Raw genomic sequence first — 57,671 nt, 5'->3', positions numbered from 1 at the left:
CAGGTCGAGTAGTCAAATGGATGGGCGACGGAGTATTGACGGAGTTTGCCAGCGCCGTCGATGCAGTTTCATGCGCATATGCTATCCAAAGTTCTATCCATTTACGCAACAAAGAAGCCTTGGGCGATCGGGAGATAACCTTTCGTGTCGGCATAAATATCGGTGACGTTGTGGTGGAAGGTGATGACATTCATGGCGATGGAGTAAACGTGGCCTCAAGATTGGAGACGCTGTCCGATCCTGGCGGGATTTGCATTTCGGCCTCAGTCCATGAACAGATCAAGCACCGCTTGGATGTGCCTTTTCAAGACGCGGGAGCTCAGCAGGTTAAAAACATTGTAGAGCCAATCCGCATCTGGAAATGGACGAACTCGGCGAATGATGACGCAGGAAGTAAAAAGTCCACCTCAGATTCAGCTTTGAATTCAGCCCCGAGCCTGCCGGAAATTCCTTCTATCGCGGTTTTGCCGTTTGACAATATGTCGGGCGATGCAGAGCAAGAGTATTTCGCAGACGGCATGACAGAGGACTTAATCACCGACCTCTCAAAATTGTCTGGCTTGTTGGTCATCGGCCGCAACTCTTCATTTGTTTACAAAGGCAAGGCGGTGGATCTGCGGCTCGTCGGTAAAGAGTTGGGCGTGCATTATGTCCTAGAAGGTAGTATCCGCAGGGCGGGCAACCGAATTCGTATGAACGCGCAGCTAATTGAAACCGGAAATGGAAGCCACGTTTGGGCCAATCGCAGGGACGGAACGCTAGAAGATGTTTTTGACCTGCAAGACGAGATTACACGGGAAATTGTCGACGCGCTGTCTGTTCAATTAAGGGAAGGCGAGGAAACGCGTCTTGGTAGTCAATACACAGGTAATACTGAAGCTCGCGACTGGTTTCTCAAAGGCCGCCAGCGCTATCGTGAACCGGGTCCGCAAGCCAACGCCGAAGCGCAGGTACTGTTCACCAAAGCTTTAGAAGCTGACCCAAACTTTGCCTACGCCATGGCCGTTAGAAGCTACCTAAAATTCCATGCTTGGTTCTTTAAGTGGAACAGCCACCAGAATGCGTTCGAAGAGGCGTTGGCTGAGGCTGAGCTTGCCGCCAAAATCGACCCTAACCTAGCGGCCGCTCATGCTTTTCTGGGTTGGATGCATATGTGGGGCGAAGGCTTCAAAAGAGCTCTTTCTGAGCATAATACAGCCTTGTCATTGGACCCCAATTCTTCCGATGGTCACTTGTGGCAGGCTTCGTCGTTCATTTACGCGGGGACACCGGAGTTGGCAATTGCTCCAATGGACCGAGCTATGCGGCTAGAACCGCATACTCCACCGATATACCTTCTGAATTATGGTCACTTGATGTTGCAACTTGACCGCTATGAAGAAGCTATCGAATATTTGCAAGCGGCAATACGCAACGCACCTAAGTTCCCTATGAACTACATATTTCTGTCGGCAGTGAAAACTGCGCAGGGCAAGTTGAAAGAAGCTGAGGAAGCTGGCTTGAGACTTCTCGAACTGATCCCTGTAGCTACGGTATCCACATTGAGTTCCCAATTGCCTTACGCAAAAGAAGAGCACAGACAAAAAGTCGTTGCGGGCCTGAAAGCCGCAGGACTGCCAGATTAATGATAACCAAAGAAGTCGGCTAAGGCTCGATGCAATCATTTGCTGAGTAGTGGCAGATTTCCATGTTGAGGACACTTCCCCCCTCAAATTAGACTTAATTCAACCCAACCTTTCCTTGGTATTTGTAGTAGGCGAACGCTCGACCCATGCAAAATTTTTGGGGAGTTTAGGACAAGTTCTTGAATTGACTTTTTGCCCGCAAATCCAGTGGCAAGGTCGTACATAAACCCAGCGAGGAGCAGCAAGGTATTTGGATTTTCTCGAAGTAGTGTATGATTTCAGATTTTTGGGACGCTGGATAGTTCGTCTTTGTTGATCGGTACGCGCCCAACTTTTTCTTGGGGGGGGACAATTTATGCAAAAACTACTCATAGCTATTTCAGCTGTTTATTTTCCGATTACCGCCTTGGCTGAACCAAGTTTGGAACGTGGAGAATATCTCGTGCGAGGACCGGCTGCGTGCGGCAATTGCCATACGCCGCAAGGACCGAACGGGCCTAATATGTCCAATGAGCTTGGCGGCATGATGGTTGAAAAAAAACGACATGATGGAGGCCTGGGCGGTTAACATAACACCAGGTAGCCGCGTTGCGGATTGGAGCGATGAAGAACTTGCCCGAGCAATTCGTGAAGGTATCCGTCCGGATGGCACCGTCATTGGACCGCCTATGCCCATCAGCTTGTATCGCGGACTGAGTGATGAAGACCTCATTTCTATGGTTATGTTTCTTCGGACGATACCTGATAGTAGCGATACCACGCCTGTTTCAACGTACGGATTTCCTCTTCCTCCAAACTACGGTCCGCCGATTGATAGCGTTTCGGCGCCGTTGCAAGGCGCAACTGTCGAATACGGCGAATACCTCGCTGGACCGGTCGCGCATTGTACAGAATGTCATACGACTTTCGGACCCAAGGGTCCGATGTTCGACACGCATCTTGGTGCAGGCGGATTCGAATTTCATGGACCGTGGGGGGGTATCTGTGGCCCCCAATATCACTAGCCACGAGGATGGACTTGCCGGTTATACGGACGAAGAGCTAAAAACAATGATCGTCTCGGGTAAACGCCCAAGCGGGACGCAGATGCTACCGCCGATGGGTTACGCATATTACTCAACGATGTCGCCCGAAGACCTTGAGGCCATTGTAATGTATCTACGAACCATTCATCCTCTTCCTGATCCTTAATTGTTGATATGAGAAACTGCCGGTAACTGCACACCTGAACTCATCGTTGCGTTAGGCTTGTGGTCCCACTGAACGAGATACATATTCGTTTCCGCTTTGGGCTCGGTGCGGTCATTCACCTGGTTTGGTCGAATGACTGCTTTGCGTAGGTGACCAGGTAGTACCAGTCAATGGATACGCTTTTGCAATTCCCTATGGGCGCGGATCAGGTCATTGATCCTCTTGCGCGCTTCCTCAGCTTCACTCGACCGTTCCCCATGCTTCCAAAACGGATGGCTTGGCCCAGCAGCATGCCCGCCTCTAGAAGCTTGAAACATCTGACCAAGGTAGTGCCGGGATGTTTTTTTGGGTTTATGGCGTTGCTTCCCCAGTAGTGCCCGAGCTTTCATTGTAGCTTGCAGGTCAACATCCAATCCCAACGCAGCTGCATGCTTCAGACAGATGCCAAGGCGATCCATTGCCTTGCTAGCGGTTTCGGCTTTGTCGTGCCAAATCGGTGCTAGGGTGTCTCTTATATCGATCTGGTCAATGTCGGCGATAGGAACCTTGCCCAGCTTCGGCAGAACGTGCAGCTCCAAGGGAGAATACCACGCCCTGCTTTACCATCGCCCTTTAGCTCTGCCTTGCGGGTTTCAAACGCATCAATGGCAATGTCTTTGAGCAGGTTCAAATTTCGCTCTGCCTGTCTACGCTCCCACTCTCGCTCTATTATCGAGTCCAGGTTCCTGCGAACGACTGCGCGCCATTTCGCAGCTTCTTCGCGCGCCTCTTTCAGCGCTACGCCCGGATAGGCTCCGAGGCCCATTTCTCTACGGCGTCCGTGCACGGTGACCAATAGTACCCACTTGCCCTGCCTGGCATCGCGCTTATGCAGGCAGAGCCCGCCACCATCGCCGTATTTGCCGGCATCGGCAGTTCTGACCTTTGCTCCACTTAGCTTGTTGGATTGGCGCATGGCTGGATAGATTCTCAAATTGGTCCAACTTTCAGTCCCACTTCTATATCTTGTTTATAACGGAGTACCTCGGAGCAACCCGGAATGGTAAATATCTATATTTACGATGTTTTATCATTTTTGTTGAACACACCGGAACAGCAAAGAACGTATAGGAAAGCGTATTCAATGCCTTCCACCCGCACCACAAAACTTCACAGAATCGATTCGTTGCTCTGACGTTGGGTCGGTCAAACTCAAACGCCGTATCGTGCCATAAACATATCGACCGCCTGCATAGCAACCTCGTCAATCTCGCTTTGGCTGAAACTGTTTTGGATACCAAAAGCGGCCCGTCCCCATAGCCTTACCTTACACAGCTCCGAAAACTGCTCGGCCGCAATATTGACGTCTTCGACAGCCAACTCTCCTTTTGCGACCGCTTTGGTCAGATACTCTGCCATCTGCCGCCGACCATTCTGAGGGCCCGCTTCAAAAAAGGCCTTACCGAGTTCCGGGAACCTGTCTCGCTCGGCGACGCAAATGCGAAAGACTTGCTGCGCAAAGTCTGAAACCAGAAATGCAGTAAGCTGAGTTGCTGCAATTGTTAGCACCTCGCGCGCAGGTTTGGTCTCGTCAATCATTGACAGGATACGCTCGGACATTAACCGGCACTCAGTCTGGGCGACTTCGGTGAACAACAGACGCTTGTCGGGGAAGTAGCTATAGAGAGTAGCCTTCGACACGCCCGCTGATCGCGCAATGTCATCAACGCTGGCGCCTTCGAACCCATCCGCCATGAACACCTCGCGCGCCCCGCGCAAAACCTGATCGAATTTTCGGCCTGTACGCAGGATGGCGGCGGCTTGAGTCATGATGTCTCCTGAATGCGATATTCTACAACACTATAAACCGTTCGGTTCAGTTTCAACGCATTTCAACTGGATCGCGGTTTTGTCACAACGTTTAACCGTCAAGAGTAGCTTCTGCCGCGCGTCGCCCTTGCGACCCCGGCCTTTCATGCTAACACACAGCCATGGTTGAGATCTTTCTGCGCACATTGCCGTTCTTCGCAATCATCGGCCTGGGATTTTGCGCCGCTCGCAGCCGATTTTTCCCGCCCGAGGCAACTGCTTATCTGACCAAATTCGTATTTTTCTTCGCCTTGTCTGCAATGCTGTTTCGATTTGCAGCCACCTTGCCCTTTGCCGAGATCTTCAATGGTCGTCTTGTGATCGGGTATCTAATTGGAACGGCGGGTGTTTATACACTGGCGACGGCCGTCGCCTATCTGCGCGGATTGGATATTCCGACGGCTGCTGTTGAAGCCCAATGCGCCGCGATCGGCAATGTGGGGTTCCTGGGCTTGCCAATGCTGGCGCTCTTGTTTTCTGAAGCGGCCATAGGACCCGTGATGCTGGTTCTAACCGTTGATCTTGTTGTGTTTTCCTCTCTGATCGTGATTTTGATCAACGCTGGTCGAGATGGCCGGCTCGGTCTTGCGACGGTGCGCTTGATTGGGGTTGGCTTGCTGAGAAACCCAATGATCTTGTCAATCTCTGCCGGCTTGATCTGGTCGGCATTCAATGTGCCCGTCCCAGCCCCTTTGAACGACTTTCTAACAATTCTGGGGGGTGCGGCGACACCCGGTGCGTTGTTTGCCATTGGCGCGTCACTTGCCGACAAATCGGCGGAACGCATACAGATTGCGGGTTGGCTGAGTTTTTGCAAACTGGTCCTACATCCCCTTTTTGTCGCGATTATGGTGATTTGGCTGATTCCGGTTGCCTCTTTTCCAGCCATGGTCGCCATCGCGGCGGCGTCTTTACCCGTTGCGGGCAATGTCTACATGCTGGCCGCGCACTACAGAGTGGCCCCACAGCGCGCATCCGCAGCAATCTTACTGTCGACTTTGGCCAGCATCCTGACTGTCCCGCTGGTAATTGGTTGGGTCAGCACCCTCTGATCTTCAAACTTTTCTAAAAATCCACACGCCGGTAGCACCCGCACTTTACGAGGACGCGACAGAGCGATAGCCATGACGCCGACACAACGTAAGGATCAGAGAGATGGAAACCCTTTCGGAAAATGCCTGTTTTGGCGGTGTGCAAGGCGTCTATCGCCATGCCTCCTCGGCTTGCAAATGTGATATGACATTTGGCCTTTTCCTTCCGGCCGAGGCAAAGGACGGCCCAGTTCCGATTTTGTGGTATCTATCAGGCCTGACCTGCACACATGAAAACGCAATGACCAAAGCCGGAGCGCAAGGCTGGGCGGCAGAACAAGGTATTGCTCTAGTGTTCCCCGATACGTCACCTCGCGGAGATGGGGTCGCGGATCATGAAGATTATGACCTTGGTCAGGGCGCGGGATTCTACGTCAATGCTACACAAAAACCTTGGGCGCCTCACTTCAACATGTGGGACTATGTCGCCGAGGAACTACCTGCGCTGTTAGTAGAGAGCTTTGCAATCGATGCCGACCGTCAGGCAATCACCGGGCATTCGATGGGCGGACATGGTGCATTGACGCTGGCGATGAATCTGCCTGGGCGGTATCGGTCGGTTTCAGCCTTCTCGCCGATTTCAAACCCGATAGGGGCGGATTGGGGTCGCAAGCAGCTCAGCGCCTATCTAGGCGATGATGAAGCGGCATGGGCTAAGCATGACGCGTCAGCGATGATGAAAAGCACCGGCTTCAACGGTCCCATCCTGATCGATACTGGTGCAAATGACCAATTCATGGACCTGTTGCGCCCAGAAGCATTGGCGCAGGCAATCGCCGAACGTCGCCAACAAGCCACCTATCGTCTGCAGCCGGGATATGATCATTCCTACTATTTCGTGTCCACCTTCATGGAGGACCACATCACCTTCCACGCCGAAGCATTGTATGGGGAATAAGGCATGAGCAAATATGATTATGACCTGATCATCATTGGCTCAGGTCCTTCGGGGCGCGCGGCAGCTATTCAGGCCGGAAAACTGCAGCGCAGGGTGCTGGTGATTGACCGTAAAGACCGCTTGGGAGGCGTTTCAGTGCATACTGGGACAATCCCGTCCAAAACTTTACGGGAAACAGTGCTGAACCTGTCAGGCTGGCGTGAACGCAGTTTTTATGGGCGCTCCTACCGGGTTAAGGATCAGATCAGCGCGGAAGATCTGAAGGCACGGCTACACATGACGCTCGACCATGAGGTCGACGTGCTGGAACACCAATTTAACCGAAACCATGTGGAAACGCTGAGCGGGCTAGCCAAGTTCATCGGACCGCATGAGGTTGAGGTCGCAACCGACGCAGGCGAAACAACGCGTTTGACAGCTGCAAAATTCCTGATCGCGACCGGCACCAAAACATATCGCCCCGACTACGTTCCCTTCAACGGCAAAACCGTCGTCGACGGAGATGACTTCCTAGAGATGGAAGAAATACCGCGTTCGCTTTGTGTGATCGGTGCCGGTGTGATCGGTGTTGAATACGCGACCATGTTCTCGGCGCTGGATGTTCGCGTTACGCTGATTGAACCACGCGAGACATTTCTAGATTTCATCGACAAGACGCTAATCCACGACTTCACACACCAAGTTCGTGAAAATGGTGTTGATCTGCGGTTGGGGTCGGCCGTCGAAAAGATCGAAGATGCGGGCGGTCATGTCGAGATTACACTGGACAACGGGCGCCATGTCCGGGCTGAGATGTTGTTGTTTGCCGCGGGGCGCATGGGTGCAACCTCGGCCCTGAACCTAGACGCTGTTGGGATTGATACCGACCATCGCAATCGGATCAGCGTGGACCGAAAGAGTTATCAAACCTCGGTGCCTCATATCTATGCCACCGGAGATGTCATCGGGCATCCCTCGCTGGCCTCAACATCTTTGCAGCAAGGGCGAGTCGCCGCCTGTCATGCGCTTGAGACACCGACCTTACCGGAAAGCCCCTGGTACCCGTATGGGATCTACTCGGTTCCCGAAATCTCGACTTGCGGCATGTCTGAGGAAGAACTGCAGGAACGTGGCATCCCCTACGAGGTCGGCGTGGCCCGGTTCCGCGAAACCTCGCGCGGGCATATCATGGGATTGGAGCATGGTATGCTGAAGATGCTGTTCTCGCTCAAGACCCGCCGCGTCTTAGGAGTGCAGATTGTAGGTGAAGGGGCGACAGAGCTAATCCATATTGCGCAGGCGGTGCTGAACCTGAAAGGCACGGTGGATTACTTCGTCCAAAATACGTTCAACTACCCGACTTTGGCCGAAGCTTACAAAATTGCGGGATTGGACGCTTTTAACCGGATGCCTATTCCCGAAGAGTTCAAGGTACGCAAATCCACCTCGAAGGCGAAAGTGTCGACAAAGGCCAAAGACACGTGACGACGCTTTACATCGATGGCGACGCTTGCCCTGTGAAGCCCGAGGCCGAACGCGTCGCAACCCGACACAAAGTGCCAATGGTCCTGGTCTCCAATGGTGGGCTGCGCCCCTCGACCAACCCGCTGGTGCAGGTGGTGATTGTCGCGGCCGGTGCCGATGAGGCGGATAAGTGGATCGCAGAGCGCTGCGGCGCAGGCGATATCGTGGTGACGTCAGACATCCCGCTTGCCGCGAAGTGCATTGAAGCCGATGCTCGTGTGCTCCGCCCGAACGGTGAGGCCTTTACGGCAGCCAATATCGGCCAGCAACTGGCGATGCGCGATCTGATGGCAGATCTTCGTGCTGCAAATCCTCTGGGAACTGGCGGCGGCGGCAAATCGTTCGGCAAAGCAGATCGATCGCGTTTTCTTGACGTGCTTGAGCGAGAGATACGCGCCGCATTGCGCGGGTAGCAATCCCGCCGGTCCGTGACGCTTCAAAGATGCGTAGCGTCCCGTTGGACCGTGCAGCGCGTACCACGCTGCGGATGGTGCTTGCATCTTCGTCCGGTGCTTGGTTCAGTCGGCGGCAATTGATTAGGTATGGGATTACCATATGACCATCGAAGCCGTAATATTTGACATCGGAAACGTACTGATCGAGTGGCAGCCCGAGCGCTACTATGATCGCGTGATCGGCGAGGATCGTCGTCGTGCCATGTTTGCCGAGGTCGATCTGCATGGAATGAATGATCTGGTGGATCAGGGCCATCACTTCACCGATACGATTTACAGCTGGGCGGACAAGTACCCGGATTGGAGGGACGAAATTCGGATGTGGCACGACAACTGGATCGAGCTGGCCGCGCCTGAAATCCCGCATTCAGCGCGACTGTTGCGAGCGCTGCGCACCAAGAAAGTACCTGTTTTTGCGCTGACCAATTTTGGGGTTCAGAACTTCGACTATGCCACCACCGTTTATCCGTTTTTGAACGAATTTGATCGCCAGTATGTCTCGGGCCGGATGAAAGCAGTTAAGCCTCATACCCCTATTTATGAGATGGTTGAGGCCGATTGCGGCATCGACCCCGCCGCTCTTTTGTTTGCTGATGACAGGATCGAAAACCTCGAAACGGCCAAGGCGCGAGGGTGGCAGACTCATCACTTCATCGGCCCTGAAGGTTGGGCGGATCGGTTGGTGTCGGAGGGACTGTTGACCAAGGAAGAAGCCGTTTAGGTCAGGCTGCCACGCTAGCTGGTTCGCGGTTTTCCCGGATGGGCAGGTGAATGATGGCGCTGAAGGCCCCGATGGCGACTCCGATCCACCAAACCATGGTGTAATCACCAAATTGATCGTACATGCGTCCGCCCAGCCAGATGCCCAGGAAGCTACCGATTTGATGACTCAGGAATACGATGCCGTAGAGCGTTCCCATGTATCGAAGGCCATAAAGATGCGCGACAAGTCCAGACGTCAGCGGCACTGTTGCCAACCAAAGCGATCCCATCACCAGTGAAAACGCGATCACCGACAAAGGCGTGATTGGGAACACGATGAAAGCCCCTGCCGCAATCGTACGGCCAGTATACACAGCAGCTAGCAGATATTTCTTCGGAAAGTGGTTTCCCGCCCAACCTGCCAGAAGCGTTCCACCGATATTGGCCAACCCAATCAACGAAATGGCTATTGCACCCAGGGCCGATGTCGTGGTGATGCCCATTGAATACAACAGGCCCCCGGGCTGGATCGGGCCACACATCTCGGTAACAAAGGCGGGAAAATGCGCAGTGACAAAGCCCAGTTGATAGCCACAGCTGAAAAACCCAATTGCAATCAGTGAATACGAAGGGTCGCGGAAAGCTTTAGCAAGGATTTGCCCCATGCTTTCTTCGAGCTCAGTTTTGCTGATCGGTAGAGGCGCCCGCATAAACGGCAAGGATAGGATCAAAGCGAGAATTGCTGCGGCAAAGACAATGAACACCTGCTGCCAGGGCAGAAAAGTCAGCAACCATTCGGCCGTCGGAGCACCGATAACCTGCCCGAAGCTGCCCGCCGCTGTGACAATCGCCAGTGACATTGACCGGTTCGCGTCGGATGAGGCACGACCAACAACCGCTAGCACAACGCCAAACCCTGTTCCGGCGATCCCGAAACCAACAAGCCACGCATAGATTTGATGTTCAAATGGTGTCACTGACCAAGCCGTCAGCACCATTCCCGCCGCATAGGTCAAAGCACCCAGCACAATGGCGCGCCGATCACCGATCTTTTCCGCGATAGCACCAAAGATCGGCTGACCGATTCCCCAGGCCAGATTCTGAATCGCTATGGCCATAGAAAAGTCGCTGCGCAGCCAGCCGAACTCATCTGCAATTGGGATTTGAAACACGCCAAAAGAAGCGCGCACCGCAAAGCCGACGGTAATGACGATGCAACCGACGATCAGGATCGGATTCATCAGGCGGGTAGATTGCGGCATTGGGCCTCCAGGGAGTGGTTCGTAAAGACGTTAGCGGCGCGACCACACACGTCAATTCAGGAGTTTTGCGACACCAGTTCAGCAAAATTGATGTGTCGGGAAAAAGGTTTCTTTTCAATACGTGAACCGGGCGGTATGGCTCAAGAGATGATGGATTTAACTTCGCTCTACGAGGATCGCATCGCCGATGGTTCTCTGACACGGGATGACGCCCAGGAAGCGGTGCTACCCCGGTTTGATCGCATTCGGGCGGCACTAGCTGAACCGGTTAAGCGTAGTTTTTTTCGCAAGGCGCCTCCGCCGCCCAAAGGCTTGTATCTTTGGGGTGGCGTCGGGCGCGGCAAGTCAATGCTGATGGACATGTTTGTCGAGACACTGGGCGATATCCCGGTTCGTCGGGTCCATTTCCACGCATTCATGCAGGAAATTCACGCAGGCTTGCACAAGGCACGTGAAGACGGTGTCGAAGATGCGCTGGCGCCGGTCGCCGATGCCGTGGTCAAGTCTGTGCGTGTTCTGGCTTTTGATGAGATGCAGATCACCGATATCACAGATGCAATGATCGTCGGACGGTTGTTTGATTTGCTTCATTATGGTGGGGTTGTTGTTGTCACGACATCAAACCGCCATCCGGATGATCTGTACAAGGATGGGCTGAACCGGCAACTGTTTCTTCCTTTCATCCAGCACATCAAAGAACAATTGGAAGTATGGGAGCTGGTTTCACCCACCGACTACAGGCAGAACCGGCTTGAAGGTTCTCCGGTCTACTTCACGCCCATCGGACCCGAGGCGCGAGAGAAGATTCGTGCTGTGTGGAATGATTTGTCAGGTGGGCCGGCGGAGCCTTTGGCTTTGCAGGTCAAGGGACGCGAAGTTGTTCTGCCCGCGTTCCGAAACGGAGTGGCGCGAGCATCGTTTTATGATCTTTGCGGACGGATGCTGGGCCCCGGTGACTATTTGGCAATAGCAGAAGCGCTGAAGGTGCTGGTGTTGGAAGACATCCCGCGATTGTCACGCAACAATTTTAACGAGGCCAAGCGCTTCGTGACCCTGATTGACGCTCTGTATGAGGGGAAGGTCCGGCTAATCAGTTCTGCCGCTGCTGAGCCCGAGATGCTGTACGTCGAAGGGGAAGGCACGTTCGAGTTCGAACGTACGGCGTCACGGCTGCGTGAGATGCAGGATAAGGATTGGGGGAAATAGGGTACCTCGCCTCCGCCCAAGCTAAATGGGCGCGTTCCCCCGGAGTATTTTTGACTGAGTACCGGATCAGGCGTTTTCTCGGAGAATGTTCCCTGCGAGATAAAGGGACCCGCAAATCAAAACCCGCGCGTGAGGGGTTTGGGCAGTGATTGCCGCAAGCGCGTCTGCAACGCTGTCAGCGGTTGTTGCGGTCAGATTCACTTTGGTGGCTGCAGCGGCTGTGTCTTCAGCGCTCAGCGTATTCTGTTCGCCGGGAATGGAGACAGCGGTCAGGCTGGCAGCTTTTGTGGCCAAAGGTGCGAGATAGCCAGTGACATCCTTGGTGTTTAGCATACCGCAAATCATATGCGTCGGTCGTTCTGGCAATGACAATAAAACATCAGCCAACGCCGCCCCTGCAGCTGCATTGTGACCGCCATCAAGCCACAGCTCGGCTTGAGGGGCTTGCTCGACCAGAGGACCGGTTTTCAGCCGCTGCATTCGGGCAGGCCATTCGGCTTTGGTGACCGCAGCCTCGTAGGCATCATCACCCATTTGTAGGTGACGCAATGCAGCCAGGGCGGCACCGGCATTCTGAATTTGATGCCCCCCCAACAGGTTGGGCATGGGCAGATCGCGCAAACCGATTTCATCCTGATAAATTAGGCGACCATTCTCCGTGTGCACATGCCAGTGCTGCCCGTGTATGAACAGCGGAGCGCCGAGACGAGCCGCAGTGTATTCGATGACTTCCAGCGCCTCATCCTGTTGCGGGCCGACAATACAGGGAACCCCTGGTTTGATGATTCCCGCCTTTTCAGCGGCGATCTTGCCAAGTGTATCGCCAAGAAACTGCTCATGGTCGATTGAGACGGGTGTGATTACCGTCAACGCAGGTTGATCAATCACATTCGTGGCGTCCAGTCGCCCGCCCAATCCAACCTCAAGCAATGTATAATCGGCTTTTGAACGAGAAAACGCGAGCAGTGCAGCGCTGGTTGTGATTTCAAAATAGGTGATGTTTTCACCACCATTGGCGGCATAACACTCATCCAGAACGGCGGTGAGGTCGGCTTCGGAAATCAACTCACCACCCAACCGGATTCGTTCGTGAAACCGGGCCAGATGTGGAGACGTATAGGCATGGACCGCGCGCCCTGCCCCCTCAAGACCTGCCCGGATCATGGCTTGGGTCGAGCCTTTGCCGTTGGTTCCAGCGATATGGATGACAGGCGGCAGTTTTGTTTGCGGATTGTCGAGCGCAGCCAGTAAACGCCAAACCCGGTCCAAGGTCAGATCAATGATCTTGGGGTGCAGCGCCATCATCCGGTCGAGGATGACATCCGAGGATTGGGCGGTCATTTTTTGACCGCTTCCTCGGCAGGCGCCTCTGAAGTGGCCTCTTCGGGTTCAGGCGCGGGTAAGTCGCCTTTGATCGCTGGGGGCTGATTCATAAGCATGCGGGTGATCGTGATCAATTCTTCCCGCATCTCGGTACGTTTCGTCACGCGATCAAGCATGCCGTGATCCAACAGATATTCGGCGCGCTGGAATCCTTCGGGCAGTTTTTCGCGGATCGTCTGTTCGATAACGCGTGGTCCGGCGAAACAGATCAATGCATTGGGCTCCGAAATGTGAACGTCACCCAGCATGGCATAAGATGCGGTGACGCCGCCTGTGGTCGGGTGGGTCAGGACAACGATATAGGGCAGGTTTGCCTCTTTGAGCATTTCAACTGCCACCGTTGTGCGGGGCATTTGCATAAGGCTCAGAATACCTTCCTGCATCCGCGCACCGCCCGCAGCCGAGAACAGGATCAAAGGGCGTTTCAGCTTCACAGCTTCTTGTGCGGCGGCGATGATGGCGTTGCCGACATACATGCCCATTGATCCGCCCATGAACGAGAAATCCTGCGCGGCAGCTACAATCGGTGTACGGCCGATCTCGCCAAGGGCAACCAGCATCGCCTCTTTTTCGCCGGTCTTTTTCTGGGCAGCCTTCATCCGGTCGGGATATTTTTTCTGATCGCGGAACTGCAGCGGATCATCTTTTGGGGCCGGAACCTCGACTTCCGAGAAAATACCACCGTCAAACAGATGCGTGAATCGGTCCCGTGGTGTGATCGCCATATGATGGCCGCATTGGGTGCAGACATTCTGGTTCTCCGCCAGCTCGCGATGAAACAGCATGGTTCCACATTCGCCGCACTTGTGCCAAAGATTTTCAGGCACCTCGCGGCGCGAAAAGATCGAGTTGATCCGGGGGCGTACGTAGTTTGTGATCCAGTTCATGTGGGAACCTTGATATTGCGGCGTTGACGTCAAATAAGACGCAATGCCCGGAAATGCAATCAGCGCCTGAGGACCAATCGCGCGGTGAGCCACCCAACGACCATCAGCGCGAAGTCTACAAACAACCAGGGTCTGAGCGCATCCGCATCGGATGCCTCGTAAGGCAGGTGAAACAAGGCCAAGCCCCCAAGGTTGTCGGGCAGAGAAATGACCAGAAGTGCGGCAAAGTTGTTAAAAAAATGCAGCGCAATGGCAGGTCCAAGTGTCCCTGCCCGCGCAGTCAGATCAGCGGTCAGCAATCCGAAGGTAAGAGCCCAAATGGAAATCAGGATCGCATTATCACCAACGGTGGCAGGACTATAATGACCTGCAGCGAACAAGATCGACGGCAGCCCCATCCAGATAACTGGAGACCGGAACCGCGCAGCGAGACTTTGTTGAAGGTAGCCGCGAAACAGAATTTCTTCGGCGCTCGTCTGAATGAAAACCGCACCCAACGACAAAGGTAACAATAGAAGCCATTTGGACCAGCCAAGGTTAACTAACAATGATTCACCCAGATCGTAGGGCGGTAACGCCAATATTACGAAACTAAGTATGAGCAGCGCGCGAAGGACGCGCCAGAACTGCCGCAGGGCGATCGACTGATTTCCGACGATGGAAGACAGCGAACGATGCTGAAACAATCTTGCACCCAGCGCGACCCCCAGCGTGGCAAAAATAAAACTGGCTAGCACGATAAGCAGTGCGAATGGGGAAGACCCCGTGAGAAAGGCAGCCGCTGATCCGGGCGGGCCCAGGCTGACGACAGTAGCAAATAAAATTGCGTTGAGCGTCACCACAACCACTGCTACCAGCGCTAAGCCTGCAAAAAGACGCCAGATCTCTGGATGCCTGCTGGCGTCCTCAATCAGGTGTTGATGGCTCTTATAAGCGCCGGGCTGTTCTCTAGTGTTCATCGTTTCGCTCAACATCTGTCACAGGCGGTTCTTCACCAATCAGCGTGCTACCGTTACGCAGCCGTTCAGAAACGGTGGTCAGATAGCCGGCCACCGTTTCAAGGAGCCTCACCGCCACACCTGCATCACTTTCGATTACTGCCCGTAATTCTTCGGCACCAATTCGTAGGAAGGAACAATCCGTGAGAGCCACCAGATCCAATTGGCGGGGCTCATTGGTAATGATCGCCAAATCACCGATCAGACGCCCTGGCTCTACCGTCGAGATCGAGCGTTTTTCACCGTGCTCATTGATCCAGTTCACGCTGGCCTTACCAGAGATACACAAATAGGCTGCATCCGGTGCCTGACCACGCGCAAATATGGTTTGACCTGCCGCCGCCTCGTACCATTGGGCCGAAAAGGCAAGAAGGCGTTGGTTGCGCCCGTCCAAGCGTGCAAACAATTCGGTAGAAGAAATGATCTTCAGCTTTCGGCTCAGATCATCCGACGTGTCCTCCTCACCTGTTGTGGCAACACGCGACACACCGTCAATTCGACCATCTTTGATTTCCACAAACAAATCATAGGCTTCAGGATGGGCGAAGTGATCCTCCATGAAAATCATAACTGAATCGGGCAACAATTCGCGTAACTTCAGGCGGGTTCTCAAACGGCTCTCTGAATCATGGCTGGCCAGCGCTTTGTCTAGGATCAATATATCCGGTCGCTTTATTCCCGCTCGTGAAAACGCAGCGCGTTCCTGAAACACAGTTGGCAGGTTGTTCCCACCCAGTCCGGACGGCAGGTCATATATGATTGCGGCAGCCCTGCGGCGTAGCCCAGCCTCGTTCAGCACTTCGGCCACAAGATCTTCGATCTCTTCGGCCTGAGCCCCGGCCATGATCGAGACGCGACCATACAGAGCATTCTCCATGGCTGTCAGGCGCGGAACATAGGTGTCCGGCGACACCGGGATAAACATTGACCCCATGGCAGCCCGCAACCGTTCGGCCTGAGTGCGACGGATGGAAAGGATCTTTTCCTTGTATTCCTCTGGGAAGCTGGGGCCGATTTGCTCGGCTGTCAGCATGAACGGCACGGTCAGCAGAAGTGCGCGTTCCTGATCACCGATAGAGTCATCTCCTTTGGTCTTGCGGCGCTCTTCGATATCCAGCAGACGGTGATACATGTCCTTCGTCATGCCGAGCCTTAGAAACAGCGGGTGATCAGCGCCGTCACGCCCGAAAGTCTGGTTCAAGGTTTCCAGTACAGCCTCGGCAATCCCGAGCGCATCACCATCAAGATCATTGGCCCTGAGTAGCGATAGGAACCGGTCATCACCTGCAAGGATGTCAGGCGCTATGTCCTGCGTTGGAGAGGCAAAAAGCAGGTTACCACCCAAAGGAACAGCTGGATTGAACTGGTCCGGATCGAACCGGTAAACATATTTGTCCAACCCTCGCTCCTGCAGTCGGGTCGCAACAGTATCACGCAGATTGACGATTTCATCTGCCAGCGCCGGGTGCACTTTCGGATCGAATTGAGAACGCAACGTTCGGCGAAACATAAATTCATCGATGCCCATAGCTTCGACAAGCTGGAACCACCAGTCGCGAATGTCTTCGATGTCGTCGAGACCCGCTAGACCTGGGTCGATCCATTCATCAGACAAGGAATCCGGAGGGTTCCCTGCCCGCACCGCCTCGATTTGACGGCGCGAGGGCACTCTGAGCGCATCTTGTTCGTGCTGAGGATGCGTGCGCAATGGCATCAAGAGGTTGTCCCCCAGCGTTCCGTCAAACAAATACGGTCGCGAGTAAGCATAGCCGATCCTTGCGGCAATTACCGCTTGATGAAGATCGCTCAGGTTATGACCGGCCATCAAGACCTCTCCCTGAACCGGAAGCAACTCGCGCGTCAGTAGCTGCGCAAGCGCACTACGCTCATAGGCGTGTTTGGACTGAATGGCGATCCGGGCCCCTTTCGGAATTGTCAGATCGATATCTTCGAGGATCGTCTTGCCGTCATCGTCACGAACCGTCACGTTTCGCAACTCGATATCCCCGGTGAGATGCGGGATGGTATCTGGAACGCCATCAAACAACCGCTCAGGTATCATGTTTGAAGGCGCAAAACGCTCGATCACGATCTCCCAGCGCAGCGACATATCCTGCACCTGATTGTAGTAGGTCAACAGGTCTTTCCACGGGCCGCTGAGGTCCTTGTAGGCACCAAGCGCGGCAACCAGCGCGCCCACTGTCACCTCACCGGTGATCGCCAGATACCCGCCCACCGAGTAAAACAAAAAGGGCGTAATCTGAGTGATCAGGTTATTGAGGAATTTCATGAAGAACTTTTTGTTGTAGATCTTGAATCGGATCTCGAACAAGGTTCCCAGACGATGGCTGAACTGCGCCAGTCTATAGCGCCAGCCACCGTTGGTGCGCAGGTCGCTTATCCCGGCAGCGCTTTCCCCGATTTCAGAGCTTAACCGCCTAACCTCCTGAATGCGGTCTTTGTTCAGCAGGTTGATCTGGCGTTGCAGCTTGGGGATCAGCCAGGCTTGCAGCGGGATCAGTGCTATACTGGCAAGCCCGAACCAGACGCTTTGCATGAACAAAAAGGTGACGATGGTCATCATTTGACCAAACTGAAACACCGGCTGCGCAATCGCATCGCCCATCAGCCCGCCCATTGGCTCGGCCTCGGAAGTAATCATCGACACCAGCTCACCCTGACTGGTTGTCGCAAAATAGGATTTGGGAAAACGCATAGAGCGACCGATCAGAGTAAAGCGAAGACGCCGCAACATCCGTTCGGCCAAAATGCCTTTCATAGTGTTGATGCGCATTTTCATGACACCGCTGGCGATCACCGTCGCCAGAAAGGCAAAACACAGAATCATCAGGTACTGCACCTGGCTCACAGTGATACCAAGCACAGTCACAGTGTCCGTTGGTGCACCAATAGCATCGTTGATAATCTGCTTTGGAAGCTCCAATGAGGCATAGAGAAACGGAAATGACAAAACCGTCAAACACAGCAACACCAGTTGTTGTTTCTTCGAATACTTCCAGATGAATGAAAATAGGGTGGGTTCCATGCCCCTGCCTCGTCGTGACTTTAATTGATCTGGGGTCATTTCGCCAGAACGCCGACGGTAAGCTGCAGCCCAGTCCATTGCAAGAATTGTGAAGTACCGCCGCCGTAAATTCCAGTTGATCTGCGTGTCTTGTTCAGATCTCAGAAAATATCGCTCGTTATTAATCAGGACAGGTTTGTCCATTGCACGGCTTTTGACTAAAGAGAGACAGGTTTGGAAGAGAGGACGATGAGGGAATTTCTGGATCGCTATATTCTGCGCAAGACAATCCGGCGGTTTCAGCGGACAGAGCAGTTGGCCGACCAGTTGGCTTTGCCCAAGCTTAGGCGTCAACGCGATGAGGCGCGGCAATTGCGGGGACAGCTGGAACGGGTCATCCAAATTGCTGATAATCGATTGATCCAGCCGCGGCTTGGCTCTGATCAAATTCCGAAACCACTGGGAACCGACTGGTCATGGCGCCCAGATTTTTGGCGTTTACCTGCATCGCGTAAGGGACTGGCATCCGCACCGCGTAAGGCGAAGATAGATGGGCAAGTTACCTTGTTTCACGACTGCTCTTTGTGCGAGATTGGATTGCAGCAAACCCGCAACCGGCGGGAAAAGGACTTGGCCCCATTTAGCCTGGCGATAGAGATCTTTGATTTTCAAGGGTCATTTCTGTCGTTGTCCATCGAGCTTCCACCAGATGCCGCCGTTGGATTGACTCGTCAGCACATGATGCGGGTGGACACTGTGATTGAATCCGAACGCCCGACAACCGTCTTTTCCCGACTCAACATCCAACATGGCCCCAACTCCGAGCAGGTTCTGCGCGAGCTCGATCTTTCGACGCCAGAATGCTCGGTCGATTTCGATCTGGCACATCTAGAATTGCACGAACGTCGGATTGAAAAACTCTGGCTGGACCTGATTATTGATCAACCTGCAATGAATCGTGTGGTTTTACGCGATTTGACATTTTGCCGCCATCACAGGGCAGATCTTTAGAGGCACATGATGACGCAAACAAGCTTAACCCCAATTCGTTTTGAGAACGCTGTATGGGAAGGTCACCTGAGCAGTGAAAGTACTCCTCAGGTTGAAGTGCAGTACCTGGGTGAGCAATTGCCAGATGTCGAACTGATACCCGATGATGAGGGGTGGGTTTTGCGCGTTCCAGTACCGTCTTCCGCCGTTTCCGAAGGTGTGCAGTGTTTCTTAATCCGTGACACGATAACCGGTGAGAAGTTAGGTGAATTTACCGTCATTGCCGGATCTCCCGCTGCTGATGATCTGCGGGCCGAGGTTGCGTTACTTCGCGCTGAACTTGACATGTTAAAGAGCGCGTTTCGCAGATCTCAGGCATCTTAGACCTGGTTTTGTCGCGATCACTAACAGCCATGCGCGGTAAACTTCTTTCATTTCAGCGTTGTCCATGCATCATTGAAGCTTTCCGTCATCAAGTGATGAGGCCATGGATCGCAAGAGCATCATAAAAATCATCGCCCTGATGGTGACGGCATTCGGTATCGGGATCGATTTCACCGGGGCCTTGATGCTGGTGCCCGCAATTGAAAGCAGTTTTGACGCAGACATAACCAGTACCCAATGGGTTCTGAATATCTACGCCCTGTTTTTTGCCATGACGATGGTGGCCGGTGGTCGCTTGGGTGACATGTATGGCCATCGCAGGATGATGATCATTGGCCTTTCGATTTTCTTATTTGCATCGATTTTGTGCTTTGTCTCGCCCGGATTGGACTATTTGATCGGAGCGCGCGCGTTGCAGGGGATAGGGGCAGGATGCGTCTGGCCATGCACTCTAGCATTTGGTGCGACCAAAGTTGCGAAAGAGGAACACCGCGCGCTTGTTATGGGATTAATTCTAGCCGGTGTTACCACAGGCAACGTCTTCGGCCCAATGATCAGCGGCGCAGTGGTCAACCTGGGTGACTGGCGGCTATTTTTCCTGGCAAACGTAGTGTTCTCCTGCGTTTCAATGGCAACAGCCATCCTACTGATGGAGCGTGAAACCGAGCATAAGAAAGGGGAGCATATCGATTTTGCAGGTATGGGCATCCTTTCATTGGCGGTATTGTCACTGCTTTACGGCTTGGACTTAGGGGCCGACTGGGGCTGGACGTCGCTACCTCTCATACTGCTGTTTTTTGTCAGCGCTGTATTGTTTTTCTTGTTTCCGAGGGTCGAAAAGAGGGTCAAGGAGCCATTGTTGTTGCCCCAGTTATTGCAGAATCGAGAGTTTCTGATCACCCTGGGTTTGAACATGTTCAACGTCTCCGCCGCTTTCGTGGGGTTGTTATATTTTCCACAGTATATGCAGAAAGTTCTTGGGTGGTCTGTCTTTCAATCCGCGTTGGGTCTGGCCCCGCTGACGGTCCTGTTGGCCGTTGGCTCGATTGTCTCGGGCACGCTTTACAATGACTTCGGACCCAAACGATTGCTCTTTTGGGGATATGTTTGTTCGACACTCGGCGCAGCAAGCGTGGTCGTAATGCCTGCCAGCGCCGGATATCTTCAGATATTACCGGGAATGGCCCTGATTGGATTGGGTGCAACGCTGACAGTTGGTCCGTCAGGCACAGCAGCTGTATGCGCAGTCAAGCCCGAACGCGCCGGTCTGGTCGGCGGGCTGAGTTTCATGACCCATCTTGTCTACGGCGCAATATCTGTCGCCTGCGCGACTGCGGTCATGTATGTATCCAGTCTGCAAAGCCTGAAAACTGGGCTTGCGGCTGCAGACATTGATATGTCTGACACCGATCAAAAGGCAATTAATGGTGGGACGCTGACCACAGAATCTGCAAAAGCGGTAATGCAGAAATTAAGTTCGGATGAAATCGAAAAAGTTAAGTCTGCAATTACCGCAGCCTTTGACACCGGAATGAACATGGCCTTTGTCTTCGCCACTTTCTCAGTCGCGGTAGGAATTATCCTTGCCCTGATGCTGGACGAGAAAAAACTGCACAAGATCGAAGAATAAAGCTGAATAATTTGGAGGTGGGGCCGCCTATTGCGGCCCCACGACTATTATTGCGAAGGTCCGGTTGGGTTGAATGCCGAAAGACCTTTGAGGATGTCGATTGCATAGGCCAACTGGTAGTCTTCTTCCCGAAGTTCTGCTGTCGCTTCAGCTTTGGCCCGGTCCTCTTCAATCTGGCGAATCTCGTCTTCGCTCAGGCTGTCATTGTTCAGGCTACCACGAAGATCGGCCTCAGACCGGGTGCGGGCGTTTGCATCGTCCTCATCTTCTTCATCGGGTCGGTTACGGGGTTGCTCTACGATGATGTCCGGGCTGACGCCAAGCGCTTGAATCGAACGACCCGACGGCGTGTAGTAGCGAGATGTAGTTAGACGCATCGCGCCATCGCCGCGAATTGGCATTACCGTTTGGACTGATCCTTTGCCAAAGCTCTTAGTGCCAACCACAATCGCACGATGGTGATCCTGCAGTGCGCCAGCCACGATTTCCGAAGCCGACGCTGAGCCGCCGTTTATCAGGACAACAATAGGCTTACCACCGGTCAGGTCACCGGGTGTGGCGTTAAACCGTTCACCGTCTTCCGGATTGCGACCACGGGTCGAAACGATCTCACCTTCATTCAAAAACGCGTCTGAAACCTTGATGGCCTGCGTCAGCAAACCACCCGGATTATTCCGCAGATCCAAAACGACACCGTTTACATTTTCGATACCACCCGCCTCTTCAATTTGTTCTTCCAACCCTTCCTTGAGGTTTGGGTAAGTCTGATCATTGAAGGTGGTGACGCGCAGCACCACACTGGTGCCTTCGGTACGTGCGCGGACTGCCGTCAGCTTGATTGTATCGCGCACTATTGTAACATCGAATGGTTCTTGCTCACCTTCGCGCACGACTGTGATAACGATCTCCGAACCTACCGGGCCACGCATCAGATCAACCGCTTTATCCAGAGTGAGGCCAAGAATACTTTCGCCATCGACATGGGTAATGAAATCACCTGCTTCGATCCCAGCCGCGTCTGCCGGGGTATCATCCATGGGCGAGACAACTTTGACAAAGCCCTCTTCCTGCGTGACTTCGATCCCAAGACCACCGAATTCGCCTCGCGTTTGCACACGCATTTGTTCGGCATCATCAGGCGACAGGTAACTGGAATGCGGATCAAGCGAGGTTAGCATCCCGTCAATCGCCGCTTCGATCAGTTCGTCGGTTTCGACTTCTTCGACATATTGGGCGCGGATACGTTCAAAAATATCGCCAAACAGATCAAGCTGCTCATATACTCCAGCCTTGTTTTCGGCCTCTTGCGCCAACAAGGGCCCCGCAATCTGTGTGGTTGCGATTAATCCCGCCACGGTGCCGGCCAGACCGGCGATCACAAATTTCTTCATACTCGTTTATCCATCCTTGTCCGTCCGGAACCATAATTCCGGGTCCACTGGGCTGTTATCTTCTCTTACCTCTATATAGAGCGTTTCTGACCGATCAGTTCCAGTGCCATCACCGCTTGTTGACATAATAGCGCCGATTCCCGGGGTTTCACCCGGCATTAAACCCACTGGAGTGCCTTCGGGGATAACCTCTCCCGTATTGCCATACACCTCTTGTAAACCCGAGAACACAAAGAGCAGCCCAGGTTGAGGCTCAAGGATCACTAAGTTCCCCAGATCCAGCAATGGTCCTCGGTAGCGGATCGTTGCGGCTGTGGGTGACGTTACCAATGCGCGAGGCCGCGTTCCCAACACAAGACCGGCGCGCGTAACGCCAGCCGCATCTGTTTCCCCCGATCGGTGAAGAATGACCCCTTTGGTGGGTAGGGCGATATGGCCTTTATGATCCGCGATATCGGCATTTGTATCTGCGATTTCGCCATCGGAAATCTCAGACAATCCACTGGCAAACCCGTCCAGCGTTTCGGTCGAAGATATCAAAATAGCGGTGCGCACGGGATCTTCGACAAAACGACGCGGTAGATCAGTACGGTCCGCAATAGCCTCGCTCAGTTTCGTACGGGCATCTTGCACCCCCGTCAGACCTTTTGTCAGGGTATTGGCGGCATTCTGCTGGAGCTGGCGGAGCGTTTGGACTTCTTGCAAATCGGCTGCAAGATCCTGCGCTTGAGCGTTCAGGCCAGGCGTAACCTCTGACAGCATCATACCCGTTCTGGCCGCTCCCAATGGGCCGGAGGGGTGCAGCATCAGTACCGGTGGCGCGGTGGTCTCGATAGTCTGCAGAACACCAAGCAGCTGCGCCACCTCCTGCTCTCTCACCTGAAGCTCCGCCGTCAATTGCGCTTCTCGTAGGGCCGCACGACGCAGGCCGTCACGCATCGCGGTCAGACCAGCCTCGTACGCCTTAAGCGTTTCGGTCAGCGCTTTGACCCGATCACGTGCACTGTCAGCCTCGGTCAGAGCTATCGAGGCTTGCTCAAGCATCTCCGCCGCCTCTAGCGCCGCCATAGATGGGTTAGTTTGCGCGATAACAGGCGTCGACCAAATCAACGCTGCTATGAGGACCGGTCGAATCCTCATGTCAGCAGACTTTCTCCAGTCATTTCTGTAGGTTTTGGTAGTTCCATAAGTTCCAGCAGCGTTGGAGCCAGATCGGCCAGTCGCCCGTCGCGCAGGCTTGCATTTTCGGGGCCGCCAACCAATACAACTGGAACAGGGTTCAAAGTATGGGCGGTGTGCGGACCGCCGGTTTCCGGATCAACCATCATTTCACAGTTGCCATGATCGGCGGTCACGATCATCGCACCACCCACCTGCTTTAAGGCAGCTACGACTTGGGCCAATCCCTGGTCGACCGCCTCGCAGGCATCAATCGCAGCCTGCAAATCACCGGTATGACCGACCATGTCGGGGTTGGCATAATTTGTGACGATCAGATCATATCCGTCATGTATCGCCTCGACGAATTTACTGGTCACCTCGGCCGAGGACATTTCGGGTTGCAGGTCATATGTCGCCACTTTGGGCGATTTGGGCATGAAACGATCTTCGCCCTCTTCGGGTTGTTCTATGCCACCGTTTAGAAAAAAGGTCACATGGGGGTATTTCTCAGTTTCGGCCAGCCGAAACTGGCGCAAACCCTGTTTCGCAACCCATTCGCCCAGAGTATTCACAATGTCCCGCTTAGGGAATACGGTCGTCATATAGGCATTGTGGCCGTCGGAGTATTCGACCATGCCAAGCAATGCCGATAACTGCGGGCGCGGGCCAGTTTCAAAATCTGCAAAACCTGGTTCGCCAATTGCGCGCAGTATCTCGCGGGCGCGGTCGGCACGGAAGTTCAGACAGAAAAATCCGTCACCGTCCTGGATGCCCGAGTACCCGGTGACCACCGTGGGCGCGATGAACTCGTCTGTCTCGGATTGGTTATAGGCGTGATCAACAGCCTCATGTGCCGAGACCACGGTACGCCCCTGCCCTTTGACAATCGCGTCATAAGCATCAGAAACGCGTTCCCAGCGATTATCACGGTCCATGGCATAGTATCGCCCGCAGACCGTGACGATCTTTGGCCCTTCGGGCAAACGGTCTTCGAGCTCCGCAATGTAGGTAAAGGCTGATTTCGGCGCCACATCGCGCCCGTCTGTGATGGCATGCAACGCAACTGGAACGCCGGCATCGGTGATGGCTTTAGCAGCGGCCACAATGTGATCAAGGTGTCCATGTACACCGCCATCCGAGACCAATCCCATCAGATGGGCAGTGCCACCTGTTGCTTTCACCTTGGCGATAAAATCTTGCAGTGCTTCATTGTTGGAAAAAGAACCGTCTTCGATCGCCAGATCGATCTGGCCCAGATCCATCGCAACCACGCGCCCTGCCCCAATATTGGTGTGACCGACCTCGGAGTTTCCCATCTGGCCGCTTGGCAGGCCCACATCCGGTCCGTGCGTAATCAGTTGCGCATGTGGCCCTTCCGCCACGAGGGCATCAAAGGTCGGCGTGTTTGCCAGATATGGCGCATTGGCTTTGGTGTCATCGGACAGCCCCCAACCATCAAGGATACACAGAACAACGGGTTTGGGGGCGGTCATGAGTGCTCTCCGATTTCGGCGTCGCCATCTTCTACCCCCTGCCCGTGCAAGGTTGAACCGTCTTTTGAAGCTACAAGAGCAGAATTAATCTGACGTGTAGTCGCCAAATGGCCGTGCCTTACGGTTGCGATACTTCACAGTCAGCTCGAGCGGCATATCATTTTCGTCGTAAATGCCGATCACGATGCCAGTTCCGCCGCTGGAACCGCGCATGTTTAGCAGTTGCTCTTCGGACCGGGTGGTACGCTGCGAAGGACGGCGGGTCCAAGCAAACAAGTGGTCATACATTTCTGCAATGATGTCTGCGTGCTCCGCACTATCACCCAGATCGGTCAGCTCATTTGGATCATTCTCAAGGTCAAACAAGAGCGGGCGAAAACCACCCTCGCAATGGATCAACTTCCACTTCTCGTTCGCGACCATAAACATGACCGCATCCCGAACCGAGACATTCAGCTTCTGAGCTATTGGTGATGCAGAGTAGTCATATTCGCAGATTGCCACATCGCGTGGCGTGCTATCGGCCTGACCATACAAAACAGGCAGCAGCGAATGCCCTTCGAGGATGTGGCCTGCGTGCTCCCCGCCAGCAATCTCAAGAAAAGTGGGGGCCAGATCGATGGACTCGACCAGTGCGTTACAAGTGGTCCCGCGCGTGGAATCAGCCTCGGACGATGGATCGTAAATGATCAGGGGCATTTTTGTTGAAGCATCGTGGAAAAATGTCTTCTCTCCCATCCAGTGATCGCCCAGAAAATCCCCGTGGTCCGAGGTTAGCACGATCATGGTATCCTGCATCCGCCCGGTTTTCTCCATCCAGTCGAACAGCCGCCCCATCTGGTCATCGGCTTGCTTGATTAGGCCCATATAAGCAGGGATAACGGCCTCGCGTACGTCCTGACGCGAGAAAGTTTGGCCAATTTTCGTGTCCATGAACGCCTTAAGCACCGGATGCGCATTCTGGCGTTCTGACTCAGACCGAACCACCGGCAGAACGTGCTCGGAACCATACATCGATGCATAGGGTTCCGGCACAATATAAGGCCAATGAGGTTTGATATAGCTGAGATGGCAACACCAAGGGCCGTCATGAGAACCCATGAACTCCATCCCACGGGTGGTCAGATATGGGGTTTCACTGTCTTCCTCGGCAATATTGGCCGCCTCGGAGGAGTTTTTCAGAAACCACCCGGACAGAACATTACCATCCGCATCCAATCCCGAATTGGCAAAGTCGTGCCAGGGGTTGTCGCTCTCATACCCTTTGTCCTTCAGGTATTCGTTATACTTCTTGGCCCCATCCGGATCGTAGAAACCATCTGGTCCCTCGGCCCGCAATCCATCGTCACGCTCGAACACGTCAAACCCGCATTCAGCCACGCGCGCACCAATCACACTGTCGGGCTCCAATCCCAGCCGGGCCATGCCTTCGGCATCCGCAGCCATATGGGTCTTGCCGACCAGCCAGCAATCCATCCCCGCCTTTCGTAAGTGATCACCCAAGGTGATCTCTCCGACTTTCAGCGGGATATTATTCCAGGACGCGCCGTGCGAATGCACATAGCGACCGGTATAGGTCGACATGCGCGAACTGCCACAAATGGGGGACTGAATGTAAGCGCGGGTAAACCGCACGCCCCTCGAAGCGAGCCTATCAATGTTTGGCGTATGGAGATGTGGGTGTCCGTAGCAGCTGAGGTAATCCCAGCGCAATTGGTCGAACATGATGAAGAGGACGTTCTTGGCTTTGCTCATGCCAAGAGGACTATCCTAGCCTTCCATCTGTTGCAGCATCTTTTTTGCACGCTTGCACTGCAACTGATCACGCAGGGGGCTATCGGGGTCGATATCCTTTTGACAAACCACACATTTGTCAGCACCGGAAATTGCATTCAAGCCACCGCAACTGCCTTTGATGGTCTTACCCATCAGCATTACGCCCAACGACATCCCGACCATGATGATCAGTAACAATACGAATGCCAGAATAAAGGTGCTCATAATGGTGCCTACCGATCAGTTGGTTCCCAGCGCATCCTTGAAAGCGCTGCTTTGTACGGTGATATAGGCTTCTTCCCCGCTTGTCACATCGCGCGAGATAAAAAACACGGCAAGTTTATTCTTTTCCGCGATTTCCATTCCTTTTTCTTGACCAAGTGCCAGCATCGCTGTCGCCCAGGCATCTGCCATCATAGCATCATCCGCCAGAACCGTGACGGAAGTGGTGCGATGTGTGATCGGCCGTCCCGTGACCGGGTCGATAATGTGCGAGTAACGCACACCGTCTTGTTCAAAGAAGTTCTTATAATCACCCGATGTTGCCATCCCCAGATTATCCAGCGGAACGATTAGTTGGATGGCCTGTGCGTCAGCTTCGGGCTTTTCGATACCGATCCGCCAGCTTTCGCCCTTGTCGTTCTCACCCATGGCCACCAGATCACCACCAATCTCGACCATATAGTTCTCGATACCAGCGTCGCGCAGCTGTGCAGCAACCGCATCGATACCATAGCCTTTGGCAATCGCGGACAAATTGATCCCCACTCTTGCATCTGATTTCGCAAGTGTGCGGGCTGCACTATCCAATGTCAGTAGGCGGGCCTGACCCACCTGAGCTAACGCTGTTGCAATTTCAGCATCGGCAGGAACCGGGTCTTCGGGCTTACGTGGGCCAAATCCCCACAACTCGATCAGCGGACCAAGGGTGACATCGAACGTACCACCAGACTTCTCATGCACCTCGTTTGCGGCTTCGATCACGAACGCAAACTCATCTGAAACCGGCATTGGTTCTGTGCTGTCTGAGGCCGAAAACGTCGAAACCTCGGAACTCGGGTCCCAGTTTGACATCTTTGCGTTGACTTGTGCCAGTGTCTCCTGAACCGCCTGACCCAGTGCCGCTTCGTCCAGATCATCGCCGATAGCAGTAATGTTGAACGTGGTACCCATAGTCTCGCCGGACAGGCGCACCACATCAGGTTCTTTGTCAAACAGGCAAGCCGAAACAAACAACAACGAAGCCAAGGCAATCAACGGGCGCATGGGGCGATCTCCTGCGAGTAGTCTTGCCCGGCATATGCCAGCGGCCCTGTTCAGAGTCAAACCGGCGTCAGATCTTGAGCGGCAAAAACGCAAGGGCAAGAAGCCCAATCGTGGCTGGCACACCAAAGATCCATGCGCGTTTTTGCCAGCCTGAGGGTTGTTGTTTCCACACCATGCGGAAATTGTGACCACAGACAACGACAACAAAGAAGATCAACGCAGCAACCGGCGGGGTCAGGTAAAGCTCGCTCAAGAACTTGGAACTCCTTGTAAAGTAGTCCGGTTACATCGGTTTTCGAATTTGCACCTATACAGCGCCTATCCCTGCGGTAAGGTAGAGAATAAGGACACTACCTGTAAAAGAGGAGACCGCCCATGGCCCCAAGCTCTTACCAGCCCCCGACCCGTGGCGACAAGGCCGCGAAGGCGACTCGCAGTCAGTCAGTTGAAACAAACCTGTCGCACACACAGACAACGGTTTCAAAACTGCTGGAAGGCAAAGGGGATGCTGTTTTTTCTGTACGACCCAACGATACGATCTATTCAGTTGTAGATATCTTACGGGAAAAGCGCATTGGTGCGGTTGTGGTCACGGATCAGAATGGTTCGTTGCAAGGGATCCTATCTGAACGTGATATTGTTCGCCGAATGGCGGAAACACCCGGTCAGACACTACCTCAATCTGTGGCCGACCTGATGACGACTGAGGTCAAAACCTGTAGCCCAGACGACTATCTGAACGATGTGCTGAAAACTATGACCGAGGGTCGCTTCCGGCACATGCCTGTTTTAAGTGACGGCAACTTGCGCGGCGTTATTACTATTGGGGACGTAGTCCATTTCCGATTGAAGGAACTGGAATATGAAGCGCTTAGAATGAAACAGATGATTGTCGGCTAACTCTTAAGCCGATTCCCACTCGATTCCGGTGTGACTCGCCGAGATAAATCGGACAGAACCGGGTGAGATTTCCGCGGCGGTCAGGCGGTCGGTGACGAATGCACCGGTGTCGATAGATATGACGTCATTCTCAATCATGGGCTCGTCGACGATCGTATGCCCGTGCACTACCCATTGCCCGTCTTTTCGACGTTTCTTACGAAATTGCGGGTGTCCCCAGAGGCAGGTGCTGTCTTGCTGTCCGTCGACCAGCTGCGACGGGTCAAGCGCAGCGTGAACAACGGTCACATTGCCACTTGTCCAGGTCAGCGGACGATCAAACAGCCAATCCACAAGGGATTGCCCCATCGCGCCCCGAAGCGCTTCAGCGACGGCATCTGGATCGGAGAGTTCAATATCTGTCAGGTCAAATGAGGCCAAGGTCTGGGCACCACCATTGTGCAGCCAAACACGCTCCCATTTTCTTGGAGCATCTAGAAACCCAAGCAACATGTCCTCATGATTGCCCTTAAGGCAGATCGCTTTCTTTTCCGAACGTGTGTCCAGGTGGTGTAACTGACGCAAAACCTGTGCGCTGTGCTCACCTCGATCAACGTAGTCGCCAACAAACACTGTTGGACAAGCACCGTCCAATGCAGGCAAAAGCATCTGCAGGAGGTCCAGCCTGCCATGAAGGTCGCCGATGGCATAGAACTTCTCCGTCGGTGCCAGTGAGGATGTGCCTATTACCTGATCAGGTAGCGCTTGAGACGCAAAAAACCTTTTGATCCATCCGGTTAGCATATCGCCTGTTACCTTCTGAGACAAAAACGGCGCAGCATCAGTCGAAAAATAGGGCACCGGGGTGCCTTTTGACTGATCAACTCTGAGAAAAAAAATCGGCTCCAAAGGATGGAACCGATCAATACTGTTTATCCGCCGAAATCGTCGAGCATGATGTCTTCGCGATCCACGCCCAGATCCAGCAGCATGTTGATGACCGACTGGTTCATGATTGGCGGGCCACACATGTAGTATTCGCAATCCTCAGGCGCCGGGTGGTTCTTGAGGTATTCTTCGAACAGAACGTTATGGATAAAGCCGGTGTAGCCTTTCCAATCATCCTCGGGTTGGGCATCCGACAGAGCAACGTGCCATTCGAAATTGTCGAACTCTTTGGCCAGAGTGTCGAAATCCTCGACAAAGAACATTTCTTTCTTCGAGCGCGCACCATACCAGAAACTGATCTTGCGGTTGCGGTTCTCAAGACGTTTGAGCTGGTCAAAGATATGACTGCGCATCGGGGCCATACCAGCACCACCACCAATGAAGACCATCTCTTTCTCGGTCTCGCGGGCGAAGAACTCCCCAAACGGACCGGAAATGGTGACCTTGTCGCCCGGTTTCAGGTTGAAAATGTACGATGACATCTGACCCGGAGGGATGCCCTCGGATCCCGGAGGTGGCGAAGCAACGCGGACGTTCAGCATGATCATGCCTTTTTCATCCGGGTAGTTGGCCATGGAATAGGCGCGTTCGATCGGTTCGGCGACGACGGATTTGTACTGCCACAGATTGAAGCGATCCCAATCCTCGCGGTACTCCTCTTCGACGTCGAAATCCGTATAAGCCAACTGGTGCGCAGGTGCTTCGATCTGGATGTAACCACCGGCGCGGAAGTTCACATCTTCGCCTTCAGGCAGGTCCAGTGTCAGGGCCTTGATGAAAGTTGCTACGTTCTCGTTCGAACGAACGGTGCATTCCCATTTTTTGACGCCAAAGACTTCTTCAGGAACTTCAATATCCATGTCCTGCTTGACGGCAACCTGACAAGATAGGCGATCACCGCAAGCCGCCTCGCGCTTGGTGATATGGCTTTCCTCGGTGGGCAAGATAGATCCTCCGCCCGAGTGCACTTTGACACGACATTGCGCGCACGTTCCGCCACCGCCGCAGGCCGATGGGACAAACAGCTTCTCCGCCGCAAGCGTTTGCAGCAGTTTGCCTCCTGCGGGAACCGAGATTGTTTTCTCGCCATTAATGGTGATGTTGACATCACCGGTCGACACCAGCTTGGAACGGGCCGCCATAATGATGGCCACAAGCGCCAGAACGATCAGGGTAAAAAGGATTACGCCAAGGCTAAAAGTTTCCATTGCGCCCTCCTTACAGTTTCACGCCCGAGAAGGACATGAAGGCCATTGCCATCAGACCTGCGGTGATGAAGGTGATGCCCAGCCCCTGCAGGCCATCTGGAATGTCCGAATATTTCAGCTTTTCCCGAACACCTGCCATAGCGGTAATTGCCAGCGCCCAGCCAAAGCCCGAAGACAGGCCATAAGTCGCTGCCTCGGCAAAGTTATAGTCGCGTTCAACCATGAACAGCGAGCCGCCAAGGATGGCGCAGTTCACTGTAATCAGGGGCAAGAAGATACCCAGCGCATTGTAGAGTGGCGGGAAGTACTTATCGAGAACCATCTCAAGGATTTGCACCATCGCGGCAATCACGCCGATATACGAGATCAGACCAAGGAAAGTCAGGTCCACATCCGGGAAACCCGCCCAGGCCAGCGCACCCGGTTTCAGCAGATAACTGAGCAACAGGTTATTGGTCGGCACAGTGATCGCTTGCACGACCATGACCGAGATACCCAAACCCAGTGCGGTCGAAATCTTCTTGGATACGGCGATGAAGGTACACATCCCCAAAAAGAAGCTGAGCGCGAGGTTTTCGACAAAGATGGCCTTTACGGCCAGAGAAATAAGCCCTTCCATCAGTGCGCCTCTACCTGCTGGATTTTATATTCACGTTCTTCGACCTGGTTCGGCTTCCAGGTCCGGAAAGCCCAGATCAGCAGGCCGATCACGAAGAAGGCCGAAGGCGGCAGCAACAGCAAACCATTCGGTAGATACCAGCCGCCATTATTCACAGTTTGCAGGATCGTCACGCCGAACAGGCTGCCCGAGCCAAACAGTTCGCGGATGAAACCAACCAACATCAGGATCAGGCCATAGCCGAGGCCGTTACCTACACCGTCGATGAACGAAGCCATCGGAGGGTTCTTCATGGCAAACGCTTCGGCCCGCCCCATAACGATACAGTTTGTGATGATCAGGCCAACAAAAACTGACAGGGTTTTCGATATCTGGAAGGCATATGCCTTGAGGATCTGATCCACCAGGATCACCAGCGAAGCGATGATCACCATTTGCACGATGATCCGGATCGATCCCGGAATCTGGTTGCGCAACATGGAGATGAACATTGACGCGAACCCGGTCACAAAGGTCACTGCCAGCGCCATAACGAAAGCAACCTGTAGCGATGAGGTCACCGCAAGTGCGGAACAGATGCCCAACACCTGCAGTGTGATTGGATTGTTGTCGACGAGCGGATCGACCAACAGCTCTTTCTTGGTCTGGGACATCATAGATCTCCTGCTTGCAGTTTGGCCAGGAACGGGCCGTAGCCCGCATCGCCCATCCAGAATTTTACCAGGTTATCAACACCGACAGAGGTCAGCGTGGCACCAGCCAACGCATCGACATAAAAATCGGCACCAGCAGCGGGCTGAGATTTGGCGACTGTGATCTGCAGATCACCCGCATCGTCCCGCAGTTTCTTACCGTTCCACAGCGCTTTCCAGCGTGGGTTATCCACCTCGGCACCTAGACCCGGGGTTTCACCATGCTGATAGAACTGTAGGCCGTAGATATCGTTGCCGTTATTCTCAAGTGCGATAAAACCGTAGAGCGTCGACCAGAGGCCATAGCCATGCAGCGGCAGGATCACCTTATCCAAAGCGCCTGCATCGTCTCGCAGCAGGTAGATGACGCGATACTTGGCCTTGCGACCGATCCCGGCCGGGTCATCGTCCAATGCAACGCTTAGTTCCGGATCACTGGCAGCAGCGATATCGTCAAACGTGGCAGGATCGAACTGGTCGTCCACAAAGTCACCTGTCGCAAGGTCCAGTACATGCGGTTCAAACGCGGCGAAGGCTTCGGTTACATTTATGCCGGGTTCGTAAACACCCGCGACTTGCAAAACATTGACCTGTTTGTCCTTCAGCTTGTTCGCTTCCTGCACAGGGCGCAAGCTGACCGCAGCGGCTGATACGACCATCGACGCAACCAGGCATACAGCCACAGCGACGAAAATCGTCTTGCCAACAGAATCCGGCGAGGCCGCAAGAAACTTGGCAATCGCGCCTTTTGGTTCTTGGGATTGCGGATCAGACATGGCGACGCGCCCTCCGTTTGATATTTGCCTGGACGACGAAATAGTCGATCAGCGGTGCAAAGACGTTTCCGAACAGGATTGCCAGCATCATGCCTTCGGGGAAAGCGGGGTTCACCACACGGATCAACACAACCATGACACCGATCAGCGCCCCGTAGATGTAACGCCCAACATTGGTGTGGCTGGCAGAGACGGGCTCGGTGACCATAAAGGCCAGCCCGAAGGCATACCCGCCAAGTACGATGTGCCAATACCAGGGCATGGCGAACATTGGATTGGTGTCCGACCCAATCACGTTCAGTAGCAGGGTAAAGCCGATGGTTCCGGCCAGACATCCTAAGATCAATCGGTAGTTCGCGATCTTGGTCAGAAGCAGGAAGCCCAAGCCGATCATACAGGCCAGTGTCGATGTCTCACCGAAACTTCCTTGGATGGTGCCGTAGAATGCGCTGGACCAAGTGATGCCTTCGGCGGCCAGAGCCTGAACCCCCTCGGCTGCAGAAACAGCCAGGGCAGTGGCGCCCGAAAACCCGTCAACAGGTGTCCAAACCGAGTCGCCAGACATCTGAGCCGGATACGCGAAGTATAGGAACGCACGGCCCACAAGCGCGGGGTTGAGGAAGTTCTTGCCGGTCCCGCCAAAAACTTCTTTGCCGATCACAACACCGAATATGATGCCCAGAGCCACCTGCCACAGCGGTGTCGTTGCCGGCATGATAAGCGTGTAAAGCATAGAAGTAACAAGAAAACCCTCGTTGACCTCATGGCCCCGCACTGTCGCGAAGATCACCTCGAAGATACCGCCAGCAACCAACGTCACAATATAGATTGGCAGGAAGTAAAGCATCCCGTGCGCTACATTGGCAAAGATACTGGACGGGTCCAGCGAGATGCCGAACATCTGCAAAAGGGCGATCCGCCAGCCTGTGGCCGCATCAGGTCCAAGCGCGGCAATTGCCGAGTTCGCCTGATAACCGGTGTTCCACATCCCCCATAGAATGCAGGGGATCGTGGCGATCACGACATAGGTCATGATCCGCTTCATATCCACATAGGACCGCGCGTGAGGGGCGACAGAGGTTACGGTTTTCGGAGTGTAGATGAAGCTTTCTACCATCTCGTAGATGGGAAAATACTTCTCGTACTTGCCGCCTTTGGTAAAGTTCGGCTCGATCCGATCAAAGAAGCTGCGCAAACCCATTCGGCTCAGCCCTCCTTTTCAATCTTGCTAAGGCAGTCGCGCAGCGCCAACCCGTATTCATATTTCGCCGGGCATGCAAAGCCCACAAGGCCCAGATCTTCTTCGTCCAGTTCCAACGCGCCCAGAGCTTGAGCAGTGTCGGTATCCATTACCAACAGAGCACGTAATAGCTGTGTCGGCAGGTAATCCTGTGGCATCAGCTCTTCAAACGTGCCGGTCGGAACCATGGCGCGTCGTCCGCCATTCAAATTGCTGGTAAAGGCATAGAGTTTATTGGCAAAAGCAGACCCCAGGACTGGCTGAACGGCAAATTTCGACGGCATGGGGAGAATCCAACCCATAGTGATCTGGTCGGGATCTTCGCGGATGATGGTGATCTGACGTGCAAAACGACCGAGATACGCAGTCGGGCCTTCAGCATGACGTCCTGACAGGATTGAACCCGATATGATCCGAGCGGCTCCATCGACATTGACCTCATCACGGATCAGATCGTCAGTTGAGGCGCCCATGACCGTACGGATCAAACGTGGTTGCCGCGCACCCGGTCCGGCCAGTGCGATCACAACATTCGGATCAAGGTGACCGGATTGCACTAGGCGTCCGATGGCAATCACGTCTTGATAGCCAATTGTCCATACCTGCTTGTCAGCGGCTAAAGGCTCTAGAAAGTGAATATGTGTCCCGGCGAGCCCGGACGGATGCGGGCCCGAGAAAGCCGCTGCCTCAACCTCGGGAAGATCAGCACCTGGGATGGCTTCTCCATCTTTGTAGCAAAGATAGGTTTTTCCTTCAGTCAGATGTGAGATTGCGGTCAAACCTGCCGTAAATGCCTCTGATGCATCGGCGATTACCACGGCAGCATCTGCAGCCAGTGGATCGCTGTCCATCGCGGTGACAAAAATCGCTGCTGGTGTCGTCCCCGGTTCGGGCATCTTTGAATAGGGTCGCGTGCGGAAAGCAGTCCACAACCCAGCCGCACATAGCTTGGCGGTGACACCAGCGCCTGAGACCGCATCACCAACGCCCGAGAAATCAACCCCGGTATCATTGACGTCGGATACTTCGATCACGACGCTTTGAAGAACACGCCGCGCACCACGGTTAACGGCAACAACTTTCCCACTCAGCGGTGCGACAATCATCGCCTCTGGCGCGTCCTTGTGACAAAACAGCGGCGTACCGCGCTGAACATCATCACCTTCCTGAACCAACATGCGGGGTTTTAGACCTAGATAATCCCCCCCCAGAACGCCAACACTGGAAAACTCAGGCCCCGGTTGGATGTTTTGCTCGGGCGCGCCTTCAATCGGCAAATCCAACCCTTTTTTTAGTTTGAAAGTTTGCATGTCGCTACGTTCTTCCAAGCCTCTGTCCTGCGCCTGCTGCTTGCCACCTTACAATGATGGCAACAAATATCACGATTTTTCCGATCAGTCCGGTCGCAAAAGCACCACAAACCGACCAGAATCTGCAAGCGTAATTCCGATCAAAGCTCCTTTACGCGGGGATGCACGCAAACGCAAACCTGTTACCGCTCAATTTCGAACCTGAAATTCACATTCTTATGATTCAGTTTCACATTGAGTGGATTTTTGCCCTCAATTTGTATGTCGCACCTAATGTTCATCCGGTGTAAGCAGCCTGAATGAAAGACGAAGATGATCTCGAGATTTTTTTGATCGCCACGCCCGGCCTCGAAGCGCCTCTTTATGCGGAAGCGATCGAGCGGGGATTTGGCGGTCCGCAAAAGCTCGCAGGTGGTGTTGTTTGCCGTGGGGGCTGGCGTGAAGTCTGGCGTGCGAATCTTGAGCTGAGGGGTGCCAACAAAGTTCTGGTGCGACTGGGCAGTTTTCCCGCAGTCCATTTGGCGCAGTTGGACAAGCGGGCACGCAAGTTCCCTTGGGCCGAGTTCCTGAGATCCGATATTCCGGTAAGAGTCGAGGCAACCTGCCGTAAATCACGCATCTATCATGACAGGGCGGCCCGCCAACGTATTGAACGCGCCATTTCTGAGACACTTGGCGCGCCGGTCTCATCTGATGCCACCGTTCGCGTGCTTCTTCGGATCGAAAAAGATATTTGCACTCTGTCGCTGGACAGCTCCGGTGAGCCATTACACAAACGCGGCCATAAACCCGCCATTGCTAAGGCTCCGATGCGGGAGACCATGGCAGCTATGTTCCTGCGCGAATGTGGTTATGACGGATCTGAGCCGGTCTTGGACCCGATGTGCGGCTCGGGCACGTTTGTAATTGAGGCAGCTGAGATAGCGCTTGGTCTGATGCCGGGAAGATCGCGTAGATTCGCTTTCGAGAACTTTGCCAGCTTTGACCACGATGCTTGGCACGAGTTGCGCAAGCGGACTCAAACGCACGAAACCGAGTTGAAATTCTTTGGTTCCGATCGGAATGAGGGCGCAATTGAAGCGTCGCGTTCGAATGCAATGCAGGCCAAAGTGGATCAGATCACCCAGTTTCAGCACCGTTCGGTCAGTGACATCAAATCTCCCGCCGGGCCGACGGGGCTGATCATCGTGAACCCCCCTTACGGGGCCCGCATCGGTGACGAAAAGCGCTTGCGCTCCCTATATAGTAGCCTTGGCAAGGTACTCGCCAACCGTTTTCACGGCTGGCGTGTGGGCATTGTCACCACGACACCTGGACTTGCCCGCGCAACGCGCCTGCCTTTGCTCCCGCCCGGTCCGGTCGTCAATCATGGCGGAACCAAAATTCGGCTCTATCGCACTGAACCACTGAAGTGAGATACGGTCCAAATCCCCACTTGGACTTGTTGCAACGGTCGCCATTCTGCCCCCGTGCTTCACCCTATATCAATCTCAGAAATCCTCTTGCACATCCAAATCGCGAGGTATAGATCACCCGCCACGGTCGGAGTGTAGCTCAGCCTGGTAGAGCACTGTCTTCGGGAGGCAGGGGTCGGAGGTTCGAATCCTCTCACTCCGACCAGATCAACTGCTTGATGTATAACGCATCTTCTGCAGTTGCTCGCATTAGCACGAACCGCCGTGCACGTGTCTGTCACTCTCTCGTCACTCGCAGCACCGCGTTGCCCCTCTTACGGAGCGACAGGAATGGCAACGATCAGGAAGCGTGGAAACAAGTGGCAGTGCATCGTCCGACGTGAGGGCCGTACGGCAAGCAAGTCATTCGAAAGACGCGTGGATGCGATGAAGTGGGGAAGCGCCGTCGAAGCGCAGGCTGACGCAATCGGGGGAGCCTTGCCGACACCTGCAAGCAAGCAGGCAGATGCGCTGCGGGTGCTTACCCTTGCAGATGCACTCCGCCGCCTAGCTAATGAAATGCCGGGGGAACGCTGGCGACTTGAGGCGTTGGCACGCTCCAAGATGGCCAAATCGCGGATCGAAGCACTGGGTGTGGAAGACGTGTCAACTTGGCGCGACATGCGTCTACAAGATGCAAAGCCGTCTACAGTGGTTCGCGAATTATCGTTGATGCAAACAGCGATCGACCGAGTACTTGGCGATGTCGGGAGGGACACGAACCCGGTCCGGCACACGAAACGGCCAAGGATCAAGGAACAACGCGATCGCAGATTGACTGAAGACGAATGGCATAGATTGCTTCGGGCGGCTGGCGAGTGCCTCAACCCCTACGTGAAGCCAATGCTGGTTCTAGCAAGAGAGACTGCGATGCGGCGCGGTGAGCTCCTTTCGATGAAGTGGAAGCATGTCGAATTCGATGCATTCACGGTGTTTCTTCCCCGATCCAAGAACGGGCGTTCACGACTGGTTCCGTTGTCGCCCACAGCCGTCGAAGTATTGCGTGCTCTGCCGAACACTGAAGCGCGTGTGTTTCCACTGAGTGCAAACTCCGTCCGAATGGCGTGGCAACGTCTGCGCGCACGGGCGGGTGTCAAAGACGTCAGATTGCATGATCTGCGAGCGCAGGCTGCGACGGACAAACTCCTCGCAGGCTGGTCAGTAGCTGAAGTGCAAATGCTGACGGGCCATCGCGATGCAGGCGTGCTGCTCGAACGATACGCACGACTACGGGCTTCCGACATTGTCGCCAAGCTACACGCAAACGAATGACCGATAACATGATGTGCGGTGTCAGCACACGCCCCGTGCCTTCGGCTTGGCGGGAGAGTTGAGCTAAGTGGGACATTGTCAATTGCTGCAGAACTAAGCGCGGCAATGACCCACAACACCTTGTTTTATATATCTTAAAATGAAATTCAAGTTGACCGTACTGATACGATCGGGTACGATCTCCATACCGGTTAAGACCTGCAAACTGCTCTGACAGCACCATCGTCACGCCGAGGAAATCACAATTTTTTCGATGAAGTAGGTCAATGGATCGCAATGAAGTAGAGCCCTATCTGAGTAGTGCCGAAGCCGCTCGTATGTTGGGCATGAGCTTGCGCACTCTTGGTAGAATGAGACGCCAAAACGACGGGCCTCCGGCGTTACGGATCAACGCTAGGGTCTTCCGCTACAGGAGGTCCGAACTGGATCGTTGGCTCTCGTCCCGTGCTTGTCGCTAACCCGTGTAAGTAATGCGAACCTGACCACTAGCATCGGCCCCAGACCACGAAAGGGCAGATTCAATGAAGACTAACGTCAAGTCGCGCGATTCCGGTCAGATGCCACCTCCCCCCGAAAACGGTGATGGCGGCGGCGATGGCGAACCGAATTGGGGGTGCCCCAATCCCAAAGGTCTGCCGGCGCTTGAAGACTTCCTCAAAATGCCCCGAGATATCCAATCGCGTTGGTATCGCGCTGTTGCGCTACACAGGAAACGCGGGCATGAACTTTTTCAGCTTGAGGCATTAACGCGGTTTACCAACGCGCAGCTTTCCCGATTTGAGCTTGAACGGATTGACGCCGAAGTTGAATGCTCGATTGAGTATTTGGAGTCTCATTTGGAAAGCGCGGATAGACTTGTTGCGCATGATTCCGACGTGGAAGTCGGCCGCGCAGTCATGTGGATCTACTCATGCGAGACCGAAAGCGCGTGGGAAGCTGCCGTTATGCTTGGCGTTTGCGACGACGACTTGAAGAACTCGGAAGACGGCGAGGCTCCAAGTGTCTAGGCCCAGCAATTCCGGAAAGCCACCGTTCGCCTACTTGGTGCCCACTGCGCTCTACTCTTTGCCGGCGATACGGCACAGTATCCTCATCAGGCGACCCACAAGAAGGCCTAGGTCGGTCGTGTTCGGCGAGATGGCCGACGGCACAGAGTCACGAGCCCCAGCCACTCAAAGCCGCACTTTTACAACCGGCCAGCTGCTGAATCGAAAAACGCTCAAATGGCTAGGTTTGATGAACAGACTTGGGTTCGACATCTTCTGGCGCCCAGTCGGCCCGCACGTCGTGATCGACATCGACAATGCCGACGATGACCTCTGGCATTCCATGATCATGGATGGGCTAAGGATATCGCTTTTGACCCAGACTTCGGCCTCGAACTACCAAGCGTGGATAAGTCTGGCGAGCGGCCGTATTCCGATTGACGAGGATCTGTCCGGTTCTGCACAACGCATGCTGACTTTCCGCTACGGCGGGGACAAGTGCGCGGTTGGAGCAGGAAGATTCGGTCGGCTACCCGGCTACACCAATCGCAAACCTGAGCATCAACGAGCTGACGGTTCTTGGCGGGTGGTTGGTATTCGCAATGGACCACTTCTTCGCAATCAACCCATGAGGAGGGTCTGCCATCAAACCGTTGAGGAAGCCACGATGCGGCTCGCCGAGGAGAAGGCCGCGTGGCTTAACTCTCCCCGTATGCGCAGCGTCACAGCATGTGAGACGGATTTTGGGTGTCCAGCAGGCCTGCTTCCGAATGACATGCTGCCAGATCTATCCATCAGCGAAGACGGAGATAAAAAGGCGGAAATGGCACTCTTTCACGTATCAGGCATGTGGGCCGCCGTGCCGGGGAAGGATCGGTCCACAATGGACTGGCACGTTGCGAAGTGGCTCCGTACAGAGGGCGCCAACATCGATGAAGCCATCCGCGTCCTTGCCGAATTCAGCCCGAAGGCACAGGAGCGCCGCGATCCTCGTGAGTACGCCGAGCGCACCGTAAGGCGGTCTTGGGGGATTGTGTGAGATGACTGAAGGCAAACGACAGCTCGTCGGCTTGGCTGCAAACTTCAAGGCCGACGAAGACCGACAACTCAAAGGAGATCTGTGTGGAAGCCAAGGTCATAGTGAAAAGGAACTAATGTGCCAGCTGCCATCCCTCTCACCTGATGATTGTATGCCGTCTGATGGTCTCGAGTTTGATGCCTTCGTAGCAGCTGCGACTACACCTAGAACCCGAGTGTCAGTGCCTGTAGGCCTTAGCATCGCTGCGCTCGACCAGTACGATTTGCTGGTTCGACATGAGCAGCTAGGCAAGGTCAATCAAGGTCCCAAGACAATGAGCGAAGCGTCACTGCTTCTCTGTGGCATTCGGTCCTGTGTCGTTGGAGACGCGTTGTCAGCCGCCTGGATCTCGATCCTCCTATTACTCAGGTTCGCGGGTAAACGGCATTTTCCAGCATCAGAGCCATTCATTGACGAGGATGGAAGACCGGACATCCGTTTTGATGACCAGCATGTGATCATGATCGAATTGGAGAATGGGTCGCGATTGCCGCTCGAGCCGTGCGAGGTGGCGAACAGTTGCGTGTCGCCGGTCGACGGCTCGTCAAATGGACTTGTCGAAGCGCTTATCCCTGATCGGACAGCATTCATCGATGCGATGCGGCGCAACGCTCTCTACGGTGGGACGGAGTGGACAACGGACGGCGAGCAGTACCTGCAAGACTTGCTCGACGGCTTCTTCGATATGCCGCCAACACCTCAATTCATCGAGAAAGGTCTACTGGAATGCGAGTTGGTCGGCCTGATCCGTCGCGAGCATCCGTCTAGATTGATGGTCAGCGTCAGCCACGGGATGCAGGCGCCGCTCAGGTTGGTTGGTTCAACGGCAGTCATGATCAGCAGGTTGCGTTTTCCAAGCGGTGATCGACCGAAGCGATGCGAAACTTCGGATGGAACAGCGTCGGGAACGCGACGTGCGTCGGCAAGAAACCAGCAGAGTGGACCACAGCGCGTTCAGAACGACCTAGCCGTTGAACGGCAGATCTCGAAAAAGCTCGTCCAAGCATGGATTGGAGTCCTCGAAGACAAGGAAGCCGCCGAACGCCGGGAACGCAAACTTAAACGAAAGTACGACGCATTGCTTAAGGCTGTCGAAACCTCAGGTAACACGATCCAGATTTGCGCGGACGGTACGCCTGTGATCAACCCGGCTCTCCGCCGACACAGCGCTAGTAGGCGAGACAAAGGAGCGGGATGATGACAATCGAAGTACGCGTACCGATCAGCCTCGAAGCCGCAGCGCGTGAACTGGCAGGACTATCACCAGAGGCTCAGTCATTACTGATGGGCATGATCGCATTGACTTCGACAAGCGGTAAACAGGAGATGATCATCGAGGACGCCGTAGATCACGCTGGTCTGCGACGCGCAGTTGGCACCGTCGCCCTAGCCGAACTCATACGCACAGGAGTCATGCACCCTGACCCCGCGACCGGTGGGCTACGCCTGCACCGGCTGTACAGCGGTATAGCTCAGGGGCTCGCCAAGTTTGCGAATGGCCAAACAACCGACGGAGGCGGCGGCGATTTGATCCGGTTTCCAGTTTCAGTGGAGGCTGGCTGATGTCCCGAAGGCGCAAAATGCTCGAACGCCCGCTCAAAGTTCATTGTAGATTTCAGCAGTATGAGAAAACCCAAGGGCTACTTCGTCGCTTGCGAATGAAAAGAAAACTTGAGGAACTGCGAGCCCGGAACCGTGCAGCGGGTATCTCGCCAGTGATTGTGAACTTGGGAGGTATTGGGGAAGACAGCGCATGATCTCATTCCGATTAATCAAATCTCGATTCAACTATCCCACCCTCGCCTGCGAGGGGGCGTGTGCATGGTGATAACGACATGTCATTGGACCAGCCGACACTGACCCAGATGATCCGATATGACGGTACAGTCTACGCACACGAGTTTTGCCGCGTAACCGGCATCAAGCCAAACACGCTCCGGATGTCCCGTTCGAGAGGCAAGGGACCGCCAGCGACCCGCATCTCGAATAACCGAGTCGTAATATCGTTGAGAGATGCCGCGTCTTGGCTGCAGGCAACCGGCCGCTATGTCGAAGCTCTACGTCTCGCAGAATGGCTGGATCAACATTGGCGAGAGGCCGAACGGGAATATCGCCGGATCGAAATCCCCTCGTTTTAGTTGGTAACTCGACACTCCTGTTTGGCTGGTCACAGCTAGTTGAACTGTATGGATCTGGGCCGAGTATACGACTCTGTCCGATACCGGCTTGGTGGCGCTTGGTGACCCTTGATAGAAAACTCGAATGACGCGCATCGGTCCATCGCGGTTACTCTAGGCAAGGTTCGGATACTGCGGTCGCAGTCCGAAATCCTGACCTTCGCTTCGCGGGCAAGTAACGAACCGCGGATTTGCAGACGAAAAGGTAATTTTCTCGCCCCAAAGAAGGGGCTCGAAGATCGCGAATTGCGCTATCCAGTGGAGTTCAAACGTAATTTAGTTCGCCGGATCTGACCATTGAGCGGGCGAGAGACTCTCGCGCGGACAAGGCGCTCGAGATAAACGTCGCGGCTGAACTCGAAGTGAGAAAGGTCGGCGCTGCGTTCTGGGGAGAAGCACAAAATTGGGCGCGAGAATGAGGCCTTCTGTCTTCGCGAGAAAATGGTGACCAGGACGCCCGTGCGGCGATCCCAGGCAAGATGCTGGCGGACAAGCAATGCGCTATTGTTATGATTGCGCTCGGAAACTTCGAAGTAGAGAGCTTTCGAGAAACAACAGGTTAAGAGCCGCTCTCATCCAGTTCACGATGGTATTCTCTGATCATTTCCTGAATTTGTTCATCTGTATGGAAGTATTTTCCAACCCCGAAGGCTGAGCCGACGCCCCAAACGAACAATAGGGCAAGTATTATTTTGCTCCAGTGCTTCTTAAAGAAGCGAGACGCTAAGCTGTCTAAAATGTCTGGCTCCAGCTTTTCCACCAAACCGCTTTTCAGGTTCTTCTCTATCCGTTCTTCCATTTCCGCTGTTTGAAGGAATGTTCCCGAGAAGCCGCCAACCATATCCGACAGAATTTTTCTGGAGTACTCGACGTGATCATACTCTGTCTTGGGTGGGATCTGCTTTTCGACAGCCTTGTGATGCTCAAAGAAGAGAACCCTGAAAAATTTCTCGCCGGCATTCAAACGAATTGGTTTCTTCGAGAAGTTGATTACCAGGCTGCCGATTGGGCCAAAGAAATTCGCATCAACCAGCCCCACATCGAGTGCAAGCATGCCTTGCTTTGTAAACCCACTGCGGAGCGTAACCAACGCCGTTACAGACGTCTCTTCAATTTGAAACTTTTCTTCCGAGATCACCCAAGCGAGGCCGCCAGGTTCCAAGGTGTGAAAGGTCTTTGGTTCGGTTGGATCGTAAGTCTTTGCTTCGTCACCCGTAGGGATGATGGAGTGAATCCTGAGATAGTAGCATCCACCTTGGATGCTTTCTGCGTCAGCATTGGCTAACAGGGCTCGTTCGGTTATCTGTGTGCCTGTGATAAACACGTATCCATCTCCCCAAGGTTGCTGAAGCATGAAAATTTCTAACTGTGATAGATGGGATGCCCGGTTCTTTGCAATGGCTGACCTTGTTGCTTCTTGGAGCGAAGATCGAAGCCGACGGGTGGGGTGCATCGTCGTAGGTGATGCTAATGAGGTCAGGTCGACCGGCTACAACGGACTACCAAGAGGTGTGAGCGCAGAGCACACTTCGCGACATTCGCGCAATGATGGTGAAAAGTACCTTTGGTTCGAACATGCGGAGCGAAACGCACTCTACAATATGCTGCGCGCTGGCGTATCCACAACGAATTGCAGGATGTACTGCAACAGCTTCCCGTGTGCTGATTGCGCGAGAGCCATTATTCAGTCAGGAATTGGTGAGCTTCGAACTTACGCGCCAGACTTGGATGACATAAAGTTTGGAAGGCACTTCAGTGTTGCATTGGAGATGTTTTCTGAAGGTGGAGTAAGTGTAAAACTATTCTCCCGTGATGACGAAATGATTTCCAGGGCTTTCTCCAATCTCGAGGTGACGCGCGATCCGACTAGCGGCTTCTTCAGATAAACATACAAGCTGCTAAGTGCTGTTTTTCTTGGGCTTGTGGGCAGTATTTCTGAAACTACATTTCGTCCCAAGACCGGTCTCGATCAGCCAGAAGTCGGCAATATCGCCTCCGCAATCTGCCTAGCAAGAATTGTTTGTATTGCGTTGCCGACTTGCACGGACTGTTCGGTGCGGTTTCCCATGAAGTGGTATTTGTCTGTGAAGGTTTGTAGTCTTGCTTGATCCCTCCTTCGTACCCCTCGAAACCATCAAAAAAAATCAACCTACACCGAACGCGGCGATTCAATCTCAAAAGGCCGGTGCCGCTGTCAGCTGGATTCGAACGCCTGATATCGGTTATCCGACTCCTTAAGACACTGAGCTCGAACGAATTAGCAACTGGTCGTCTTGGCCGCGCCGCTGAGTTCAATTCGTTGTTTGCAACCTGCGAGCCAAATAGCTAGCTGACCCGCGGCCGGATCGACTTGATCAGGTTTTCGCAGAGCACACTCCCAAACTGTGGCGACACGCCAACCATCTTCCAGTAGCAGACTGCGTACGCTGCTGTCTCGAGCGACGTTGGCGTCGAACTTGGCTTGCCAGAACTCTACGCGCGTCGACGGTATGGTGGCATAGCGACATCCCTGATGCCTGTGCCAGAAACAGCCGTGAACAAATATGACCGCATTGTGCTTCGGAAGAATGATATCGGGACGACCGTGAACCTTGCTGGAGTGCAAACGAAAGCGAAAGCCGCGCGCATGCAAGGCTTTCCTAAGAACGAGCTCGGGCTTCGTATTCTTTCCCTTGATCCCCGACATCATACGGGATCGCGTAGATTTGTCGACAATATCAGCCACATTCGACCTGGTCATTGTTAATGGACCTAGTATACACCGATTCACTGTTGATCGTTAGGAACCTGAATTGCCGACCACTTTTGGAATCGTCGACTTGTTTGCTGGTCCGGGAGGGCTCGGCGAGGGCTTTGCGTCTTTTGTTGAGGGGGGTCACGCACCATTTCGTATCGGTATTTCGGTAGAGAAAGAGACTTCGGCCCATTGGACACTTAGACTTCGCGCGTTCTTGCGTGAATACCTTGAACGTCATGGCTCTCTTCCCACCGAGTTCATCGATTTTCATGCAGGTGGCGGCCTGGAACCTGATTGGAAGAGCGTCGATGCTGGAGCTTGGCGAGCCGCCGAGACGGAAGCTCGTGCGCTTGAGCTTGGTACAGAAGCTGCAGCCAACGCGATCGATGGCACCATCCGCGAGCTAGAAACGAAATTTGACGACACCATTCTGATCGGCGGTCCGCCTTGCCAAGCCTATTCATTGGTGGGACGAGCTAGGTCAAAGGGCAAGGTGGGGTACGTGCCTGAGGAGGACGAACGGCACTATCTGTTTCGCGAGTACATTCGAGTTCTTGACAAGCTTCGGCCAGCCGCATTCGTGATGGAAAACGTGAAGGGAATGCTATCTTCGACAGTTGAAAGCCGTTTGGTGTTCGAGATGTTGATGGAAGACTTGTCTTCTTTGGGTACAGGTCGCGGGCAAAAATACGAGCTCTTTGCGATCAGTGTCGACAATGGAATTGCCGCATTGAGGAAGGCTACGAAGCCTTCGGATTTCATCGTACGCGCGGAGAAGTTCGGGGTCCCGCAGAGACGCCACCGGGTCATTATCATTGGAATCCGTTCGGATCAGGCAAGCGGGGCGGCAGACGCCGAAATCTCAATCCGGAGTGTGGAGCGAACCGTAAGTGAAGTCATCGGCGCGATGCCGTCGCTTCGGAGTGGTATCAGTCGTGGGTTGGACGACCCGATAAAGTGGCGACAGGAAGTGGTCGATGCCGCAAGGCAACTGGCCGGCTTGCATAGAGGGAAAGAGAACGGTCCACTGCGTAAAGCGTTCACTGCTGTTGCAAGGGATTTGAAGAAGACAGCCCCAGACAGCAGGTCGAGTTTCAGTCTTCCAGAGAGCTACGGCACCTCGAATGATGAACTGCTTCGCTGGTTGGAACGACCGGGATTGCGCGCCGTTTCACAACACGAAACGCGTGGGCATATGACGTCAGACCTTGGCCGGTACCTTTACGCAGCCGTATTCGGTAGCGTTCGCGGATACAGCCCAAAGGCTGCAGATTTTCCCTCCGCGATCAGCCCTGATCATCGCAGTTGGTCGACGGGGGCATTCAACGATCGCTTCAGAGTGCAACTGGCCGACCAGGCGGCGACGACAATCACAAGCCACATCTCGAAAGACGGTCACTACTTCATTCACCCCGATCCGATGCAATGCCGCAGCCTGACGGTTCGCGAAGCCGCACGCCTGCAGACATTCCCTGACGACTACCTTTTTCTTGGGAATCGGACACAGCAATACGTGCAGGTAGGCAACGCAGTCCCTCCGTTCCTTGCCCAGAAAATCGCGGCGCTGCTAAAGACAGTACTGACCTGAAGACCTTCCTGCACTCAGATCTTGGCGCATTGAACTCGGGTCAGGACCCCACTCTCCTTGAAGAATGCATCCCCTTTACCAGTCAGAGACTCGGCTCCTGATTCGTCCATGATAACCTGGCTCTCGTTCCTACTCTTCACGCGCAAGGCAAGCTGCGCTGGAAGATTTGATCTCAGGTTCGTGCTGATTACGGAGGCGTCAGGCTTCTGTGTAGCAATGACCACGTGAATTCCCGCTGCACGCGCCTTTTGAGCAAGGCGCTTCAGATGCGCTTCGATCGTTTTCTTCGCATCTGGCTCGGATGTCAGGTCTGCATATTCATCCAGCACGATCACCCATCTCGGAAGACGCTCATCTGCCTGTGCCTGAGCGTTATGGTCGCCAAGAGTTCTTACTTTCGAGCTCTTGAACCTAGCATAGCGCGCCTGCATTTCATCGACCGCACGTGCAAGGATTTCAATTGCATCCTCTTCATCCCAACCAATCTCGCCATCGACGTGCTCGGACTCCGAGAGATGCTGGAGCTCGGTACCCTTTGGGTCGATCAGCTGCAGTCTGACCTCGTCCGGAGAATAGTGTTTGGTCATTCCGCCGAGTATGGTGTTGAGGGCTTCTGATTTTCCGCTCCCTGTTGTACCTCCGATTAGTAGATGGGGAGAGTTTGATGAGGTGAAGTCGATTTCGACGATCTTTCCGAAACGATCCTCGCCCAGAGGAACCGTCAATCCGAACTCGGGTCTTTTCCAGCGAGACCAGAGTTCAGGCGCTTCCACAAAATATCGATCCTTGTCCAGCTTAGGCACATCAATGGTCATGTAGCCTTCGTCGATCGCGAAGCGGATTTCCTGCGAAGCGTTCAGCTTGAGTGCCAGTTTCAAAGCGTCGCTTTTCTCTGTCAGCTTCCTCGGCTCGACACCTTTTCCGGGCAAGACGCGAAAGAGGATCGATGCTGGACCTTCGATCGCGTGCTCTACTCCATTCTCAGTCTTGTGTACGTTGATTCCGTACTGACCAAACGTGTCGAGAATTGTCTGATACCTGATGTCGAGTTCTGCCTTGCCAAGATGGCCGTGTCCGCTCTCTGTTCGAGAAGGTTCGGTACCGTTCTGGACGCCTTTATCGGCGAAGTCGGCAACGCCGGTTTCCGTCTCTGATACTAAAGAAGCAGCAGGCGTTATCGGGATATCCGCAGGAATCTCGGCGCCAGAATTGGTTTCGGCCGGATCGCGTGGTTCGTCCTTAACTTCGCTCTCTTGCGCTTTCCGCTCCTCGCGCCCGGCAGGCTTCAAAACCAGCCGATCATCAGGTCTTTCGAGCAACGCGCTCCCGCCGGTTTGAATAATCTGCACCCGACTGTCTGCGTCGTATTCCTCGATGTTCATTTCGCGGGGGTGCGAGTACTCGCAAAGAGAATACAAGCCTCCGACGTTCACTGATGAAAACCTGCCTCTCCTGAACAGATCCCTGATCTTGTCCGGCACCCGAGAGCTTCGGGTGCCCTTTCCGGAGGATGCGTCACTTGAAATGAAGATCGCATCTTCACTGACCGTATCCACAGCCGAGAGAATCGTGTCTCGCCATAGCTCGCCATCGAGGGGATCCATTTCGGGATCTTGCGAAAACACAGAATCGAACAGTTGCAAGGACTTTCGAACTTGTTCCGCTCCGTGAGCCTCGTATCCTGAACGTCTCAGCTTGCTCTCCAGAACGAGCAGGTCGACCGAGAGACCATCATCGTCAAGGCTGACCGCCAATCTTATCATGTCGGCGCGCATCGCGTTTGCTGATCCGAACCATTCGGGGTGCTCATCGAGGGAGATCCATGCGACAAAGCCGTCGTTTACCGGCACCGAGAGATGGCGCTCGGCAATTTGTCTCGCAATGCTCAAACCGAGTATCTCCTCGGTGACCCGTGATATTCCCAGTGCGTCAAGGGTGAGTCTTGGAGAGATCTGCCTCGCCTCATTGTAGATCTTCTGTGCAAGTAGCTGTGCCTGTTCTTCCACAAGATCCTGCTTGCCGATCAGCGAGGCGATCCGCTTCAGTTTCCTCGTCAGGCGGTCAACAATGAACTGCTTTCCCGCGTTGGATGACACTATAAGCGTAAACAAGCCGCCCGGGCCGACCCCATCGCGAAGCGAAAGCACATCTGGTCGGGTTTCCAGCTTCTCGATCTGTTCTCTCGTGATATGCCGCTCGACCGTGATCACCCAATGAGATCGCTTGTGAAGCGCACCAAAGAAACTCGCGGTGTTGTGGAAGTCGATCTGAATATCGATGAAATCGGTTGTTTCCGGTCTGTCCGAGGCAATCGGGCTGCGACGCTTGTGTCTGACTGCTAGAGTAGACCATCCGGAAAGTGCCGTGTCGGACATCTTGGGCCTCAGCGAAACCCACAGCGCCGCTGCACCGGCCCCTGACGCTATGTAAGTCGGGTCATCGAGAAGTGGGTCGAAATTCCCGACCGAGGCCGAATCGTCTTCAGTCTTTTCGTCTGGGTTTACATTGTCGTCCAGAAACTGCGGAACAATCGCAAGGTCGCATACGAGCTCTCCCAGTTCCTCGTCGGCGTCTTCCTTGACCTTCTTCAAGTCGTGCAGATTGAGCTGCACTGGTGGAAACAGGGCACCCTCTCCAGTGAGACGATTGTCGGTATCAACCAGTTCGAACTGGCGGGCAGCTTCGTCCCAGCAATCCTTCGGCGCCACGAGTTCGATTGTCATCGCGAGGTTCTTGAAGTCGCCCTTCCGAACATCTTGAACGATATCAGCCGGAAGAGCGCTGGCACCTCCAGTTACCACGAGAATTCGAAGGCCGTCTGTCTTGTAAGGGTGAGCGTGAAGGTAAGCAGTTATCTGGCGGACGATCTCTGTCACTAGGCTGGAGTGAATTCTCTCACCGGATGCGGTGCCGCCTGATGACGCGTCACGTTGGAAGTTTTCTGTCCAACCTCTTTCTCCGTCGGCAAAGAGAATGTGCCCGTCTGCAGCAGAATGTATCGAAGGCTGCTGGTGAGGTGACAGACCCTCAATCCAGTTCAGATAAAGATCCTCGTTCTGTTGATTCAATTTCAGAGACCCTTCGACCGCATCTGTAGCAAGCTGCGTCGCCTTCGAAAGATAAGCAGCGATCCACCTGAGTTTGAGCGGATGTGATTGCAGCATCAAAACTCGATCGCCATCGAAGCCCTGTACGCAATCCGAGTTGAGGAACTCGATCATGCCAGGCGGGATGTCTCCCTCCGGAACGAATGCTTTTCGCGCGTCGACCAGAAGAGCTGACCACTGATCAAATACGTTGTTCAGCATATCGGAATCGAGACCGCTTCTCTCCGCAGCGTCCCGGAAGGTCGTGCGAATCTCGACCAAACGTTGGATTATCGGGTTTCCGAGAACTTCCCCTTGGAATGGTTTTGCCCGACGGGTTCCAAAAGGCAGAACGCGATGGGCCACCTCTTCGATCCACGCTTCACCACTGCGGTTCGAGGGAGCGTAGAGCTCATCTGTCGCCTCGCCCCGGTCTTCTCCACAAACGGAGATCCAGAACAGCGCGAGATAGGGAAGGTCTTCGGGCAGCCATTCAACCGCCGTTTCAGCGTCAACTTCCGTTTCGTCTTCCGCGTTCACGAGAACGAATTCGAGAGGAACGGGCGGCCAAACCATGCCCTCTTCCTCTTCGGAGGAAGATGTTTCCGATGTATCGGCGTCCGGATCGACCTCTTTCTTCAGTAGCGGGACAGCGCGTTGCTGCACCAGGCGTTCATCGATCCCAAGGGAAACGGTACCAACGCCGTCCGCCAGACTGTTGCGCACCGAGGCCAGTGACTGCCCGTACAGGAACGCGAGCAATCCCATCGTCGGCGAGTCATGTTCGGGGGCAGCTGCGCCGACCCTAAGCTCGATCCTGAATTCTCCATCCTTAAGATCGTGACGTTCCCAGAAGTCTCTGGCTACCTTCGACAACTTGATCAGTGGATTCTGGATCGTCTCAACATTGGGAGCTGCAAGCTTTTCGACCATGCGAAGCGTCTGCTTCGACAGAAGGTCCTTCAAGGGCAATACACCCGCGTCTGCTGTTTCGCTCTCCAGGAACTTGAGGGCATCTTCCGATGACCGGTTGTTCAACCCGATTTCGACTACGAGTTCATCGAACTCCGTCTTTCTTGACGGCGCCTTGTCCTCGATCTCTTCTGCGACTCGCTGCCCAAGAGGAAGGCCTTTCAGATCCTTGATGAAGACTTGCTCGAAGATGCGATAAGGGATGCCGTTCCGCTTTTCCCGCGTCGGGGCCAAGCAGTACGTGGCACATGCCTCACGCCACTTGGCCTGCAGTTCGGGCGCAAGGGGTTCATCCTGTTCATCTACGAACTTGGTCCTGAGGCAATCCTGCGCAGTCTTCTCGGCATCAAGATCCGACGAGGGTGAAGCCGCGAGTTCGGCTCGCAATAGATTCAAGGAAAGGCGTCGCGACACTCGCCCCGAACTCTTACGCCAATGCTGGTCCGGAAACATGTCCAAATGTACGAGACAACTTCCCACAAGAGCGTCGGTTTCGTCGGGAGAAAGAACCTCGGCATCGGCAACCAGCTGCTGTGCTGCAGCCGAAACGAACCCTGCAAACTTCCTAACGGGAATTGTCATTTCACCAGCGTTCAACTCTCCAAGGACCTCGACCAAGCGGTCGCGCAGGAGCTCGTTACCCTTGGGATTTCTGGAGCCTGCGATACGCAGCGCCTGCCTGACCATCTCTTCGGGCACACTGAACTCGTCCTCCACGTCGAACGTCCCATCGAGAAAGTTCACGTCGCGTAGTGTGAATAGGTTCTTGAGACCCTGCTCGTCGCTCTCGACCTTTGTTTCGATATAGACGAGGCCACTGTCGTTGTTGTTGCGATAGTATGTTATGGAGTGGCCGGGATCCGCCCTGAACTCGATCGGGAATTCCTCTGGTGCATCACTGGCCACAAGAAGTCGGACGCTCTCAAGGCCGCGATCAGCACTCTGGAGTTGCCATACGCGAAGGAACTCTAGCGCTTCACTCTTCTTGAGGTTCTTCAATCTGAAAGAGTTGCGACCGGCGTCATCCTCTGAGGAGAAGCTGCGAGAAACGATCTCGAATGCTGTCGCTGCAATTATCTGTTCTGTTCTGCTCATTTCGGTTTCCGCCTAGCCGGCTGTCTTAGGAGTTACCATTCGGGTGGCGTCTGAATACTGTGTGACCAATCCCGCGGCGATCATCTGCATCGCCAATTGCGCCTCGTTCTCCTCGAAGATGCTGGCGTCGATCGAATTCACAAGCCCGGACGCCTCGGCAGCACCGCGCCCCACGGCAATACCCAAAATATCGTACAAGACTTCTGTCGCAAACCTCTCGAAAGGCATTTCCCTACCCGACGGAATGGTGGCCAGAACAATCATCTCGAGTGCATCAACAGAGAGTGTGAAGTGTTTTCGCCCCCTCCACGCGTTCAGAAACCCGTTAGCCGCAGCGGTTGCCCAGAAGAAGCTCCTGATCTTGTTCCTTTGTGCGTTTGCGATCTCCGGCTCTGCCTTGATGACAGCGTTGACAATGTTGGTGAGAACCTCCTGCAAGCAGCGTTGCGACACTCGTCGCAGCTGTGGACTGCCGGCTCCGCAGTCACAGATTATCGGCGTGACATCGAGCTCCAGATTAGTTCGCGCACGGCGGTTCTGCATGAGGACTAGCCAGAGCGCGGTCCATCCCATGACAGCCCGTATCTTCGCCACTGAAGTAGCGTCATTCTGTTCGAGAATGTTTAGGATCCCGTTGCGGTAAACATCCTCAAACTCATCGAGATTCGAACGTGTAGCCCTTTCGATCTCATCATTGCCGGGAACTGGATCCGACTTGCTCTGATCGCGGATGAAATCGGCCAGAACTTCCAGAGGACTTTCTGTAGTGGCCGCGTAGAGTTGCCTGAAGCCTTGCCTGATGCGCTCAAGCCGTTCCCAGTCAGGATCAGACCTGAGGATCTTGAACGCCAGAGCTCCACCCCCGCGGAGGTAAAGACGTTCAAGACGTATGTTTCCATATCTTTCTCTTGCATCCCAATGGATGAGTGAAGGCGTATACGGAAAGAAATGCGCTCGGGACCACTTAGGTTCTTTGGTTCCGTTGGGGATTTCCAACTGAAGGCAGCGAAGAAGTTCCCGCAGTGTTTCCTCAGCGGAATTGTCATCGAGTAGCACATCGTGCCGCCGAGGGTCGTCCTTGAAAGCTCCGTCCCAAACCAGCCTCCTGCCAAAGTCATGCGACCTACGGGAGATCTTTACCTCGTCCCCAGCGGGCAAGGGATCCTCACCTTCACCGCAGTAGATGAAGTTAAGAAGTTCGAGGCCCGGGTAATGCCCTGCAGCATCGAAATCGAGAACGCCCCCGAACAGTTCGCGGGAAACTTCCGGACCCTTTCGGGTCTTCTCTTTAGTGAGTTCTTCCATTTTCAGATCACTCCTTCCCTAGGCTCCGGAACCAACCAGAATCGTGCTGCCGTCGATCGAGATCGTGCGGGATCGGCCGTCCCGGATCAGATTGATCTGGTCCGAACTTGCTTCGGCAGACTGCGCAATTCTACCAAGAAAACTAGCGACGCGACGGATGTCGTGTTCGTAAAATTTGGTTGGTACGTGGCCCGCAGCAGCCCTCAGTATGCAATCAAATGTCATCAGGTCGAGCAGTAGGTCATGCGAAAGCCGTCGCTGATCCACAATCCTAAGCACCACATGGCGGTCTATCCAGTCCACGCTATTCTTTACATGATGTGGCTTCTCATCATCTTGTCTCCACTTCTTGGAGAGTCTGATGAGGTCGACATCCGCGGGCTTGATACGTGTAGCAAGGATAGCTGTACCGGACATCGACCGACCAAACGCCGGATCAACAAGGTGAAGCGTCGGCGTCGATTCAGAGAACTGGAGCCCTTGAATATGGTGAAGCCCGGCTATCACGCGTTTCTTCAAAAGCGCGCGCTCTGGAGCGCTCATGTCTCTGTGCACGATCGAGAGAAATTCCGCGCCGTAAGGGAAACCGAGATGGGCCATGTCAAGGTTGTCTCCGCCGAGACCGTCTACGTAGGCGCGACGTCTTAGCGATCTTACCACGCGCGTGACGCTTTCCGCCTCGTCAGCCCTCTGTTTCTTGTTACGCGGATCGCCGATGATCTCGTCGATGCCGTCGGCAGCATCAACCAGATCGCCCGATGAGGAAGTAGAAGGGAACTGCAGGTCCAACTCACCGTGAGCGAAGATCTCCTGCTGATTGATAATGCGCTCGTCGATCTCTCGAATTGCCCGACGACCGGGATCGAGCTTTGGCAGCTGCTGCATCAAGGGGAGACGCTTGAACTGCTCTCGAGAGAGAGTCTCCGGAGCCTCGAATGCGAGGTTGTAGAATGCATAAGCCCTCTGCCATCCCCTCTTCCTCCGGCTCCGACGCATCCTGTGGACGTCCTCGCACTTCAATCCGCCCGTCAACAGGTACGCGAAGGCCATCAGCATGTCGCGGATGGTGATCACGTAGCCAATACGCTCGAGGGTTGCGAGCAAGAGCCGCAGCTTCTCCTTTCGCTTAACGGCGACTTCGTCTCCACCTCGTTCGGACAGCATTTCCCGATTGCGATTGATCGGGCATGCGTCTCGTGCATCGCAGTCGTTGCAACTCCGCCACCTCACACCCGATGTCCAGTCGCGAAGTGCTCTGTCTCCAAGAGACTGCCCGTCTGTCCCCGCTGCTGTAGACTGATGATTCAGGTTCACGATGTGTATACGGCCATCACCACTTGCCTGACCATTGTCGAACGAGGACTCGAAACTGCTGAGTAGCTCACCACAATATGGCCCGGCTTCGCTGGACGACAGCACGGCTCGAAGCCTTCCCTCATTCGCGCAGATGATGGTGACTGCGTCGCTCTCGCCGGACGCCTCGACCAGGTTGGCTGCTATCTCAGGGGTAAATTCGGAGAAGTCCTTGAATATCCGGAGGGCGCCAGTTCCGTTTGCCCCGCGAACTGAAGGGATCACCTGCCTGCCATCGCAAGCAGTGTTGATAAGTTCTCTGGCCTGGTCTTCATCATACCCGAGAAATCTCTCGATTACCCGGCGGCAAAGGTGAGTTTTGCCGTGACCCGCATCCCCGGTCAGAACTATGACCTGCGCACCGAGCTTGGCTGCTTCCAGCACATACTCAAACGCAACCGTGTCAAGGTTGAGAGAATCCTTGGCAACCTGGTACTCTTCGTAGATCTGATCGTGAGAAGGATCGAAAGGAAGAAACCTTGCCATTCGATCGACATGCGGGTTCCTGTTCTCTGGCATTCATTTCCTCCGACAAATATCGCAAGATTTGTGAGCAATCCGCTGCGATTCTCAGTTGTTTATAAGATTAGCGGCTTGAAACCATTAAGCATTTGCTACAGTTTTTAACTCAACCCATGCGTCTCAAAAAAGGCAATTCAGAGGAAACCCTGTGATTGCAGGTCAGAAAGATCGAAATTGAACTTTGCTTGATATCTATACCCAATGGTAGAAGAAGATCTCGATCATCGACAGGTTGCCGGAAAACACTTGGGCGAGCGTGTAGGGCCACATCGCGACTCGAAGTGCACAGGTTACGATAGTCGTTCCAAAAACTAGTGGAGCTGCTGCCAACGGTATTGGGCCAAAGAGAGCAAAGTAGAAGCCTGAGATGAAGGTAGGTGCACTCAGCGCAGCTCCAACGAGAACGTACACTGAGGCGAATGAGCGAAACCAATTTGTCTGATGAGAATCCTTGGTATGCATGGTAGAAACTCCATAAAGCGTTGGCTAGGCTGCAGCCAAAGAATGGCTCATTGCATCGGCCAATAGGCGGTGATTGCGAGCGTCTTGAGTGCCTTCTTCACGTCCCATCCGGAAGTAATCCATGAATGTGGATGCGGCTTGCAGGTGTTCGATAGGGTTTTCAGAAGGATAGCTGCTATCGAGCATGGAAGGCGACGAAGCCTGCTGTGTAACCCAGTACATGTCTTCACCCATGACTTTACGGACGGCTGCATGTACTTGCTCCGAGTTGGCCTCTGCTCCCGTACGCTTCAGCACTCCTGAAATCAGAAAGCCAAAGTGAAAGTTGGAAAACAGAAGGCCCGCGAAGAGGTGGTTCTTTTCCGATTTCCCCTTGGTTCCGTTGAGTACCGGGATTGCATGCTCCGCGTACTCGAGCCAATCCTGTTGCGCTTCAAATGCTGCTTGAAAATAATCCGGTTTCTTTCTGAACAGTCCAAACATAGCGGTTTCTCATTACTAATTTCTTTCATTCGATAGATGGGTAATTTTCCGCGAACGTGCTTGTGTTCTTACGCCAACCACTTTTGGATTTCGGCCATTCCGCGTAAAAAAAATACCGCGGAGTTGGTACGACCGCTTGCACGCACCCGTTGTGTAACGCTTGCCAACCGACCCGCTGATATAGGGGGATGAATGATATCCTGCCTACGCAACTGTCAAGCGCCGGTACGGGTTTTTGGATTTGGGCGGGGGAGTGACTGATAGCACTTCAGCTGCCTCAGCCGTTCGGTCAACCTTTCGTTGGCGAAATTCGACTCGATCAACGGCAAGTCAAGCAAGTCGCTTGGTCGCATGCTCGTCTTCTCTCCCGTCACTCGCTTGTCACTCTTGTCACTCGATTTCAAATGCAACCGGCTTCGTGTGCGTCTCTTGGTATTGAATGCAATCGGCGCGCGTGCGATGGTGGAATTGTCAAGAAATCGAAGGGAATGCAGCGCGCTTCGTCCGAGGTTTGATGACAGGCATTTGAGGACAGTCTTGCTCCAAAACTGGTAGAGCACTGTCTTCGGGAGGCAGGGGTCGGAGGTTCGAATCCTCTCACTCCGACCAATTAATTCAATAACTTAACATGCGACCTGAGCCAGCCTAGATAGTTAGACACCGCTATGGACACCGTATCTTGCCGAGCCGAGAGCTCCTGAACCCATAGCATTGGAACAGTTGTCACAATCCGTCACAGCCAAGAGTTCCCTCGAAGCACACCTAAGATTGGATAGTGGCTGACAACAATGCCGCCTGTACGCTCAGAAGAGCCCACCTACTGCCGTCAACGACACCGTTAGACGCACCCCCCAGATGTCCAAGGGGGTGCCTGCCAGAATCGTTACTAGGGGCCCCGCTCACACGGCGGAATTTTTTTGCTTTGTCAGCTGCCAGAATACACAGTGGCAGGGCGCGCTCTCACGGTAGGTGTTAGTTCAGTGACAACGACCAGAAACCCAAAGTGATGTCCCCGAACCGCTATTCGCCCGTGTAGAGGAAGGTCTAGTTATAATACAAGCCGTCATCGTAGCCGAAACACTCACCGCTTTTGACAGTGGAAACGAATACGTAGGGTGCTTGGCCTGAGTGTGGGTTACGAAAAAGCTATCATACTTCGAAGCAACCGCTCCGGGATGTGTCGCAAACTCTGGGGTCTAGTTGACGCGCATGCGTGATCTGAGGTTTGTACTCGTCGAAAAATTTTCAAACAGGTTATTTGAGC

General features: G+C 54.1%; 51 protein-coding genes, 2 tRNA genes and 1 pseudogene (1 of these 54 running past the window's edge). 25 read left to right on the top strand and 29 right to left on the bottom strand.

Features of this window, described 5'->3' with window-relative positions; genetic code table 11:
* From ACR0MQ_RS10160 to ACR0MQ_RS10150, 3 genes are all read left to right on the top strand, one after another.
* A protein-coding gene (locus tag ACR0MQ_RS10160; protein ID WP_480607857.1) for an adenylate/guanylate cyclase domain-containing protein crosses the window boundary here: on the top strand, window positions 1-1,625 show its 3' portion. Its footprint begins 139 nt before the window's first position; only the last 1,625 of its 1,764 coding nucleotides appear in the window; the start codon falls outside the window, past its left edge; it ends in the stop codon at window positions 1,623-1,625.
* A gap of 355 nt (window positions 1,626-1,980) precedes the next feature.
* Window positions 1,981-2,193: a hypothetical protein gene (locus ACR0MQ_RS10155; RefSeq protein ID WP_480607854.1), complete on the top strand. Its 213-nt coding sequence runs from the start codon at window positions 1,981-1,983 to the stop codon at window positions 2,191-2,193.
* 395 nt (window positions 2,194-2,588) lie between these two features.
* On the top strand, window positions 2,589-2,816 hold the full coding sequence (locus ACR0MQ_RS10150; protein ID WP_480607851.1) for a c-type cytochrome: 228 nt from the start codon (window positions 2,589-2,591) through the stop codon (window positions 2,814-2,816).
* A gap of 167 nt (window positions 2,817-2,983) precedes the next feature.
* On the opposite strand, the gene ACR0MQ_RS10145 is transcribed toward ACR0MQ_RS10150, so the two are convergent.
* The 3 genes from ACR0MQ_RS10145 to ACR0MQ_RS10135 all read right to left on the bottom strand — a co-directional run bounded on the left by ACR0MQ_RS10145 (window position 2,984) and on the right by ACR0MQ_RS10135 (window position 4,625).
* Window positions 2,984-3,394 (bottom strand): phage integrase central domain-containing protein, encoded by a 411-nt coding sequence (locus tag ACR0MQ_RS10145; RefSeq protein WP_480607848.1) that lies wholly within the window; start codon window positions 3,392-3,394, stop codon window positions 2,984-2,986.
* Complete coding sequence (locus ACR0MQ_RS10140; protein ID WP_480607845.1) at window positions 3,328-3,771, bottom strand: Arm DNA-binding domain-containing protein; 444 nt, start codon at window positions 3,769-3,771, stop codon at window positions 3,328-3,330. Before ACR0MQ_RS10140 ends, ACR0MQ_RS10145 begins: the two co-directional genes overlap by 67 nt.
* A 236-nt stretch (window positions 3,772-4,007) precedes the next feature.
* On the bottom strand, window positions 4,008-4,625 hold the full coding sequence (locus ACR0MQ_RS10135) for a TetR/AcrR family transcriptional regulator (RefSeq protein ID WP_170474907.1): 618 nt from the start codon (window positions 4,623-4,625) through the stop codon (window positions 4,008-4,010).
* A 161-nt stretch (window positions 4,626-4,786) separates the two neighbouring features.
* On the opposite strand from ACR0MQ_RS10135, the gene ACR0MQ_RS10130 reads away from it, so the two are divergent.
* The 5 genes from ACR0MQ_RS10130 (at window position 4,787) to ACR0MQ_RS10110 (ending at window position 9,332) form a co-directional block, all read left to right on the top strand.
* The gene (locus tag ACR0MQ_RS10130; RefSeq protein ID WP_170772390.1) at window positions 4,787-5,716 is read left to right on the top strand and encodes an AEC family transporter; all 930 of its coding nucleotides are present in this window, start codon (window positions 4,787-4,789) and stop codon (window positions 5,714-5,716) included.
* 103 nt (window positions 5,717-5,819) lie between these two features.
* On the top strand, window positions 5,820-6,653 hold the full coding sequence (fghA, locus tag ACR0MQ_RS10125) for an S-formylglutathione hydrolase (protein WP_170772388.1): 834 nt from the start codon (window positions 5,820-5,822) through the stop codon (window positions 6,651-6,653).
* Window positions 6,654-6,656: 3 nt separating this feature from the next.
* Window positions 6,657-8,117, top strand: a complete 1,461-nt coding sequence (sthA, locus tag ACR0MQ_RS10120) for a Si-specific NAD(P)(+) transhydrogenase (protein WP_480607839.1) — start codon at window positions 6,657-6,659, stop codon at window positions 8,115-8,117.
* Window positions 8,114-8,569, top strand: coding sequence for a YaiI/YqxD family protein (locus tag ACR0MQ_RS10115; protein ID WP_010441380.1), 456 nt, complete (start codon window positions 8,114-8,116; stop codon window positions 8,567-8,569). Before sthA ends, ACR0MQ_RS10115 begins: the two co-directional genes overlap by 4 nt.
* Before the next feature lie 142 nt (window positions 8,570-8,711).
* On the top strand, window positions 8,712-9,332 hold the full coding sequence (locus ACR0MQ_RS10110; protein WP_480607835.1) for an HAD family hydrolase: 621 nt from the start codon (window positions 8,712-8,714) through the stop codon (window positions 9,330-9,332).
* Window position 9,333: 1 nt separating this feature from the next.
* On the opposite strand, the gene ACR0MQ_RS10105 is transcribed toward ACR0MQ_RS10110, so the two are convergent.
* Window positions 9,334-10,575, bottom strand: coding sequence for an MFS transporter (locus ACR0MQ_RS10105; protein WP_480607832.1), 1,242 nt, complete (start codon window positions 10,573-10,575; stop codon window positions 9,334-9,336).
* Window positions 10,576-10,722: 147 nt separating this feature from the next.
* Between ACR0MQ_RS10105 and zapE the strand changes: the two genes are divergently transcribed.
* The gene (zapE, locus tag ACR0MQ_RS10100) at window positions 10,723-11,781 is read left to right on the top strand and encodes a cell division protein ZapE (protein WP_170772809.1); all 1,059 of its coding nucleotides are present in this window, start codon (window positions 10,723-10,725) and stop codon (window positions 11,779-11,781) included.
* A gap of 66 nt (window positions 11,782-11,847) precedes the next feature.
* Here zapE and ACR0MQ_RS10095 read toward each other — a convergent pair whose 3' ends face one another.
* Genes ACR0MQ_RS10095 through ACR0MQ_RS10080 form a run of 4 tightly spaced genes read right to left on the bottom strand, consistent with a single transcriptional unit; the run spans window position 11,848 to window position 18,095 of the window.
* Window positions 11,848-13,122, bottom strand: a complete 1,275-nt coding sequence (locus ACR0MQ_RS10095) for a bifunctional folylpolyglutamate synthase/dihydrofolate synthase (protein ID WP_170772378.1) — start codon at window positions 13,120-13,122, stop codon at window positions 11,848-11,850.
* Window positions 13,119-14,051 carry an acetyl-CoA carboxylase, carboxyltransferase subunit beta gene (gene accD, locus ACR0MQ_RS10090; protein ID WP_170474877.1) on the bottom strand — a complete coding sequence of 311 codons (933 nt, stop codon included), beginning with the start codon at window positions 14,049-14,051 and terminating at the stop codon, window positions 13,119-13,121. The genes ACR0MQ_RS10095 and accD overlap by 4 nt, the downstream gene beginning before the upstream one ends.
* A 59-nt stretch (window positions 14,052-14,110) precedes the next feature.
* Complete coding sequence (locus ACR0MQ_RS10085; RefSeq protein ID WP_480607829.1) at window positions 14,111-15,010, bottom strand: CPBP family intramembrane glutamic endopeptidase; 900 nt, start codon at window positions 15,008-15,010, stop codon at window positions 14,111-14,113.
* The gene (locus ACR0MQ_RS10080; RefSeq protein WP_480607826.1) at window positions 15,000-18,095 is read right to left on the bottom strand and encodes an ABC transporter transmembrane domain-containing protein; all 3,096 of its coding nucleotides are present in this window, start codon (window positions 18,093-18,095) and stop codon (window positions 15,000-15,002) included. The genes ACR0MQ_RS10085 and ACR0MQ_RS10080 overlap by 11 nt, the downstream gene beginning before the upstream one ends.
* A 228-nt stretch (window positions 18,096-18,323) precedes the next feature.
* On the opposite strand from ACR0MQ_RS10080, the gene ACR0MQ_RS10075 reads away from it, so the two are divergent.
* The 3 genes from ACR0MQ_RS10075 (at window position 18,324) to ACR0MQ_RS10065 (ending at window position 21,078) form a co-directional block, all read left to right on the top strand.
* Complete coding sequence (locus ACR0MQ_RS10075; RefSeq protein ID WP_480607823.1) at window positions 18,324-19,085, top strand: DUF6478 family protein; 762 nt, start codon at window positions 18,324-18,326, stop codon at window positions 19,083-19,085.
* Window positions 19,086-19,094: 9 nt separating this feature from the next.
* Window positions 19,095-19,448, top strand: a complete 354-nt coding sequence (locus ACR0MQ_RS10070; RefSeq protein ID WP_480607820.1) for a hypothetical protein — start codon at window positions 19,095-19,097, stop codon at window positions 19,446-19,448.
* Window positions 19,449-19,551: 103 nt separating this feature from the next.
* Window positions 19,552-21,078, top strand: a complete 1,527-nt coding sequence (locus ACR0MQ_RS10065; protein WP_480607817.1) for an MFS transporter — start codon at window positions 19,552-19,554, stop codon at window positions 21,076-21,078.
* Window positions 21,079-21,125: 47 nt separating this feature from the next.
* On the opposite strand, the gene ACR0MQ_RS10060 is transcribed toward ACR0MQ_RS10065, so the two are convergent.
* From ACR0MQ_RS10060 to ACR0MQ_RS10030, 7 genes are all read right to left on the bottom strand, one after another.
* Entirely contained in the window at window positions 21,126-22,469 is a 1,344-nt protein-coding gene (locus ACR0MQ_RS10060) for a S41 family peptidase (protein WP_480607814.1), read from the bottom strand.
* 6 nt (window positions 22,470-22,475) lie between these two features.
* Complete coding sequence (locus ACR0MQ_RS10055; protein WP_170772363.1) at window positions 22,476-23,609, bottom strand: peptidase M23; 1,134 nt, start codon at window positions 23,607-23,609, stop codon at window positions 22,476-22,478.
* Window positions 23,606-25,123: a 2,3-bisphosphoglycerate-independent phosphoglycerate mutase gene (gene gpmI / locus ACR0MQ_RS10050; RefSeq protein WP_170772361.1), complete on the bottom strand. Its 1,518-nt coding sequence runs from the start codon at window positions 25,121-25,123 to the stop codon at window positions 23,606-23,608. The genes ACR0MQ_RS10055 and gpmI overlap by 4 nt, the downstream gene beginning before the upstream one ends.
* Before the next feature lie 84 nt (window positions 25,124-25,207).
* The gene (locus ACR0MQ_RS10045; RefSeq protein ID WP_480607810.1) at window positions 25,208-26,878 is read right to left on the bottom strand and encodes a sulfatase-like hydrolase/transferase; all 1,671 of its coding nucleotides are present in this window, start codon (window positions 26,876-26,878) and stop codon (window positions 25,208-25,210) included.
* 15 nt (window positions 26,879-26,893) lie between these two features.
* A complete protein-coding gene (gene nqrM, locus ACR0MQ_RS10040; protein ID WP_010441352.1) occupies window positions 26,894-27,124 on the bottom strand; it encodes a (Na+)-NQR maturation NqrM in 231 nt (76 codons plus the stop codon).
* A gap of 15 nt (window positions 27,125-27,139) precedes the next feature.
* Window positions 27,140-28,165, bottom strand: coding sequence for an FAD:protein FMN transferase (locus ACR0MQ_RS10035; protein WP_170772358.1), 1,026 nt, complete (start codon window positions 28,163-28,165; stop codon window positions 27,140-27,142).
* 67 nt (window positions 28,166-28,232) lie between these two features.
* A complete protein-coding gene (locus ACR0MQ_RS10030) occupies window positions 28,233-28,418 on the bottom strand; it encodes a hypothetical protein (protein WP_170545946.1) in 186 nt (61 codons plus the stop codon).
* 122 nt (window positions 28,419-28,540) lie between these two features.
* Here ACR0MQ_RS10030 and ACR0MQ_RS10025 point away from each other — a divergent pair, with 122 nt between their 5' ends.
* Entirely contained in the window at window positions 28,541-29,065 is a 525-nt protein-coding gene (locus tag ACR0MQ_RS10025; protein WP_480607805.1) for a CBS domain-containing protein, read from the top strand.
* 3 nt (window positions 29,066-29,068) lie between these two features.
* Here the strand turns inward: ACR0MQ_RS10025 and ACR0MQ_RS10020 are convergent, their stop codons facing one another.
* The 7 genes from ACR0MQ_RS10020 to ACR0MQ_RS09990 all read right to left on the bottom strand — a co-directional run bounded on the left by ACR0MQ_RS10020 (window position 29,069) and on the right by ACR0MQ_RS09990 (window position 35,837).
* A complete protein-coding gene (locus ACR0MQ_RS10020; RefSeq protein WP_170772356.1) occupies window positions 29,069-29,905 on the bottom strand; it encodes a metallophosphoesterase in 837 nt (278 codons plus the stop codon).
* 71 nt (window positions 29,906-29,976) lie between these two features.
* On the bottom strand, window positions 29,977-31,200 hold the full coding sequence (nqrF, locus tag ACR0MQ_RS10015) for an NADH:ubiquinone reductase (Na(+)-transporting) subunit F (RefSeq protein ID WP_010441342.1): 1,224 nt from the start codon (window positions 31,198-31,200) through the stop codon (window positions 29,977-29,979).
* Between the two features lie 10 nt (window positions 31,201-31,210).
* Window positions 31,211-31,819: an NADH:ubiquinone reductase (Na(+)-transporting) subunit E gene (gene nqrE, locus ACR0MQ_RS10010; protein WP_010441340.1), complete on the bottom strand. Its 609-nt coding sequence runs from the start codon at window positions 31,817-31,819 to the stop codon at window positions 31,211-31,213.
* Window positions 31,819-32,472 carry an NADH:ubiquinone reductase (Na(+)-transporting) subunit D gene (locus tag ACR0MQ_RS10005; protein ID WP_170772352.1) on the bottom strand — a complete coding sequence of 218 codons (654 nt, stop codon included), beginning with the start codon at window positions 32,470-32,472 and terminating at the stop codon, window positions 31,819-31,821. The genes nqrE and ACR0MQ_RS10005 overlap by 1 nt, the downstream gene beginning before the upstream one ends.
* Window positions 32,472-33,287, bottom strand: a complete 816-nt coding sequence (locus ACR0MQ_RS10000) for a Na(+)-translocating NADH-quinone reductase subunit C (RefSeq protein ID WP_170772350.1) — start codon at window positions 33,285-33,287, stop codon at window positions 32,472-32,474. The genes ACR0MQ_RS10005 and ACR0MQ_RS10000 overlap by 1 nt, the downstream gene beginning before the upstream one ends.
* Complete coding sequence (locus ACR0MQ_RS09995) at window positions 33,280-34,488, bottom strand: NADH:ubiquinone reductase (Na(+)-transporting) subunit B (RefSeq protein WP_170772349.1); 1,209 nt, start codon at window positions 34,486-34,488, stop codon at window positions 33,280-33,282. Before ACR0MQ_RS09995 ends, ACR0MQ_RS10000 begins: the two co-directional genes overlap by 8 nt.
* Window positions 34,489-34,493: 5 nt before the next feature.
* Window positions 34,494-35,837 (bottom strand): Na(+)-translocating NADH-quinone reductase subunit A, encoded by a 1,344-nt coding sequence (locus ACR0MQ_RS09990; protein ID WP_480608147.1) that lies wholly within the window; start codon window positions 35,835-35,837, stop codon window positions 34,494-34,496.
* 299 nt (window positions 35,838-36,136) lie between these two features.
* Here ACR0MQ_RS09990 and ACR0MQ_RS09985 point away from each other — a divergent pair, with 299 nt between their 5' ends.
* The 9 genes from ACR0MQ_RS09985 to ACR0MQ_RS09945 all read left to right on the top strand — a co-directional run bounded on the left by ACR0MQ_RS09985 (window position 36,137) and on the right by ACR0MQ_RS09945 (window position 42,765).
* Window positions 36,137-37,252 carry a THUMP domain-containing protein gene (locus tag ACR0MQ_RS09985; RefSeq protein WP_170772347.1) on the top strand — a complete coding sequence of 372 codons (1,116 nt, stop codon included), beginning with the start codon at window positions 36,137-36,139 and terminating at the stop codon, window positions 37,250-37,252.
* Window positions 37,253-37,380: 128 nt separating this feature from the next.
* Window positions 37,381-37,457 (top strand) — tRNA-Pro (locus tag ACR0MQ_RS09980).
* A gap of 125 nt (window positions 37,458-37,582) precedes the next feature.
* Window positions 37,583-38,563, top strand: a complete 981-nt coding sequence (locus tag ACR0MQ_RS09975) for a tyrosine-type recombinase/integrase (protein WP_480607797.1) — start codon at window positions 37,583-37,585, stop codon at window positions 38,561-38,563.
* 266 nt (window positions 38,564-38,829) lie between these two features.
* Window positions 38,830-39,021 carry a helix-turn-helix transcriptional regulator gene (locus ACR0MQ_RS09970; RefSeq protein WP_480607794.1) on the top strand — a complete coding sequence of 64 codons (192 nt, stop codon included), beginning with the start codon at window positions 38,830-38,832 and terminating at the stop codon, window positions 39,019-39,021.
* 63 nt (window positions 39,022-39,084) lie between these two features.
* On the top strand, window positions 39,085-39,570 hold the full coding sequence (locus tag ACR0MQ_RS09965; RefSeq protein ID WP_480607791.1) for a hypothetical protein: 486 nt from the start codon (window positions 39,085-39,087) through the stop codon (window positions 39,568-39,570).
* A 130-nt stretch (window positions 39,571-39,700) separates the two neighbouring features.
* Complete coding sequence (locus tag ACR0MQ_RS09960; RefSeq protein WP_480607788.1) at window positions 39,701-40,588, top strand: DNA-primase RepB domain-containing protein; 888 nt, start codon at window positions 39,701-39,703, stop codon at window positions 40,586-40,588.
* Window positions 40,589-40,739: 151 nt separating this feature from the next.
* Window positions 40,740-41,825 (top strand): hypothetical protein, encoded by a 1,086-nt coding sequence (locus ACR0MQ_RS09955; RefSeq protein WP_480607785.1) that lies wholly within the window; start codon window positions 40,740-40,742, stop codon window positions 41,823-41,825.
* Complete coding sequence (locus tag ACR0MQ_RS09950) at window positions 41,825-42,190, top strand: hypothetical protein (protein ID WP_480607782.1); 366 nt, start codon at window positions 41,825-41,827, stop codon at window positions 42,188-42,190. Before ACR0MQ_RS09955 ends, ACR0MQ_RS09950 begins: the two co-directional genes overlap by 1 nt.
* Window positions 42,191-42,462: 272 nt before the next feature.
* Complete coding sequence (locus tag ACR0MQ_RS09945) at window positions 42,463-42,765, top strand: hypothetical protein (RefSeq protein ID WP_480607779.1); 303 nt, start codon at window positions 42,463-42,465, stop codon at window positions 42,763-42,765.
* A 598-nt stretch (window positions 42,766-43,363) separates the two neighbouring features.
* On the opposite strand, the gene ACR0MQ_RS09940 is transcribed toward ACR0MQ_RS09945, so the two are convergent.
* On the bottom strand, window positions 43,364-44,128 hold the full coding sequence (locus ACR0MQ_RS09940; protein ID WP_480607776.1) for a hypothetical protein: 765 nt from the start codon (window positions 44,126-44,128) through the stop codon (window positions 43,364-43,366).
* A 28-nt stretch (window positions 44,129-44,156) separates the two neighbouring features.
* On the opposite strand from ACR0MQ_RS09940, the gene ACR0MQ_RS09935 reads away from it, so the two are divergent.
* Complete coding sequence (locus ACR0MQ_RS09935) at window positions 44,157-44,690, top strand: deoxycytidylate deaminase (protein ID WP_480607772.1); 534 nt, start codon at window positions 44,157-44,159, stop codon at window positions 44,688-44,690.
* An 83-nt stretch (window positions 44,691-44,773) separates the two neighbouring features.
* Here the strand turns inward: ACR0MQ_RS09935 and ACR0MQ_RS09930 are convergent.
* Window positions 44,774-44,908, bottom strand: a pseudogene (locus ACR0MQ_RS09930) (DNA cytosine methyltransferase); the annotation flags it as partial.
* Window positions 44,909-45,061: 153 nt separating this feature from the next.
* The gene (locus ACR0MQ_RS09925) at window positions 45,062-45,490 is read right to left on the bottom strand and encodes a very short patch repair endonuclease (protein ID WP_480608143.1); all 429 of its coding nucleotides are present in this window, start codon (window positions 45,488-45,490) and stop codon (window positions 45,062-45,064) included.
* A 106-nt stretch (window positions 45,491-45,596) separates the two neighbouring features.
* Here ACR0MQ_RS09925 and ACR0MQ_RS09920 point away from each other — a divergent pair, with 106 nt between their 5' ends.
* A complete protein-coding gene (locus tag ACR0MQ_RS09920; protein ID WP_480607769.1) occupies window positions 45,597-47,129 on the top strand; it encodes a DNA cytosine methyltransferase in 1,533 nt (510 codons plus the stop codon).
* A 14-nt stretch (window positions 47,130-47,143) separates the two neighbouring features.
* On the opposite strand, the gene ACR0MQ_RS09915 is transcribed toward ACR0MQ_RS09920, so the two are convergent.
* The 4 genes from ACR0MQ_RS09915 to ACR0MQ_RS09900 form a co-directional block, all read right to left on the bottom strand.
* Complete coding sequence (locus tag ACR0MQ_RS09915) at window positions 47,144-52,282, bottom strand: FtsK/SpoIIIE domain-containing protein (protein ID WP_480607766.1); 5,139 nt, start codon at window positions 52,280-52,282, stop codon at window positions 47,144-47,146.
* 12 nt (window positions 52,283-52,294) lie between these two features.
* Window positions 52,295-53,587 (bottom strand): hypothetical protein, encoded by a 1,293-nt coding sequence (locus tag ACR0MQ_RS09910; RefSeq protein WP_480607763.1) that lies wholly within the window; start codon window positions 53,585-53,587, stop codon window positions 52,295-52,297.
* 18 nt (window positions 53,588-53,605) lie between these two features.
* Window positions 53,606-55,459, bottom strand: a complete 1,854-nt coding sequence (locus tag ACR0MQ_RS09905) for a hypothetical protein (RefSeq protein ID WP_480607760.1) — start codon at window positions 55,457-55,459, stop codon at window positions 53,606-53,608.
* Window positions 55,460-55,948: 489 nt separating this feature from the next.
* Window positions 55,949-56,407: a hypothetical protein gene (locus ACR0MQ_RS09900; RefSeq protein WP_480607756.1), complete on the bottom strand. Its 459-nt coding sequence runs from the start codon at window positions 56,405-56,407 to the stop codon at window positions 55,949-55,951.
* 529 nt (window positions 56,408-56,936) lie between these two features.
* On the opposite strand from ACR0MQ_RS09900, the gene ACR0MQ_RS09895 reads away from it, so the two are divergent.
* Window positions 56,937-57,012, top strand: a tRNA-Pro gene (locus ACR0MQ_RS09895).
* Window positions 57,013-57,671 lie beyond the last annotated feature (659 nt).

Source organism: Ruegeria sp. AN6, from assembly GCF_056540425.1.
This window is presented reverse-complemented; position numbering and strand designations above follow the sequence as displayed.

Coding starts and splice junctions, on each gene's coding strand:
- ACR0MQ_RS10155 (WP_480607854.1), top strand. CDS start 1,981: ATGCAAAAACTACTCATAGCTATTTCAGCTGTTTATTTTCCGATTACC.
- ACR0MQ_RS10150 (WP_480607851.1), top strand. CDS start 2,589: ATGGACCGTGGGGGGGTATCTGTGGCCCCCAATATCACTAGCCACGAG.
- ACR0MQ_RS10140 (WP_480607845.1), bottom strand. CDS start 3,771: ATGCGCCAATCCAACAAGCTAAGTGGAGCAAAGGTCAGAACTGCCGAT.
- ACR0MQ_RS10135 (WP_170474907.1), bottom strand. CDS start 4,625: ATGACTCAAGCCGCCGCCATCCTGCGTACAGGCCGAAAATTCGATCAG.
- ACR0MQ_RS10130 (WP_170772390.1), top strand. CDS start 4,787: ATGGTTGAGATCTTTCTGCGCACATTGCCGTTCTTCGCAATCATCGGC.
- fghA (WP_170772388.1), top strand. CDS start 5,820: ATGGAAACCCTTTCGGAAAATGCCTGTTTTGGCGGTGTGCAAGGCGTC.
- sthA (WP_480607839.1), top strand. CDS start 6,657: ATGAGCAAATATGATTATGACCTGATCATCATTGGCTCAGGTCCTTCG.
- ACR0MQ_RS10110 (WP_480607835.1), top strand. CDS start 8,712: ATGACCATCGAAGCCGTAATATTTGACATCGGAAACGTACTGATCGAG.
- ACR0MQ_RS10105 (WP_480607832.1), bottom strand. CDS start 10,575: ATGCCGCAATCTACCCGCCTGATGAATCCGATCCTGATCGTCGGTTGC.
- zapE (WP_170772809.1), top strand. CDS start 10,723: ATGATGGATTTAACTTCGCTCTACGAGGATCGCATCGCCGATGGTTCT.
- ACR0MQ_RS10095 (WP_170772378.1), bottom strand. CDS start 13,122: ATGACCGCCCAATCCTCGGATGTCATCCTCGACCGGATGATGGCGCTG.
- accD (WP_170474877.1), bottom strand. CDS start 14,051: ATGAACTGGATCACAAACTACGTACGCCCCCGGATCAACTCGATCTTT.
- ACR0MQ_RS10085 (WP_480607829.1), bottom strand. CDS start 15,010: ATGAACACTAGAGAACAGCCCGGCGCTTATAAGAGCCATCAACACCTG.
- ACR0MQ_RS10080 (WP_480607826.1), bottom strand. CDS start 18,095: ATGGAACCCACCCTATTTTCATTCATCTGGAAGTATTCGAAGAAACAA.
- ACR0MQ_RS10075 (WP_480607823.1), top strand. CDS start 18,324: ATGAGGGAATTTCTGGATCGCTATATTCTGCGCAAGACAATCCGGCGG.
- ACR0MQ_RS10070 (WP_480607820.1), top strand. CDS start 19,095: ATGACGCAAACAAGCTTAACCCCAATTCGTTTTGAGAACGCTGTATGG.
- ACR0MQ_RS10065 (WP_480607817.1), top strand. CDS start 19,552: ATGGATCGCAAGAGCATCATAAAAATCATCGCCCTGATGGTGACGGCA.
- ACR0MQ_RS10060 (WP_480607814.1), bottom strand. CDS start 22,469: ATGAAGAAATTTGTGATCGCCGGTCTGGCCGGCACCGTGGCGGGATTA.
- ACR0MQ_RS10055 (WP_170772363.1), bottom strand. CDS start 23,609: ATGAGGATTCGACCGGTCCTCATAGCAGCGTTGATTTGGTCGACGCCT.
- gpmI (WP_170772361.1), bottom strand. CDS start 25,123: ATGACCGCCCCCAAACCCGTTGTTCTGTGTATCCTTGATGGTTGGGGG.
- ACR0MQ_RS10045 (WP_480607810.1), bottom strand. CDS start 26,878: ATGAGCAAAGCCAAGAACGTCCTCTTCATCATGTTCGACCAATTGCGC.
- nqrM (WP_010441352.1), bottom strand. CDS start 27,124: ATGAGCACCTTTATTCTGGCATTCGTATTGTTACTGATCATCATGGTC.
- ACR0MQ_RS10035 (WP_170772358.1), bottom strand. CDS start 28,165: ATGCGCCCGTTGATTGCCTTGGCTTCGTTGTTGTTTGTTTCGGCTTGC.
- ACR0MQ_RS10025 (WP_480607805.1), top strand. CDS start 28,541: ATGGCCCCAAGCTCTTACCAGCCCCCGACCCGTGGCGACAAGGCCGCG.
- nqrF (WP_010441342.1), bottom strand. CDS start 31,200: ATGGAAACTTTTAGCCTTGGCGTAATCCTTTTTACCCTGATCGTTCTG.
- nqrE (WP_010441340.1), bottom strand. CDS start 31,819: ATGGAAGGGCTTATTTCTCTGGCCGTAAAGGCCATCTTTGTCGAAAAC.
- ACR0MQ_RS10005 (WP_170772352.1), bottom strand. CDS start 32,472: ATGTCCCAGACCAAGAAAGAGCTGTTGGTCGATCCGCTCGTCGACAAC.
- ACR0MQ_RS10000 (WP_170772350.1), bottom strand. CDS start 33,287: ATGTCTGATCCGCAATCCCAAGAACCAAAAGGCGCGATTGCCAAGTTT.
- ACR0MQ_RS09995 (WP_170772349.1), bottom strand. CDS start 34,488: ATGGGTTTGCGCAGCTTCTTTGATCGGATCGAGCCGAACTTTACCAAA.
- ACR0MQ_RS09990 (WP_480608147.1), bottom strand. CDS start 35,837: ATGCAAACTTTCAAACTAAAAAAAGGGTTGGATTTGCCGATTGAAGGC.
- ACR0MQ_RS09985 (WP_170772347.1), top strand. CDS start 36,137: ATGAAAGACGAAGATGATCTCGAGATTTTTTTGATCGCCACGCCCGGC.
- ACR0MQ_RS09975 (WP_480607797.1), top strand. CDS start 37,583: ATGGCAACGATCAGGAAGCGTGGAAACAAGTGGCAGTGCATCGTCCGA.
- ACR0MQ_RS09970 (WP_480607794.1), top strand. CDS start 38,830: ATGGATCGCAATGAAGTAGAGCCCTATCTGAGTAGTGCCGAAGCCGCT.
- ACR0MQ_RS09965 (WP_480607791.1), top strand. CDS start 39,085: ATGAAGACTAACGTCAAGTCGCGCGATTCCGGTCAGATGCCACCTCCC.
- ACR0MQ_RS09960 (WP_480607788.1), top strand. CDS start 39,701: ATGGCCGACGGCACAGAGTCACGAGCCCCAGCCACTCAAAGCCGCACT.
- ACR0MQ_RS09955 (WP_480607785.1), top strand. CDS start 40,740: ATGCCGTCTGATGGTCTCGAGTTTGATGCCTTCGTAGCAGCTGCGACT.
- ACR0MQ_RS09950 (WP_480607782.1), top strand. CDS start 41,825: ATGACAATCGAAGTACGCGTACCGATCAGCCTCGAAGCCGCAGCGCGT.
- ACR0MQ_RS09945 (WP_480607779.1), top strand. CDS start 42,463: ATGTCATTGGACCAGCCGACACTGACCCAGATGATCCGATATGACGGT.
- ACR0MQ_RS09935 (WP_480607772.1), top strand. CDS start 44,157: ATGAAAATTTCTAACTGTGATAGATGGGATGCCCGGTTCTTTGCAATG.
- ACR0MQ_RS09925 (WP_480608143.1), bottom strand. CDS start 45,490: ATGTCGGGGATCAAGGGAAAGAATACGAAGCCCGAGCTCGTTCTTAGG.
- ACR0MQ_RS09915 (WP_480607766.1), bottom strand. CDS start 52,282: ATGAGCAGAACAGAACAGATAATTGCAGCGACAGCATTCGAGATCGTT.
- ACR0MQ_RS09910 (WP_480607763.1), bottom strand. CDS start 53,587: ATGGAAGAACTCACTAAAGAGAAGACCCGAAAGGGTCCGGAAGTTTCC.
- ACR0MQ_RS09905 (WP_480607760.1), bottom strand. CDS start 55,459: ATGCCAGAGAACAGGAACCCGCATGTCGATCGAATGGCAAGGTTTCTT.
- ACR0MQ_RS09900 (WP_480607756.1), bottom strand. CDS start 56,407: ATGTTTGGACTGTTCAGAAAGAAACCGGATTATTTTCAAGCAGCATTT.